This is a genomic window from uncultured Pseudoflavonifractor sp., from assembly GCA_904419835.1.
In the GTDB taxonomy this organism is placed as follows: Bacteria; Bacillota; Clostridia; order Oscillospirales; family Oscillospiraceae; genus Pseudoflavonifractor.
Map to the genome: position 1 here is coordinate 1 of CAJFTA010000005.1, position 56,496 is coordinate 56,496.

57 protein-coding genes and 1 other RNA gene are annotated in these 56,496 nt (G+C 63.4%); 15 read left to right on the forward strand and 43 right to left on the reverse strand.

Annotation, left to right across the window (positions count from 1 at the left end; genetic code table 11):
• Positions 1-356: 356 nt before the first annotated feature.
• The 9 genes from QZY67_RS01470 to QZY67_RS01510 all read right to left on the reverse strand — a co-directional run bounded on the left by QZY67_RS01470 (position 357) and on the right by QZY67_RS01510 (position 9,476).
• The gene (locus QZY67_RS01470) at positions 357-1,916 is read right to left on the reverse strand and encodes a recombinase family protein (RefSeq protein WP_295368209.1); all 1,560 of its coding nucleotides are present in this window, start codon (positions 1,914-1,916) and stop codon (positions 357-359) included.
• Positions 1,917-1,970: 54 nt separating this feature from the next.
• The gene (locus QZY67_RS01475) at positions 1,971-2,525 is read right to left on the reverse strand and encodes a dipicolinate synthase subunit A N-terminal domain-containing protein (RefSeq protein ID WP_295368210.1); all 555 of its coding nucleotides are present in this window, start codon (positions 2,523-2,525) and stop codon (positions 1,971-1,973) included.
• A gap of 128 nt (positions 2,526-2,653) precedes the next feature.
• A complete protein-coding gene (locus QZY67_RS01480) occupies positions 2,654-4,396 on the reverse strand; it encodes an ATP-binding protein (protein ID WP_295368211.1) in 1,743 nt (580 codons plus the stop codon).
• Positions 4,397-4,465: 69 nt separating this feature from the next.
• Positions 4,466-5,137, reverse strand: coding sequence for a response regulator transcription factor (locus QZY67_RS01485; protein WP_294536336.1), 672 nt, complete (start codon positions 5,135-5,137; stop codon positions 4,466-4,468).
• A gap of 36 nt (positions 5,138-5,173) precedes the next feature.
• On the reverse strand, positions 5,174-5,818 hold the full coding sequence (phoU, locus tag QZY67_RS01490; RefSeq protein WP_295368212.1) for a phosphate signaling complex protein PhoU: 645 nt from the start codon (positions 5,816-5,818) through the stop codon (positions 5,174-5,176).
• A gap of 1 nt (position 5,819) precedes the next feature.
• The gene (gene pstB / locus QZY67_RS01495) at positions 5,820-6,581 is read right to left on the reverse strand and encodes a phosphate ABC transporter ATP-binding protein PstB (protein ID WP_295368213.1); all 762 of its coding nucleotides are present in this window, start codon (positions 6,579-6,581) and stop codon (positions 5,820-5,822) included.
• A gap of 12 nt (positions 6,582-6,593) precedes the next feature.
• On the reverse strand, positions 6,594-7,448 hold the full coding sequence (pstA, locus tag QZY67_RS01500) for a phosphate ABC transporter permease PstA (protein ID WP_295368214.1): 855 nt from the start codon (positions 7,446-7,448) through the stop codon (positions 6,594-6,596).
• 47 nt (positions 7,449-7,495) lie between these two features.
• Positions 7,496-8,350, reverse strand: coding sequence for a phosphate ABC transporter permease subunit PstC (gene pstC / locus QZY67_RS01505; RefSeq protein WP_295368257.1), 855 nt, complete (start codon positions 8,348-8,350; stop codon positions 7,496-7,498).
• A 214-nt stretch (positions 8,351-8,564) separates the two neighbouring features.
• On the reverse strand, positions 8,565-9,476 hold the full coding sequence (locus tag QZY67_RS01510) for a phosphate ABC transporter substrate-binding protein (protein WP_295368215.1): 912 nt from the start codon (positions 9,474-9,476) through the stop codon (positions 8,565-8,567).
• A 330-nt stretch (positions 9,477-9,806) separates the two neighbouring features.
• Between QZY67_RS01510 and QZY67_RS01515 the strand changes: the two genes are divergently transcribed.
• Positions 9,807-11,711: a flavocytochrome c gene (locus QZY67_RS01515; RefSeq protein WP_295368216.1), complete on the forward strand. Its 1,905-nt coding sequence runs from the start codon at positions 9,807-9,809 to the stop codon at positions 11,709-11,711.
• Positions 11,712-11,987: 276 nt separating this feature from the next.
• On the opposite strand, the gene QZY67_RS01520 is transcribed toward QZY67_RS01515, so the two are convergent.
• Complete coding sequence (locus tag QZY67_RS01520; RefSeq protein WP_295368217.1) at positions 11,988-12,638, reverse strand: HAD family hydrolase; 651 nt, start codon at positions 12,636-12,638, stop codon at positions 11,988-11,990.
• Positions 12,639-13,339: 701 nt separating this feature from the next.
• On the opposite strand from QZY67_RS01520, the gene thrS reads away from it, so the two are divergent.
• The 5 genes from thrS to QZY67_RS01545 all read left to right on the forward strand — a co-directional run bounded on the left by thrS (position 13,340) and on the right by QZY67_RS01545 (position 17,665).
• Complete coding sequence (gene thrS / locus QZY67_RS01525; RefSeq protein WP_295368218.1) at positions 13,340-15,100, forward strand: threonine--tRNA ligase; 1,761 nt, start codon at positions 13,340-13,342, stop codon at positions 15,098-15,100.
• Positions 15,101-15,240: 140 nt separating this feature from the next.
• A complete protein-coding gene (locus QZY67_RS01530) occupies positions 15,241-15,585 on the forward strand; it encodes a PadR family transcriptional regulator (RefSeq protein WP_295368219.1) in 345 nt (114 codons plus the stop codon).
• Between the two features lie 30 nt (positions 15,586-15,615).
• Positions 15,616-16,413: a permease prefix domain 1-containing protein gene (locus QZY67_RS01535; RefSeq protein WP_295368220.1), complete on the forward strand. Its 798-nt coding sequence runs from the start codon at positions 15,616-15,618 to the stop codon at positions 16,411-16,413.
• Positions 16,410-17,126 (forward strand): hypothetical protein, encoded by a 717-nt coding sequence (locus QZY67_RS01540; protein WP_295368221.1) that lies wholly within the window; start codon positions 16,410-16,412, stop codon positions 17,124-17,126. Before QZY67_RS01535 ends, QZY67_RS01540 begins: the two co-directional genes overlap by 4 nt.
• Positions 17,127-17,167: 41 nt before the next feature.
• Positions 17,168-17,665, forward strand: coding sequence for an S-layer homology domain-containing protein (locus QZY67_RS01545; RefSeq protein ID WP_295368222.1), 498 nt, complete (start codon positions 17,168-17,170; stop codon positions 17,663-17,665).
• Positions 17,666-17,708: 43 nt separating this feature from the next.
• Here QZY67_RS01545 and QZY67_RS01550 read toward each other — a convergent pair whose 3' ends face one another.
• From QZY67_RS01550 to QZY67_RS01675, 26 genes are all read right to left on the reverse strand, one after another.
• On the reverse strand, positions 17,709-18,155 hold the full coding sequence (locus QZY67_RS01550) for a phage holin family protein (protein ID WP_295368223.1): 447 nt from the start codon (positions 18,153-18,155) through the stop codon (positions 17,709-17,711).
• Complete coding sequence (locus tag QZY67_RS01555) at positions 18,152-18,610, reverse strand: carbohydrate-binding protein (protein WP_295368224.1); 459 nt, start codon at positions 18,608-18,610, stop codon at positions 18,152-18,154. Before QZY67_RS01555 ends, QZY67_RS01550 begins: the two co-directional genes overlap by 4 nt.
• 18 nt (positions 18,611-18,628) lie before the next feature.
• On the reverse strand, positions 18,629-19,195 hold the full coding sequence (locus QZY67_RS01560; protein ID WP_295368225.1) for a DUF2313 domain-containing protein: 567 nt from the start codon (positions 19,193-19,195) through the stop codon (positions 18,629-18,631).
• The gene (locus tag QZY67_RS01565; protein ID WP_295368226.1) at positions 19,192-20,250 is read right to left on the reverse strand and encodes a baseplate J/gp47 family protein; all 1,059 of its coding nucleotides are present in this window, start codon (positions 20,248-20,250) and stop codon (positions 19,192-19,194) included. The genes QZY67_RS01560 and QZY67_RS01565 overlap by 4 nt, the downstream gene beginning before the upstream one ends.
• 7 nt (positions 20,251-20,257) lie before the next feature.
• Entirely contained in the window at positions 20,258-20,611 is a 354-nt protein-coding gene (locus tag QZY67_RS01570) for a hypothetical protein (RefSeq protein ID WP_295368227.1), read from the reverse strand.
• Positions 20,608-20,982, reverse strand: a complete 375-nt coding sequence (locus QZY67_RS01575; RefSeq protein WP_295368228.1) for a hypothetical protein — start codon at positions 20,980-20,982, stop codon at positions 20,608-20,610. Before QZY67_RS01575 ends, QZY67_RS01570 begins: the two co-directional genes overlap by 4 nt.
• 15 nt (positions 20,983-20,997) lie before the next feature.
• Positions 20,998-21,948, reverse strand: a complete 951-nt coding sequence (locus tag QZY67_RS01580) for a hypothetical protein (protein WP_295368229.1) — start codon at positions 21,946-21,948, stop codon at positions 20,998-21,000.
• Positions 21,945-22,523, reverse strand: a complete 579-nt coding sequence (locus tag QZY67_RS01585) for a LysM peptidoglycan-binding domain-containing protein (protein WP_295368230.1) — start codon at positions 22,521-22,523, stop codon at positions 21,945-21,947. Before QZY67_RS01585 ends, QZY67_RS01580 begins: the two co-directional genes overlap by 4 nt.
• Positions 22,524-22,534: 11 nt before the next feature.
• On the reverse strand, positions 22,535-23,044 hold the full coding sequence (locus QZY67_RS01590; RefSeq protein WP_295368231.1) for a hypothetical protein: 510 nt from the start codon (positions 23,042-23,044) through the stop codon (positions 22,535-22,537).
• Entirely contained in the window at positions 23,041-23,250 is a 210-nt protein-coding gene (locus tag QZY67_RS01595) for a molybdopterin oxidoreductase (RefSeq protein WP_294535387.1), read from the reverse strand. The genes QZY67_RS01590 and QZY67_RS01595 overlap by 4 nt, the downstream gene beginning before the upstream one ends.
• A complete protein-coding gene (locus QZY67_RS01600; protein WP_295368232.1) occupies positions 23,247-23,678 on the reverse strand; it encodes a hypothetical protein in 432 nt (143 codons plus the stop codon). The genes QZY67_RS01595 and QZY67_RS01600 overlap by 4 nt, the downstream gene beginning before the upstream one ends.
• Before the next feature lie 3 nt (positions 23,679-23,681).
• On the reverse strand, positions 23,682-24,071 hold the full coding sequence (locus tag QZY67_RS01605) for a hypothetical protein (RefSeq protein ID WP_294535381.1): 390 nt from the start codon (positions 24,069-24,071) through the stop codon (positions 23,682-23,684).
• A gap of 16 nt (positions 24,072-24,087) precedes the next feature.
• On the reverse strand, positions 24,088-25,107 hold the full coding sequence (locus QZY67_RS01610; RefSeq protein ID WP_295368233.1) for a phage tail sheath C-terminal domain-containing protein: 1,020 nt from the start codon (positions 25,105-25,107) through the stop codon (positions 24,088-24,090).
• Positions 25,104-25,604 (reverse strand): hypothetical protein, encoded by a 501-nt coding sequence (locus tag QZY67_RS01615; RefSeq protein ID WP_294535374.1) that lies wholly within the window; start codon positions 25,602-25,604, stop codon positions 25,104-25,106. Before QZY67_RS01615 ends, QZY67_RS01610 begins: the two co-directional genes overlap by 4 nt.
• The gene (locus QZY67_RS01620; protein ID WP_295368234.1) at positions 25,588-25,947 is read right to left on the reverse strand and encodes a hypothetical protein; all 360 of its coding nucleotides are present in this window, start codon (positions 25,945-25,947) and stop codon (positions 25,588-25,590) included. Before QZY67_RS01620 ends, QZY67_RS01615 begins: the two co-directional genes overlap by 17 nt.
• Positions 25,944-26,309 carry a hypothetical protein gene (locus QZY67_RS01625; RefSeq protein WP_295368235.1) on the reverse strand — a complete coding sequence of 122 codons (366 nt, stop codon included), beginning with the start codon at positions 26,307-26,309 and terminating at the stop codon, positions 25,944-25,946. The genes QZY67_RS01620 and QZY67_RS01625 overlap by 4 nt, the downstream gene beginning before the upstream one ends.
• Positions 26,310-26,374: 65 nt before the next feature.
• On the reverse strand, positions 26,375-27,406 hold the full coding sequence (locus QZY67_RS01630) for a phage major capsid protein (RefSeq protein ID WP_294535366.1): 1,032 nt from the start codon (positions 27,404-27,406) through the stop codon (positions 26,375-26,377).
• Positions 27,407-27,469: 63 nt separating this feature from the next.
• The gene (locus QZY67_RS01635) at positions 27,470-27,808 is read right to left on the reverse strand and encodes a hypothetical protein (RefSeq protein WP_295368236.1); all 339 of its coding nucleotides are present in this window, start codon (positions 27,806-27,808) and stop codon (positions 27,470-27,472) included.
• Between the two features lie 29 nt (positions 27,809-27,837).
• A complete protein-coding gene (locus QZY67_RS01640; RefSeq protein WP_295368237.1) occupies positions 27,838-28,779 on the reverse strand; it encodes a hypothetical protein in 942 nt (313 codons plus the stop codon).
• A 25-nt stretch (positions 28,780-28,804) separates the two neighbouring features.
• Positions 28,805-29,974, reverse strand: coding sequence for a serine/threonine protein phosphatase (locus QZY67_RS01645; protein ID WP_295368238.1), 1,170 nt, complete (start codon positions 29,972-29,974; stop codon positions 28,805-28,807).
• Between the two features lie 17 nt (positions 29,975-29,991).
• Entirely contained in the window at positions 29,992-31,239 is a 1,248-nt protein-coding gene (locus QZY67_RS01650; protein WP_295368239.1) for a PBSX family phage terminase large subunit, read from the reverse strand.
• Positions 31,240-31,599, reverse strand: coding sequence for an XRE family transcriptional regulator (locus QZY67_RS01655; RefSeq protein ID WP_295368240.1), 360 nt, complete (start codon positions 31,597-31,599; stop codon positions 31,240-31,242).
• 158 nt (positions 31,600-31,757) lie between these two features.
• Positions 31,758-33,485, reverse strand: coding sequence for a phospho-sugar mutase (locus QZY67_RS01660; RefSeq protein WP_295368241.1), 1,728 nt, complete (start codon positions 33,483-33,485; stop codon positions 31,758-31,760).
• Positions 33,486-33,669: 184 nt separating this feature from the next.
• On the reverse strand, positions 33,670-34,152 hold the full coding sequence (gene rlmH, locus QZY67_RS01665) for a 23S rRNA (pseudouridine(1915)-N(3))-methyltransferase RlmH (protein WP_295368242.1): 483 nt from the start codon (positions 34,150-34,152) through the stop codon (positions 33,670-33,672).
• Positions 34,153-34,155: 3 nt separating this feature from the next.
• The gene (locus QZY67_RS01670; protein ID WP_295368243.1) at positions 34,156-34,944 is read right to left on the reverse strand and encodes an MBL fold metallo-hydrolase; all 789 of its coding nucleotides are present in this window, start codon (positions 34,942-34,944) and stop codon (positions 34,156-34,158) included.
• A 119-nt stretch (positions 34,945-35,063) separates the two neighbouring features.
• The gene (locus QZY67_RS01675; protein ID WP_294536830.1) at positions 35,064-36,365 is read right to left on the reverse strand and encodes a UDP-N-acetylglucosamine 1-carboxyvinyltransferase; all 1,302 of its coding nucleotides are present in this window, start codon (positions 36,363-36,365) and stop codon (positions 35,064-35,066) included.
• A gap of 590 nt (positions 36,366-36,955) precedes the next feature.
• Between QZY67_RS01675 and QZY67_RS01680 the strand changes: the two genes are divergently transcribed.
• Positions 36,956-37,993 (forward strand): hypothetical protein, encoded by a 1,038-nt coding sequence (locus QZY67_RS01680; protein ID WP_295368244.1) that lies wholly within the window; start codon positions 36,956-36,958, stop codon positions 37,991-37,993.
• A 70-nt stretch (positions 37,994-38,063) separates the two neighbouring features.
• Here QZY67_RS01680 and QZY67_RS01685 read toward each other — a convergent pair whose 3' ends face one another.
• Positions 38,064-40,592, reverse strand: a complete 2,529-nt coding sequence (locus tag QZY67_RS01685; RefSeq protein ID WP_295368245.1) for an S-layer homology domain-containing protein — start codon at positions 40,590-40,592, stop codon at positions 38,064-38,066.
• Between the two features lie 532 nt (positions 40,593-41,124).
• On the opposite strand from QZY67_RS01685, the gene QZY67_RS01690 reads away from it, so the two are divergent.
• The 4 genes from QZY67_RS01690 to QZY67_RS01705 are packed head-to-tail and all read left to right on the forward strand — an operon-like array spanning position 41,125 to position 47,356.
• The gene (locus tag QZY67_RS01690; protein ID WP_295368246.1) at positions 41,125-42,906 is read left to right on the forward strand and encodes an HlyD family efflux transporter periplasmic adaptor subunit; all 1,782 of its coding nucleotides are present in this window, start codon (positions 41,125-41,127) and stop codon (positions 42,904-42,906) included.
• Between the two features lie 28 nt (positions 42,907-42,934).
• Entirely contained in the window at positions 42,935-43,630 is a 696-nt protein-coding gene (locus QZY67_RS01695) for an ABC transporter ATP-binding protein (protein ID WP_295368247.1), read from the forward strand.
• The gene (locus QZY67_RS01700) at positions 43,627-44,904 is read left to right on the forward strand and encodes an ABC transporter permease (RefSeq protein ID WP_295368249.1); all 1,278 of its coding nucleotides are present in this window, start codon (positions 43,627-43,629) and stop codon (positions 44,902-44,904) included. The genes QZY67_RS01695 and QZY67_RS01700 overlap by 4 nt, the downstream gene beginning before the upstream one ends.
• A gap of 46 nt (positions 44,905-44,950) precedes the next feature.
• Positions 44,951-47,356, forward strand: coding sequence for an S-layer homology domain-containing protein (locus QZY67_RS01705; RefSeq protein WP_295368250.1), 2,406 nt, complete (start codon positions 44,951-44,953; stop codon positions 47,354-47,356).
• Positions 47,357-47,710: 354 nt separating this feature from the next.
• On the opposite strand, the gene QZY67_RS01710 is transcribed toward QZY67_RS01705, so the two are convergent.
• The 5 genes from QZY67_RS01710 to QZY67_RS01730 all read right to left on the reverse strand — a co-directional run bounded on the left by QZY67_RS01710 (position 47,711) and on the right by QZY67_RS01730 (position 53,143).
• On the reverse strand, positions 47,711-48,535 hold the full coding sequence (locus QZY67_RS01710; RefSeq protein ID WP_295368251.1) for a hypothetical protein: 825 nt from the start codon (positions 48,533-48,535) through the stop codon (positions 47,711-47,713).
• Positions 48,536-48,551: 16 nt separating this feature from the next.
• On the reverse strand, positions 48,552-49,895 hold the full coding sequence (locus tag QZY67_RS01715; protein ID WP_295368252.1) for a hypothetical protein: 1,344 nt from the start codon (positions 49,893-49,895) through the stop codon (positions 48,552-48,554).
• The gene (locus tag QZY67_RS01720) at positions 49,885-51,672 is read right to left on the reverse strand and encodes an ATP-binding protein (RefSeq protein WP_366448923.1); all 1,788 of its coding nucleotides are present in this window, start codon (positions 51,670-51,672) and stop codon (positions 49,885-49,887) included. The genes QZY67_RS01715 and QZY67_RS01720 overlap by 11 nt, the downstream gene beginning before the upstream one ends.
• 204 nt (positions 51,673-51,876) lie before the next feature.
• A complete protein-coding gene (locus QZY67_RS01725) occupies positions 51,877-52,581 on the reverse strand; it encodes a response regulator (RefSeq protein WP_295368253.1) in 705 nt (234 codons plus the stop codon).
• Between the two features lie 25 nt (positions 52,582-52,606).
• Positions 52,607-53,143, reverse strand: a complete 537-nt coding sequence (locus QZY67_RS01730) for an NUDIX hydrolase (protein WP_294531711.1) — start codon at positions 53,141-53,143, stop codon at positions 52,607-52,609.
• 315 nt (positions 53,144-53,458) lie between these two features.
• Here QZY67_RS01730 and QZY67_RS01735 point away from each other — a divergent pair, with 315 nt between their 5' ends.
• The 4 genes from QZY67_RS01735 (at position 53,459) to ssrA (ending at position 56,017) form a co-directional block, all read left to right on the forward strand.
• Positions 53,459-53,953 carry a hypothetical protein gene (locus tag QZY67_RS01735; RefSeq protein WP_295368255.1) on the forward strand — a complete coding sequence of 165 codons (495 nt, stop codon included), beginning with the start codon at positions 53,459-53,461 and terminating at the stop codon, positions 53,951-53,953.
• A 226-nt stretch (positions 53,954-54,179) separates the two neighbouring features.
• Complete coding sequence (gene smpB / locus QZY67_RS01740; protein ID WP_294551194.1) at positions 54,180-54,647, forward strand: SsrA-binding protein SmpB; 468 nt, start codon at positions 54,180-54,182, stop codon at positions 54,645-54,647.
• A gap of 35 nt (positions 54,648-54,682) precedes the next feature.
• On the forward strand, positions 54,683-55,207 hold the full coding sequence (locus tag QZY67_RS01745) for a peptidylprolyl isomerase (RefSeq protein WP_294531706.1): 525 nt from the start codon (positions 54,683-54,685) through the stop codon (positions 55,205-55,207).
• A gap of 464 nt (positions 55,208-55,671) precedes the next feature.
• Positions 55,672-56,017, forward strand: a transfer-messenger RNA (tmRNA) gene (gene ssrA / locus QZY67_RS01750).
• Positions 56,018-56,202: 185 nt separating this feature from the next.
• Here the strand turns inward: ssrA and QZY67_RS01755 are convergent.
• The coding region (locus QZY67_RS01755) for a phage holin family protein (RefSeq protein ID WP_295368256.1) at positions 56,203-56,496 on the reverse strand (294 nt) is incomplete at its 5' end.

The window sequence follows — 56,496 nt, forward strand, 5'->3', positions numbered from 1 at the left end:
TGAGCCAGGATCAAACTCTCAATAAAATGGTATCTAAAGAACCTTCCGGTTCCTTAAATCAATTTTATTGAAGCCTAATTCTCAGCTTCAAAGAAATTTAAAAGAGCCTCTCAATCAAGCTTGCGCTTGTCAAGAGAACTTCTTGTCCTCTTCTGGTGCTTCGTGTTTCTTCACGTTGTTTAATTTACAAGGTGCACGCCCTACCTCAGCGGCAGGAACTCATTCAGTATATCATATCTTTTTGTTGCTGTCAAGTACTTTTTTCAAACTTTTTCGAAGCTTTTCAGCTCCCAAAGTTCAATTCCAGAACTCTCATCCAGCCGCCCGCCGCCCTCGCAGCGAACTTTTATATGATATCATGTCTCGCTTCGCTTGTCAAGCACTTTTTTCATTTTGTCGTCCGTCCCCCTTTTCTCCTTCCAACGGTGGATATTTGTCTGATAGGATTCCCCCTTTCCCTCTGTGGAATACCAAATTTGCAGGCTTTTTTCGCCTGCCTGAAAAATCAGCTCCAGACTATCCGGATATACTGTCACCCGCGCCACGGTTTCCCGGAGGATATCCTCCCACAGCCCATCGCTGACCTCCGGCATAGGGAGCGTTTTCCCCCGCTCCTGTTCTTCCGCCTCTGTCATGTCTGGTTTTGCGCTGCACTGCGCCCGCACCTCCTCCAGCTCTTTTGCCGTAATGACGCCGTCCAGATATCCCTCCAGCGCACGGCGCAGCCGGCGCTCCGCCTCTCTCTGCTTTCTCGTTCGCTCCGCCGGCTCTGTTTTCTCCCCGCTCCGCATCCGCTCAATCTGTCCTGCCAGGTCTGCCAGCTCGCCCTCGGCGTCCGCCCCCAGCCGCTCCAGGCCGAACCGTCCGCAGGTAAGGAGGCTTTTGTCGTTGACCATTCTCATCCCGCAGCTGTCCCGGCAGCCCCAGCTCTTGTACACTGAGCCGTCCTTCCGGCGGCTGGTGCGGGGAATATAGGGTGCGCCGCAGCCGCCGCACCACACCCGGCCCGACGGCCAATACCGGGCCGAGTGCCGTTCTCCCCCCTGCCGCGCGGCGCTCCGCCGTTTAAGTTCCCGCTGAACTCCCTCCCAGGTCTCCCGGCTCACAATGGCCTGGTGGTGATCCCGCAGATAGAGCTGCTCCTCCTGTCCCCGGTTCTCCACCTTCCGGTGGGTGAGGTAGTCCACTGTGATATACTTTTTCTGGCGCAGATCGCCCGCATACTTTTCGTTGCGGAGCATACGGAGAATGGTATTCTCGGACCACCGTTCTGCCCTGGGCGGCGCAATCCCCGCCTGATTCAGCTCCCGGGCGATGACGTGGGCTCCCTTTCCCTCCGCCAAATATTTATGGTAGATGAGCCTAATCACCTCGGCCTCCGCCGGGCGTACGGTGAGGGCGCCCCCTCTGGTCTCAAAACCGTAGGTGGAGTCGCTGCCGAAGACCACCCCCGCCTCCATCCGGCGGCGCTGGCCCCATTTGACCCGCTGAGAGGTTTTTCGGGACTCCTCCTGGGCCATGCTGGCCATAATGGTGAGGCGCAGCTCCCCGTCGTTGTCCCGGGTGTCGATGCCGTCGCTGAGGAACACCACCCCAACGCCCGCCTCCTTCAGCCTGCGGGTACAGGCAAGGGTGTCCACTGTGTTTCTGGCAAAGCGGGAGACCTCCTTGGTCAGAATCAGGCCGAACTTTCCCGCCGCCGCGTCCTCCATCATGCGCTGAAAGGCCGCCCGGCGACGGATGCTGGTGCCCGACAGACCCTCGTCGGCGTAGACCTGGGCCAGCCGCCACCCGGGGCGGCCGGTGATATAGGTATAAAAGTACTCCCTCTGGCTGCGCAGGGAATTGGCCTGGTCCGTCCGGTCGGTGGACACCCGGCAGTAGGCCGCCACCAGCAGCTCACCCCCATCCGTCACAGTCTCCCCTCCTCCAGCAGCTTCTCCGCCTCCAGCCTGGTAATGACGCCCTTCTTATGTAAGTGGCGCACAATTCCCCGGCGTACCAAGCGCTTCAGCTCCGGCTCCATGGCTTCCTGCTCTCTCATGCCCAGCCCTCCTTCCGTTCTCAGGAGAGCATATGCCGCCGGGCAGCCGAAAAGCACCCTGCCGCTGTAAAATACCCCATGCGGCAGGTACCGCGTTGGCTACGGCCAATTCCTCCCGCCGGAAATAGTCCCGGAGCACCAGTCCCCGTTCCTCTGCCAGCGCCGCCGCCTCACGGGACACCCGGCCGCCGCAGATCATCTGCCCGGAGCGGAGGGCGCCCAGCACCTGGGCCAGGCTGTGCCGCCCGGCGGAGAGGGGCGTGTTCAGCATCCCCGCCTCTCCCTCCACCGGCAGGGGGAGAATGACGCAGTCGGCCAGGGCCGCCTCCCGCAGCGTGGCCTCTTCGGCCGCCTGCTCCGGCCTATCCCCCTGCTCCAGAGCAAAGGTGTGGACGCTGTGCCCGTCGGCGGCCAGCAGCTCCGCCAGCCTGGCCTGGCGCATATCCCCGCCAATCACCCAGAAATTCAGTTCTTCTCTCATGGATCGTTCCTCCATTCACCGCGACTACTTTATCTTATTCCCTCTGCCGGAAAGAGTGCAGAAAAAAGGCAGCGACCCGGTTCAGTTGAACCGGGTCGCCGCTTTTTCCCGCAATTTTTCATTCCCTCTCAGTTCTGGTCCGCCGCCCGGGGCAGCTTCACAGTGAAGGTGCTGCCCTGGCCAAGGGCGCTGTCCAGGGCGACTGTTCCGCCGTAGAGCTGGACAATATGCTTGACAATGGCCAGGCCCAGGCCGGTGCCGCCGTTTTTCCGGGCCCGGCCCTTGTCTACACGGAAGAATCGCTCAAAGACCCGCTTCTGCGCGTCCTCAGGGATGCCGATGCCGGTGTCGGCCACCACGGTGGTAACCCAGGCACTGTCGGCGGACACGGTCACGCTGACGCTGCCGTTCTTGACGTTGTACTTCACGCCGTTTTCCATCAGATTGAGGAGCAGCTCCTTCAGCCGGCCGGCCGGAATGGCGGCCATGGCGCTCTCGCCGGTGACGGTCAGGGTGACGCCCGCCTCCTTGGCGGCTGGCTCCAGCAGAGTCCGGGTCTCTCTGGCGGTCTCCAGCACGTCGCTGGCCTCCTCGCACTGGTCAATGGCCACCGACTCCAGCTCGGAGATCTTTAAAATATCGTTGATGAGCTCAATGAGCCGGTCCACCTCCACGCCGATCATGGTAAGGAAGCGCTTGCGGTCCTCCTCGCTCTTGACCATGCCGGAGGAGAGCATGTCGGTAAAGCCCTTGATGCTGGTAAGGGGGGTCTTGAGCTCATGGGATACGTTGGCGGTGAACTCACTGCGGATGCCCTCAGCCCGCTTGAGCTCGGTCACGTCCGAGATCAGGATGGAGGCGCCCACGGTCTCCCCCTCGTACTGCCGGCCTGTGACCGGAGAGAGGAACATGCGCAGGCTTCTGCCGTCAAAGGCCGGGTCGTCCAGATCCAGCACCACGGGGGTTTTCTCCGTGCGGACGGTCTTGAGTGCCTCCCGCAGACGGCGGGAGCGGGTGAGCAGCAGGATGCTGCTGCCGTCGGACTCATCGCTCAGGCTGAAGAGGCGGCGGGCCGACCGGTTCAGGGTGAGGACGCGCCCCTCCTCGTCCAGCAGGATGAGCCCCTCGTCCATGCACTCCAGAATCAGGTTGACCTTGTCCCGCTCGGCCCGAATTTCGTCGATATAGGCGCTCAGCCGATCCATCAGCTTGTCAATGTAGCGCAGCAGAGGCCGGACCTCGTCGTCGGCCTCATAGGCGGCCAGGGCGGCCTTATCCTCCGCCTCTCCGTCCAGCACACCCTGAAGGGCCTCTCCCACCACATTAAGGGGTCTGAGTACCATGCGGGCCATCCGGCTGGCCATGACCAGCGCCAGCACCAGGGCCACCAGGGCCGACACGAGAAAGCCGCCGGCGCTGTCCAGCACCAGGCTGTTGATGGAGGAGACGGGCATGGAGGCCCGGCCCACCATGCCGTCGGCAAAGCGCTTTGCCTCATAGAGCATGGTGATACCCGTTGTGTCAGAGGCCCGGAGGGACTCGCCCCAGCCGGTGGCCACGGCCTGCCTGAACTCCTCCCGGTCGGCGTGGTTTTCCATGGTAGCCGGATCGGCCTCGGTGTCGGCCACCACGGTGCCGTCGGTGTCAATAATGGTCAGGCGCTTCTCCGGCGCGGCCTGGTAAAACTGCTCGGTCAGCCCCTCCGGGTCGGTGATGGCGCTCTGGGCGTCCATCAGAATCAGCAGCTCGTGAAGGCTCTGCCGGGCGGCGGTCATCTCCCGCCCCCGCAGCACCCAGATGCCCGCGACGCTGGATACCAGAAGCGCCGCCAGAACGGTGAGAAGCATGGCGCAGATCAGTCGTTTTTTCATCAGAATTCCCCCTGTATTCAGAGGGCCGGGCAGCTGCCGGGGCATACCCCGGCGCCGCCCGGCCGCCGTTCAGTTCATCTTGTATCCCACGCCGCGGACGGTGGTGATGTACTCCTCTCCCAGCTTCTGCCGGAGGGTTTTGACGTGCATATCCACCGTGCGGGTCTCGCCGGTGTAGTCGTAATCCCAGACGGACTGGAGGATCTCGTCCCGGGTGAGGGCCACGCCCCGGTGGGTGGCCAGAAGGCGGAGGAGCTCGAATTCCTTGAAGGTCAGGTCCACCTGCTCCCCGCCCCGGCGGACCACCCGGGCCGCCGGGTCAATCTCCAGGTCCCCGCAGCGGATGAGGCGGCTCTCCTCCCCCTTCCGGGTGCGGCGGAGCACCGCCTTTACCCGGGCCTGGAGCTCCATAATGCCGAAGGGCTTGACCACGTAGTCATCCGCTCCGGCCTCCAGGCCGTTGACCCGGTCCATCTCGGCGGTGCGGGCGGTGAGGAGGATGACGGGCACCCCCTCCCGGTCCCGGTCCGCCCGGAGGCGGCGGAGGATCTCCAGTCCGTCCATACCGGGGAGCATGATGTCCAGGATGCACAGCACCGGGCAGTCCCGGCCTTCCTCTCCCTCAAACATGGCCTCGCCGGACTCATAGGCCCGGACCGTGTACCCCACGGACTGAAAATAATAGCGGAGCATCTCGCGGATGCTCTCGTCGTCCTCAACCACCAGAATCACCTGGGACATGGAATCTCACCCCACACAAAATTTGCCGCCGGCGTCTCAGCCGGCCAGCTCTCCGGTCACGCAGTAGATGGCCCACTGGGCGATGTTGACCGCGTGGTCCGCGATCCGCTCCAGATACTTGGCAATGATAATCAGGTCAATGGCCTGATCGGCCTCGCTGCGGTTGTTTACAATCAGCTCCACCAGCTCGTGCTTGACGGCCTGGAAGAGGCGGTCCACCTCGTCGTCCAGGTCCACCACCTCATGGGCGGAGGCGGTGTCACGGTTGGCGTAGGCGAAGATGGAGCGCTTGACCATGATGCCGGCCTTCTGGCTCATGGTGCGGATATCCTTCATGGCCTGGCTGCTGCCGGGATTGCCCAGCAGGCCGGACAGCTCGGCGATGTTGGCACACTGGTCGCCGATGCGCTGCAGGTCGGTGACCATCTTCAGAGCGGCGGAGATGGTGCGCAGGTCCCGGGCCACGGGCTGCTGCTGAAGGAGCAGACGCAGGCAGCGGTTCTCAATGTCCCGCTCCATCTGGTCCATGTGCTTGGTCATCTCCACGGCGCCCTTGGCGGCGTCCTGGTCGGCGGAGGTGAGGGACGCCGTCACCGCGTCAATGACGTCCTCCGCCGCGGCAGCCATGTCGATCATCTCGGCGTTGAGCTCCTGGAGCTCCGCGTCAAAGGTCTTTCTCATTTTATCCGAACCTCCCGGTGATGTAGTCCTCGGTCCGCTTGTCTCTGGGCATGGAGAAGAGCTGGGTGGTGTCGCCGAACTCGATGAGCTCGCCCATCAGGAAGAAGGCGCACTTGTCCGAGACGCGGGTGGCCTGCTGCATGTTGTGGGTGACGATGACAATGGTGTAGTCCTTCTTCAGGTCCCCGATCAGGTCCTCGATCTTGGAGGTGGAGATGGGGTCCAGGGCGGAGGTGGCCTCGTCCATCAGCAGGATATCGGGCTCCACGGCCAGGGCGCGGGCGATGCAGATACGCTGCTGCTGGCCGCCGGACAGGGACAGGGCGGACTTCTTCAGCCGGTCCTTCACCTCGTCCCAGATGGCCGCGCCCCGGAGGGACTTCTCCACAATGTCGTCCAGCCTGCTCTTGCTGCGGATGCCGTGGGTGCGGGGACCGTAGGCGATGTTGTCGTAGATGCTCATGGGGAAGGGATTGGGCTTCTGGAACACCATGCCGATCTGCTTGCGCAGCCAGGTCACGTCCACGCTGGGGTCGTAGATCTCCTGGTCCCGGTACTTGACGCTGCCGGTGATCTTGATGCCGGGCACCAGGTCGTTCATCCGGTCCAGGGTCTTGAGGAAGGTGGACTTGCCGCAGCCGGAGGGGCCGATGAGGGCGGTGACCTGACGCTCGGGAATGTCCATATTCACACCCTTGAGGGCGTGGTTTTCTCCGTACCACAGGTTCAGGTCCCGGGCGGAGAGAATCGTTGTTTCATCCATAAGGCTCGCTCCTTACTTTTTTCTCAGCTTGCTGCCCACCAGCTTGGCCGCCAGGTTGATGATCAGGGTCAGGATCATCAGGATGGCCGCGATGGCAAAGGCCACGTCGATCTCGCCCCGCTCCATGGCGTACATGTAGAGGGACACGGTGAGGGTTGCGCCGCTGCTGCCCATGGCCTCGAAGAAATTGTTGATGGTCAGGCCCATGCCGGCGGTAAAGAGCAGGGCGGCCGACTCGCCCACCACGCGGCCGATGGCCAGGATGCAGCCGGTGACGATGCCGTCCACCGAAGAGGGCAGGACGATGGTGCGGATCATGTGCCACCTGCCGGCGCCCAGGCCCAGAGCGCCCTCCCGGTAGGACTGGGGCACGGTCTTCAGGCTCTCCTGGGTGGTGCGGATGATGGTGGGCAGCGTCATGACCACCAGGGTCAGGCCGCCGGCCAGCAGGGAGGTTCCCAGGCCGCAGAACTGCACGAAGAAGAGCATGCCCACCAGGCCGTAGATGATGGAGGGGATGCCGGTGAGGGTCTCGGTGGCGAACTCAATGGCGGAGACCAGCTTCCGGTTGCGTGCGTATTCGGTCAGGTATACCGCCGCGCCCACGCCCAGAGGCAGCACAACAATCAGCGTGATGAGAATGATATAGAGCGTGTTGAGAATATTGGGAAGGATGCCGATGGTGCCCTTGATGTGGCTGGGCTTGGTGGAGAGCAGCTGCCAGGTCACGTTGGGCAGGCCCCGGACAAAGATATAGCCGATGATGACCACCAGCAGCGCGCAGGTGAGGAAGGCGCACAGGTACAGCAGGAACCGCAGGCTCTTGTCGTAGACCCGCCGCCGTCCGGAAAGGCGTTTCATTTCCATTTAGTATATCATCCCTTCAGGAAAATTCATAGCGGGAAGCGCGTGCTTCAGTCCTTGTTCTTTTTCTTGAGCAGGCCGTTGAGCACCACGTTGATGAGCATGATGAACACAAAGAGCACCAGGGCGATGGAGAACAGGGCCTGACGCTGGAGGGAACCGACGGCGGCGTAGGACATCTCGCTGGCCACGGCGGTGGTGAGGAAGCGGACGGACTTGAACAGCCCCGGCATGTTGGCCACGTTGCCGGCCACCATCATGATGGCCATGGCCTCGCCGATGGCGCGGCCGATGCCCAGCACCACAGAGGCGGCGATGCCGCTGGAGGCAGCGGGCACGCTGACCCGGAACACGGTCTCGATGTGGGTGGCACCCAGGGCCAGGGAGGCCTCCTCATACTCACGGGGCACCGCGTTGAGGGCGGTCTCGGAGACGCTGATGATGGAGGGGAGAATCATGACGGCCAGCACGATGATGGCGGCGAACAGGCTGGCGCCGTCGGGCAGGTTGAAGGCCTCGCGCACGGCGGGGACCAGCACAATCATACCGATGAGGCCGTACACCACGGAGGGGATGCCGGCCAGCAGGTCCACGGCGGGACGGACGATGGCGGCCACCTTCTTGGGGGCTACCTTGGAGATGAAGATGGCGGTCATCAGGCCCACGGGCACGCCCAGCACCACAGCACCGGCGGTGCCGTAGATAGAGGTGAGGATAAAGGGCAGGATGCCGAACTGGGGGTCCTTGGCGGTGGAGGCCCAGGTCTGGCCGAAGAGGAAGTCCACCAGGCCAATCTCCATGATGGCGGGCAGGCCGGAGACGATGAGGTAAATACTGATGAAGAGGACAAAGACGATGGCGACAATACCACAGAAGAAAAAGACCCCGTTCATCACCACTTCCATGGCCCGCAGCGGGCTGCGCTGGCCGGAGTGGGGCTCCCGGCCCCTCTTCTCTCTCTCTTTTTCGGCTTTCCGGGGCTGGGACTCCTGAGCGTTGGAGATGTGCAGCGTTTCATCCATAGTTTGGAAAAGCTCCTTTCGGGCGGACATTCAGTCAGCCTGAGACACCTCCGCAGGCTGTGCGGAGGTGTCTCAGGCCAACAGGTAGGGTTTTGAATCAGGCCAGGGGCACCGCGCCGGCGCCGGTAATCAGGTCGGCGGCGTCAGCGGAGAGGGCGAAGTCCACGAACGCCTGGGCGGCGTCGGACAGCTCGCTGCTGCTGTTGAACACGAAGTTGAAGTTGCGCTGCACCTTGTAGGTACCGTCCAGAACGGTCTCCTCGCTGGGAGCCACATTCTCAACGGAGACAGCCTTCACACCGTCGCTGCCCTCAACAGCGGACAGGGAGGCGTAGCCGAAGGCGTTGGGGTTGCCGGCAACAGCCTGGATGACAGCGCCGGTGGAGGTCAGCTCCTGGGTGTAGACGCAGGTGTCCTCGGTGCCGGTGATGGACTCGAAGCCGTCGCGGGTGCCGGAGCCAGCCTCACGGCCGATGAGGACCACGGGGGCATCGCTGCCGCCAACCTCGCTCCAGTTGGTGATGGTGCCGTTGGCCAGGCCGGCAATCTGCTCCAAGCTCAGGTCGGCCACGGGGTTCTCGCTGTTGACAATGATGGCGATGCCGTCCAGGGCGAACACAGTGGCGGTCAGGCCCTGGGAGCTCTCCTCGTCCTTCAGGTCACGGCTGGCCAGACCCACATCGCAGGTGCCCTCCAGAGCGGCGTTGATGCCGGTGCTGGAACCGGTGGGGTCATAGTTGACGGTCACGTCGGGGTACATCTCCATAAAAGCCTCGGCCATGGCCAGGATGGGCTTCTCCACGGAGGTGGAGCCGTTCAGGTTCACGATGCCGGACAGCTCGGTGTTCTCGCTGGGCTCGGCGGAGGGCTGGGTGCTGACCTCAGTGCCGGCGGAGGGGGAGGTGGTGGGCTGGTCGCTGTTGCCGGTGGTGTCGCCGGTGCTGCTGCAGCCGGCCATCAGGCCCACGCACATAGCCAGAGCAAGAAAGAGTGCGGAAATCTTTTTCATTTCGTTCATTCTCCAATCGTCTTTGTTCATTTCTTTATTTCGTCGTTCTCTCGAACACGGACTAGTATACCGGACCATTGTAAAGTTGTCCCGCAGGCCTTTGTAAAGCCTGTGTAAAGAGATTGCTTTTCCCATTTTGTCCATTTTACATTGCAAATATCATGTGATTTCGTGTCCATGGTAAAAAGATTGACCCAATAATTAATAAATTAACGACAAAGTTATTGCTTTTTCTCCTGTCTTATGATATAAAGGGATGCCGCCAAAACAGCCCCACTGTTTTGGTATGAAATTCAACCCTGTGATATTTTTAGAAGGAGAGAACGTGGCATGATGAAGAAACTCAGCGCTCTGTTCCTGGCGCTCGCCCTTGTTTTCAGCCTGGCCGCCTGCACCGGCGGCACGCCTGACGGCAGCGCCCAGCCCAGCGGCTCCGCCCCTGTGGCCGAGGGTAAGTTCACCCCCGGCACCTATGAGGGCGAGGCCAAGGGCTTCGGCGGCACGATCAAGGTCGCCGTCACCCTGTCCGCCGACAGGATTGACAAGGTGGAGGTCCTGGAGTCCACCGAGACCGAGACCATCGGCGAGGTGGCTCTGGAGAGCCTGCCCCAGGCCGTGGTGGACGCTCAGTCCAGCCAGATCGACACCGTCTCCAGCGCCACTGTCACCAGCACCGCCTTCATTGAGGCTGTGAACGCCGCTCTGACTGCCGCCGGCGTGGACCCCGCCTCTCTGGTCCCCGTCTCCAGCGGCGACGGCGCTGACGCGGAGGAGCAGACCCTGGAGGCCGACGTTGTGGTCGTGGGCGCCGGCGGCGCCGGCATGACCGCCGCCATCACTGCCGCCCAGGCCGGCAAGTCCGTGGTCCTGCTGGAAAAGACCTCCATGGTGGGCGGCAACTCCGCCCGCGCCACCGGCGGCATGAACGCCGCCAAGACCGAGTGGCAGGACACCAACGAGTTCACCGAGGACGCCGGCGTGGAGAAGACTCTGTCCACCGCAGCCGAGACCTATCCTGAGCTCTCCGACCTGGTGGCCACCGTTCAGGAGCAGTACGACGCCTACAAGGCCAACCCCACCGGCTACTTTGACAGCGTGGAGCTGTTCATCCTGGACACCCTGGTGGGCGGCAAGAACCTGAACAACTACGACCTGGTCAAGACCCTGGCCGAGAACTCCGCCCCCGCCATTGAGTGGCTGTCCACCATCGGCGCCGACCTGCACAACGTGGGCTCCTTCGGCGGCGCCAGCGTCAAGCGCATCCACCGCCCCGTGGACGCCGAGGGCAAGACCGTCTCCGTCGGCTCCTACATCATCCCCATCCTCCAGAAGGCCTGCGAGGACAACGGCGTGCAGATCATCTTCAATGCCCCCGCCACCGAGATCCTGATGGCCGACAGCGCCGCCGTGGGCGTCAAGGCCGAGGGCTACACCGTCAACGCCAAGAGCGTGGTGCTGGCCACCGGCGGCTTCGGCGCCAATCTGGAGATGGTGGCCCAGCTCAAACCCGAGCTGGAGGGCTTTGTCACCACCAACGCCCCCGGCATCACCGGCGACGGCATCAAGATGGCCGAGGCCGTGGGCGCCGCCACCGTGGACATGGATCAGATCCAGATCCACCCCACCGTTGAGCAGAAGACCTCCGCCCTCATCACCGAGGGCCTCCGGGGCGACGGCGCCATCCTGGTCAACGCCGAGGGCCTGCGCTTCTGCGACGAGGTGGGCACCCGTGACGCCGTGTCCGCCGCCGAGCTGGCCCAGACCGGCGGCTACGCCTGGCTGGTTGTGGACCAGAAGATGGTGGACGCCTCCAGCGTTATCGCCGGGTACATCAACGCCGGCTACACCGTCCAGGGCGACACCTACGAGGCTCTTGCCGAGGCCATGGGCGTCCCCGCCGACGCCTTCGCCTCCACCATGGAGACCTGGAACGCCGCCGTGGCCGCCGGCACTGACGCCGAGTTCGGCCGCACCAGCTTTGCCAATCCTCTGGATACCGCTCCCTACTATGCCATCCAGATCGCCCCCGGCGTGCACCACACCATGGGCGGCGTGCAGATCGACACCAGCGCCCAGGTGCTGGACACCGAGGGCAATGTGATCCCCGGCCTCTTCGCCGCCGGCGAGGTCACCGGCGGAATCCACGGCGCCAACCGCCTGGGCGGCAACGCTGTGGCCGACTTCATCGTCTTTGGCCGCATCTCCGGCCAGTCCGCCGCCGATTACGCCAAGTAATTTATTCCGTAGATATAACAAAAGGAAGGCCCGGAACCAGCTGGTTCCGGGCCTTCCTTTTGTTGTTCCCGCTGCCGCGGGGGCAGAACGTCATCTGGTCTCCTGTCCCAGCCTGCCGCTCATGACAAGCAGGATTCCGGCGGCGGCAATCATCAGCGCGATGAGTTCCATGGCCAGTCCTCCTTTCTTTCGCACGCTCCGTTCTGCCTGTATGGTACCTCGATTGTCTAAAAAAAGGGTTAAGAAAGTCCCTTGTTCTTTTAAATTTTCCGGTGATTACAGCCCCAGCCAGGCCTTCATATCCACCATGTCCCGGGCCACATAGCCGCAGGGGTAGTCCTGAAAAGCCGCCGCGGGGGTGACACCGGTGGTCACCGCTGCGAAGTGGGTTCCGGCCCGCCGGGCGGTTTCGGCGTCAATCACCGTGTCGCCGCAGTAGAGCACCTCGTCCCCGGTCACGCCCAGGGTCTCCATGGCCCGGAGCAGGCCGGCGGGGTCGGGCTTGGGGGCGTGAACCTGGTCGCCCGAGATGGTGAGGGCAAACAGCTCCCGGATGCCCAGCGCCTCCAGCACGGCCTGGAGGGCGGAGTCCCGCTTGGAGGTGATGATCCCCATGGGCACCCCCGCCGCCTTCAGGGCCTCCAGCAGCGCCCGGACGCCGGGCAGCAGCCTGGTGGTTTTGGGCTGCATGGGGCGGCACTTCTCCTGGAACAGCCGGACAAACTCCTCCTGCCGCTCGGGGCTGCTGTCGCCGGTGAGCATGGTATACCCGTCCTTGAGCAGATAGCCCACGGTGCGCCTGACGGCATCCTCGGCAGGCTCAGGGAGCCCCATCTTCTCAAACGCGTGGCGGAAGCCCACCACAATGGACTCGGTGGCGTCCCCCAGGGTGTAGTCAAAGTCAAAGAGCACTGCCTTGAATTTCACGTATCATACCGTCCTTACCTTGTTTTTGTGCTGCCTGCGGCCGTCGGTGCCGGGGATGCCCAGCTCCGTGCTTTTTCTCTCCGCCCGCTGTGCTGCTGTGGAAACCGGCCCGGAGACCGATTCCATCTTTTTTTACATTATACCATATATTTTCCCTCCCTTCAATTTCAATTCTCCCCGGCGGGGCGCCTCTCACCTCCGACAGAGAATACTTTTTCTTCCCTTTCCTTCTTTGTTTTTCCGCTCCGGCGGCCTTGACAATCACCTTTTCCGGTGATATAGTGTCAGCATCCAAACAAAGTGGCTGTGATGGGGACTGCGCCCTGTACCGCCCCACAGAGAGGAGACGCCGTTGGCTGGAAGCGTCTCCGGCACGCGGGCAGAGCAATACCACCCCTGAGCCGCCCACCGAACCCCTCCGGGCTAGGCTGGGCCGGGTCCTCCCGTTACAGAGGTCACGAGCGGCCGGATGTCACGCTCCGCACCCTCCGCGACGGCCAACTGCTCCACCCTCCGCCGAAAATGCCGCCGGGCTCTGCCCGTCCTGTTTTTCGGTCCGTGTGTGTCGCTGTTGTCCTGCTCCCGGGTGCTCTGCGCTTCTGGCAAGCAGGGTGGAACCGTGGGACGCTTTTGTCTCACCCCTGGAACACTTCAGGGGTGAGACTTTTTTGTTCTTACCCCAATTACAAGGAGGAATTATCATGGCAGAGGAAAACAATCAGTATACCTTTGAGAACCCGGAATACCGGAAGACCTACTGGCACACCTGCTCTCACATTCTGGCTCAGGCTGTGAAGCGCCTGTACCCCGAGGTGAAGCTGGCCATCGGCCCCTCCATTGAAGAGGGCTTCTACTACGACATGGACTCTCCCTTCCCCTTCACCCCCGAGATTCTGGAGCAGATCGAGGCTGAGATGCGGAAGATCTGCAAGGAGAAGCTGAAGCTGGAGCGGTTTGAGCTGCCCCGGGAGGAGGCCATCAAGTTCATGGAGGAGAAGGGCGAGCCCTTCAAGGTGGAGCTCATCAACGACCTGCCCGAGGACGCCCACATCTCCTTTTACAAGCAGGGCGAGTTCACCGACCTGTGCGCCGGCCCCCACCTGGACTCCACCGGCCGTGTGAAGGGCAACGCCATCAAGCTCACCGCCTGCAACGCCGCCTACTGGCGGGGCGACTCCAACCGGGAGACCCTCCAGCGCATCTACGGCATCGCCTTCCCCAAGAAGGAGGAGCTGGACGCCTACCTGCAGCGCATTGAGGAGGCCAAGAAGCGGGACCACCGCAAGCTGGGCAAGGAGCTGGGCCTGTTCACCCTGATGGACGAGGGCCCCGGCTTCCCCTTCTTCCTGCCCAACGGCATGGTGCTGCGCAACACCCTGATCGACTACTGGCGGCAGATCCACAAGAAGTACGGCTATGTGGAGATCTCCACCCCCATGATGCTCAACCGGCAGCTGTGGGAGCGGTCCGGCCACTGGGACCACTACAAGAACAACATGTACACCACCGTCATTGACGGCGAGGACTTCGCCATCAAGCCCATGAACTGCCCCGGCGGCATGCTGGTGTACAAGACCGAGCCCCACTCCTACCGCGACCTGCCCCTCCGCGTGGGCGAGCTGGGCCTGGTCCACCGGCATGAGCTGTCCGGCGCCCTCCACGGCCTGTTCCGGGTCCGCTGCTTCACCCAGGACGACGCCCATGTCTTTATGACCCGGGACCAGATGAAGGACGTCATCCAGGAGACCGTCCGCCTGTTTGACGAGGTCTACTCCACCTTCGGCCTGAACTACACCATTGAGCTGTCCACCATGCCCGAGGACCACATCGGCACCGTGGAGGAGTGGGAGCGCAACCAGGATATCCTGAAGAACGCCATCACCGATATGGGCAAGGAGTTCGTCATCAACGAGGGCGACGGCGCGTTCTACGGGCCCAAGCTGGACTTCCACCTGGCCGACTCCCTGGGCCGCACCTGGCAGTGCGGCACCATCCAGCTGGACAGCCAGCTGCCCGAGCGGTTTGAGCTGGAGTACACCGGCGCCGACGGTGAGAAGCACCGCCCCGTCATGATCCACCGTGTGGTGCTGGGCTCCATCGAGCGGTTCATCGGCGTCATCACCGAGCACTTCGCCGGCGCCTTCCCTGCCTGGCTCTCCCCCGTCCAGGTGTCCATCCTGCCCATCACCGACCGCACCGCCCAGTATGCCGATGAGGTCAAGGCCCTGCTGGAGAAGGCCGGCTTCCGCGTTGAGGTGGACCACCGCAACGAGAAGATCGGCAAGAAGATCCGCGAGGCCCAGCTGAAGAAGGTGCCCTATATGCTGGTCCTGGGCGACAAGGAGGCCGAGGCCGCCACCGTTGCCGTCCGCAACCGGGCCGGCGGCGACCAGGGCGCCATGCCGCTGGACGAGTTTATCAACATCCTCCGGGAGGAAGTGGAGCAGAAGATCATCCGCTGATGTTCTCTGATAAAGAACGGGCGCCGCAGAATATTTCTGCGGCGCCCACCCTTTATACCCTTGACATACCTCGATTATCTAGGTATACTACACCTAGATAATCGAGGTATTCTTTTATAATACAGAAAGGAGGCTCCTCCATGAAGCCTGACAAAAACCTGCTCTCCGGCAGCACCACCCTGCTCATTCTCTCCCTGCTCTCCGGCGGCGATATGTACGGCTACGAGATGATTGCCCAGCTGGAGGCCCGCAGCGACCGCACCTTCACCCTCAGGGAGGGCACCCTCTACCCCATTCTCCACGGCCTGGAGAACGAGAAGGCGGTCACCTCCTATGAGAAGGAGGCCCCCTCCGGCCGGAAGCGGAAGTACTACCACATCACCAAAAAGGGCCTGCGGCTGCTGGAGGAGAAAAAGGCGGAGTGGCAGGTTTTTTCCGAGAAGGTCAACGCCATCGTCACCGGCGCCGCCGGGGCCATGGCCTGACCCCGGCCGAATCCGAAGGGAGGTCGTCTCATGGCCTGGGACCCTATCCGTCAATACTGCGACCGGGTGTGCCGCCGCATCCGCTTCCGCCCGGCCCGGGAACAAATTTATGAGGAGCTGCTGGGCCATATGGAGGACCACGCCCAGGCCCTCCAGGACAGGGGCGTGGACGCCCGGCAGGCCCGCCAGGCGGCGGCCGCCGCCATGGGCGACGCCGACCGGCTGGGCGCCGACCTGGACAGGCTCCACACCCCCTGGTATCCCCGCCTCACCCGGGTGTTCTGTATTCTTGCCCTTCTGATTCTGTGCGCCGGATTCTTTGCCGCCCGGGACGGGGTTATGGCGGGCATGACCTGGGCCCCCTTTGCCGATCCCCAGGCTCTGGTTTTGGGCGATGAGAGCGGGCTTTATCCGCCCCGCACGGTTCTGGCCTCCGGAACCGCCGTGGGCGGCGGCCAAATCGGCCCATACTTCTTCTCCGATACCGGCGCCGTCCAGCTCTACCGGTATGACACAGATGCCAACGGCCTCCCCCTGGCGGAACCGGAATACTACCTGGACCTGGTGGTCTCCGCCCTGTGCCCTGCCTTCTGGCTCCCTCCGCTGGATGCCGGGTATCTCCCCGCCTCACTCAGCTGTGACAGCGGACCGCTCTCCGACCTTCCCCGCCTCTCCGCCCGCTCGGAGCGGGGTCTGTTCCGCCAGTTTTATACCATCTCCGTGTACTTCTCCCAGCCCGTCTCTCTCCCCCAGACTTTTATCATTGAGTTTGGCGATGACCACCAGCTGGTCTACCAGTTTACCGCTCAGGAGGTGACCGAGCCGTGAAGCTGCCTGTTCCCTCCCGAAAGGTCCGTCTGATCCTCAGCATTCTGTTTCTGCTGTTTTCTCTGGTATTCCTCTGGTGGGCGGTTGGTTCTCCCATGCCCACGCCCGGTCTGGCTCATCGGGCCGCCCTGCTGTCCCACGGACTCACTCCCGGCCCGGTGGAGGCCCAGGGTGAAATCCATTTTCAGAAAATCACCTCCTCTCCGTACGATAACGGAGAGGGCAGCCGCTGGCTGGTCAGCCGCCAGGGGGACGGCTGGGCGGTGACCGTCCATCCCAGGGCCGGTCTCTTCTGGTCCCAGCCCGACTTTCGCGTCCATCTCCTCACCCCTTCAGACGATTCTCCTCTGGAGGCCGTCCCCCTCCAGTACGCCAGCGCCTACCTGTGGGAGGAAGGTATTTCCGAAAATCCCTTCGACGACGGCGACTGGTACTGGGAATGGGTCTCGCTGGCCGTGTGCACGCTGCCCGACGTGTCCCGCATCGAGCTCTATCAGGGCTGGTACAATTCCATCGACGCGGGCGGTCTCTCTCCCCGGGACTGGCTGCTGGAGCATGGCAGCGCCGCCGACTGCACCCGTCTCTCGCCGGACAGCCCCTTCTGGCTGTGCCAGCAGGTCTGGAATCCCGGCGAAGGCGCCACTGCCACCCTGGCCCGGGCCTACGACGCCCAGGGTAATCTCCTCTGTGAGTGGTGCTCTTACGACGGATAATTTATCCATTTTATGGTATCTTCTCCCCAGGAGGTGATACCGTGAAGCGTCTCTTTGCCCTTGCGCTCTCCCTTGCCCTGCTCTGCCCCGCCTGCCGGGCCGCTTCCGAACCCGTGACCCGGGGAGAATTTACCGTTGCCCTTTGGGAATCCTTTGGCGGTGTGCCCTACGGGGATACCGGCGTCTTTTACGATGTCTCCCACAACCGCCCCGATACCGCCGCCATCTGCTGGGCGGCGGACATGGGCTTTGTGCTGGGCACGGGCTGGGGCCGCTTTGATCCGGACCGGCCCATCACTCGGGAGGAGGCAGCCGTGGTGCTCCGCCGTGTGGGTAACTTTTTGGGTTTTGAAACCCGCACCATGGGCAGCTTGGCCGAGTGCAACGACTTCGACGGCATCTCCCCCTGGGCGGACGACTCACTCTACTGGGCCACGGATACCGGCCTGATTCCTTGGGCGGAGGGCGGCCTAATGTCTCCCCAGGGCACCCTGACCGCCGAAGAGGCAACCGGCATCTTCACCCGTTTCTTTTTCTGATACAGCGACGCCCCGGCCGTGTAATTCCACGGCCGGGGCCTTTTTACTGCTCTGCTTCCCCTTGGTCTCCTTTTTCCAGCAGTACCTCCAGGGCGTTTTTCAAAAAGGCGGGGTAGGGTACCCCCATCAGGCCCAGGTTCTCCAGGATAGACAGCCCCTCATTTCCGATGAAGAAAATCAGCACCGCCATCCTGGCGTACTGGGCGCCGCCGGTGAAGGCGTCCAGCCGGACGGCCAGCAGTACCAGCACCAGCTCCGCGCACTTTTTGCACAGGCCACGGAATCCGGCGCCGCTGTCCAGCCGCCCGCCCTCGCTCTTGTCCGAACGCTTGAACACTGCCGCCACCACCACGCCGGAAACGCAGTCCACCGCCATGAGCACCAGCAGGGTCTGGAGTGCAATATCCCAGCCTCCCAGCCAGCCGGTGAGAATGCTTCCCGCCGCAGCCACTGCCGCCAGAATCCCAATCTTCATCTCTGCCCAGCTCACTCCGTCACCTCAGTCCAGCCCCGTACATCCGGTGCCCAGACATTGTTGTCCTCGGTGCACTCGTAGGTTTTCCCCTGGTACTTTACCCGGTCGCCGGTATGGTATGCATCCTCCGCCCCCAGAGGCTGCCTCCACTCGGGAATTTCCTCCGGGTTTTCCTCCGTCACGCCCAGGGGCGTGTACAGTGCCGGGGTCCGGTCCATGGGCCAGTCGGCCTGAGCCGTGTGGTCCTGCACCACCCGGTACAGGTTGCCCTCCGCGTCGGAAATGCGCTCCCCCGTCTTGTATGCCGTCCCCGGCATCCACTGGGGGAACAGGGCCCCCACCTTTGCCGCCTCATCGTCCTCCAGCGCCATGGCGGCCCGCTGCGCCAGTGTGACGACCGCCTCCTGCACCAGGTCGCTCCGCTCCTTCTCATAGCGCACCACGCCCCGGCGCACTTCAATCCGTCTCATATTTTGCTCCTCTCCCACTCAGGTCACCAGTTTTTCTACCTCATCCCAGGTCAGATTCAGCTGTTCCAGGTCTCCCCAGGTTACGAACCGCTCCTCCAGCTCCTCCCAGGTGACATACCAGTACACATACTCCACCGCCAGATGGCAGGGCAGAATGTCCTCAATGATGGCCCGCAGCGCCTCAAAGCCGTCGGGGATGCCGGGCACATCGGGAAAGCGCACCTCCACCGTGCCCGCCGTCCCCGTCTCACTGGCCACCGCGTTGATGCCGCATCCGGCCAGGTTGTCGTTGATGGCCGCCAGAGTAAAGCTGTCCCCGCCGATGCGGAGGAGGGCGGCCAGGGCGGCCCGCCGCCCCTCCGCCGTCCCGGCCACCGGTCTGCGGCTGAGGAGGCGCTCGATGGCCTCCAGCCCTGCGTCCTCCGCCGTGGTGAGGAGCATCTCCCGCTGGATGATGTCCAGCGTCCCCGCCACGCCGTCCAGCGCCTGCCCCTGGGCCTCCAGCTCGCCGCCGTTGATGGTGCCCTCCAGCCGGTAGACTCCCAGGGGCCGCAGCAGCTCCTTTAAATACGCCCCGCAGCTCATGCCTTCATCTCCGTCACGTTCAGGCTGCCCAGCTTGGGCAGCTCATCCTGCTCCACGGCCACGTCCGCCGCCGGCGCGGTCAGGTCGTAGTTTGCCACGCCCTCCACGCCGAAGATCACCGCCCCCAGCCTGGCCCTCAGCACGTCCTGTCCCAGGAGTCCGCCGTTGAACCAGCTCCGCAGGGCCTGCTCCACCGCTGTCCGCACGCCGGCGGCGTCGCTGCCCTCTTTTGCCGCCACTGACACCGACACGTCCACGGTTTTCTCCCTGGGTGCGAGCACCTGCACATCCACGGCGATCTCCCGCCGCTCCTGGAAGTAGTCGGTCAGCTTCTCCAGCAGTTCCTCATCCGGGCTGCCCGCCGCCGTGGACACCACCACGTCCACTGTGCCTATCCCCCGGTTTCTGGGCAGCACCGCCGCGGCGGCCACCTCCGGGAAGGACAGGGCCCCCTGCTCATAGAAGGCGGCGTTGGCCCCGTTGGGCAGGCGCCGGAAGGTCTCCAGCACCCGTGCTCTCAGGGCCTCGTCGTCCTCCCGGTCGGTGCCGCCGGTAAAGCCCTCCGGGTTGGAGCAGCGGCTCACCCCCACCGGCGCCACCGCCATGGTCAGGATGGTCCCCGCCGCCGCGTTGCCCGCCGCGCCGGGCTCCACCGCCCTGGCCAGGGCGTCAGCGTACAGACTCCCCGCCTGGAGTACGGCCGTCTGGGTGGTCTCAAAGCGTACCAGCCCCGCCGTCATGCACACCGTGCCCGCCGGAATGCTCAGGTCGGTGCCTCCCGCCTGGTCCACGTGGAAGCGGATAGCGCCCACCGACCGGGCCGCCTCCTTCCGCTTCAGGCCCCGCAGGAAGGCGTGCTGGTCCAGGTACTCCCCTGCCGCCGTCTGGGGAAAGCACTGCCGCGCCGTCCAGTCGGCCTGGACATACAGGGCGTAGACCTGGGCGGCCACCGCGTAGAGCCGCACCGCCATATCTCCGTCCTGTCCCGCCGTCTGGCCTGTGGCCCCGGTGAAGGCGGCCGCCAGCTCGCCGTATATCTCATCCACTGTTTTCATCTTGCTGTCACTCCTCCAGGGCCACGCCCGCCGTCATGGCGGCGCCCTCATAGGTCAGCTCCACCTTCAGCACGCCGATCCCGTTCTCCTCTGTCAGTTCCACGCCGGTGACCTCCAGGCCGTCCTCCCCCTCCAGGGCCTCCTGGACGTACTGTCTGGCCATGGCCAGCCGGTTTCCCGGCTTTTCCCTCGTCAGGAGGTAAAGCCTGCTGCCCAGGTCGGGCAGAAAGGGGAAGCTGCCCCGCCGCAGAGTGAGCTTCCACAGCACCCGCTGCAAAACGGCGTCGTTCCCCTCCGCCCGGGCCAGGCCGCCCTTTCCGTCGGGCACATAGTCCCCGTCCCGTATCATCAGTTCCGTCATGCTCCCCCGCCTCTGTTCAGCATGTCCTCCAGGGGCACGCCGTTGACGAGCACCTGGCCCACCAGGCTCACCGTGCCGTCGTTTCCCAGCTTGATGGCCGCGTTCCCCTGCCCGGCGCGGATAAGCACCTCGCCGGGGTTCAGCTCTCCGCCGCAGCGCGCGCCCACCACACAGGCGTGTTCCCCCTCCTGCTTGAGCACCAGCACCTCTTCCCCCACGGCGGGCCGCCAGACGTAGCCCCCGGGGGCAAAGACGGCCAGCGCCCGCCGCTCCGCGTCCAGGTAGGCGCCCGCCGGGTCGCCGCTCAGGGTGGCCTGTCCCACCATGGCCGCTCCGTACCCTCTGCCTTTTTTCCGCTCAGAAAGCCACACGGGCCTCCTCCTCTCTCAAACCGCAATCTCCCGCTCGCCCAGCTCCAGGGTGGTGCGGAGTCCCTGTCCGCCTCCGCTGTGCCCGGTGGACAGCACCCGCCACACGCCGGACAGGCCGTACCGCTCCAGATTCAGTTCCGCCAAATCCCCGGGCCAGGCCTCTGCCCGGCCTGCCAGTGTCAGCTCCAGCCGCAGCCGCTGCGCGGCGGACTGCTCCAGCTGGAACCGTCCGCTGTACCGCATGGCCTGGTAGCTGCTCCTGCCGGGCATGGTGAGCACCCGCCGGCACATGCCGCCCCGGTCCAGGACGGACTGATTGACCACCCGCTGTACGCTCTGGGTGGTTCTGTCCCGTACCAGCACCTCGGAGAGCACGCCGTAGCGCCTCTCCGTCCACCGTATCTCCTCCACGGCGGCGCTGTTGTCCAGGACCAGCCGCGTTCCGTCCGCCCATGGGGTGAGGTGGAGGATGCCCAGCCGGTCGAACCGGGGCTCCACGCCGCCGTAGTACCGCGCGAAATTGTAGAGCACCTGCCACTCGCTGCTGCCGCTCTCCACCGAGAAGCCGGGCACCGCCGGCAGGCTGGCCCCCTCCGCCGTCTGAATGCCGTAGGGGGTCACGTGGTCCCGCAGGATGTCCCCCAGGGTGGCGGTCTGGTAGTCGGCGGGCTCTGCCTCATTGTCCAGCAGCCGCGCGGCCATGCCCCGTCCTGAGATAAGCAGGGTGCTCCCGCCGCTGCCGCAGCTCCACTCGTACTCGTCCACCACCCCGCGGAACACGGTCTCGCCGTTCTCAACGGCCACAAACTCCACCGCGTCGGACAGCGCCCCGTCCAGCCCGCTCCCCCAGGGGCAGCGCACCTCAAAGCTGTCGCAGGGGGTGCCGGTGCCGTAGTTCAGCGTCCACTCCAGCAGCGCGGGGAGGGCGTATTCCCTCCCGTCGTATCCAATCAGCCTTCCCGTCACTTCACCCGCACCCGCTCTCCGGGATAGATGAAGTTGGGGTTTTTGATTTGGGGATTGAGCTTCACCAGAGCCTCCACCGTGGTTCCGTAAAGCAGGGAGATGCTCCACAGAGTCTCCCCCACAATCACCGTGTGATAGGCCGTTCCGCTCTCCGCGCTGCTGCCGGTGCTCCCGGTGCCGCCTGTCTCACCCGCAATCTCTTTCAATCCCTCCTGATAGCCGTCGTAGCACTCCCAGAACTCAAAAGCGTAGCTGACGTAGTCGGCCCTGGGCTCCTGCTTCAGAGAGAGCGCGGCGAAGTAGGCCTTGGCCGACTGCCATACCGGGTGGATCAGCAGCCCGGGGCCCTCGCCGTAAAAGACGGACGCCAGCTTTTTAAACTCGTCGTAGGCCCCTTGGCCCACAAACTCCCCCTCGCCCTTCATAACCCGCCGGGTGGGCCCCAGGTCCTGGAGGCAATACCGGCCGAAGGGCACCTTCCGGGCCACAACTTCCCGTCTGTATTCAATGGTGTAGACCCTGGGATTGTGGGGCCACACATAGTTCTTGTACCGCATTGCCGCCAGTTTGCCCATGTCCATCCCCCTCAGTAAAGTTCAAATCCGCCGTCATACCGGCGGGCATCCCGCTGAAAGGCCCGGTCCATCTCCGCCAGCCCCCGGATAGCACCACTCTGCTCCTCCGCCGGGAGAAAGACCGCGCCTGTCCGGCTGGGCCGGTATTCCGCCGCCGTCTGTGCCTGTCTCAGCCGCCTGTAGAGCCCTTCTCCGGCCGAGCGTCTGCCCAAAAATACAGCGCCCGGCCCCTCCGGCCAGCCCCTGATCTGGCCGTCTGTCAGCTCCGCCAGTCCGCCGTTCTGATTCCGCGTGTCTCTCCCGTCTGTCTCCCCTTCGGCCCTCGCCCCGGCTGCCGGGCCGCTGCCGCCCCAGGCCGCCCCACCGCCTGCTGCCGCGGACGCGGGTGCTTCCATCCCCTGCTCCCGCGCTTTTCCCCGCCTCACGCCGGCGGCACGGTGCTGCTCCAGCAGGAGCTCCGCCGTCTCGCTATTTTCCCGCTCCTCCTGGTCCGCCAGGGCCAGGGCGATGTAGTCCGTCATATCCGCTCCCCCCGTTTCAGCCGCTCATACCGCTCCAGGTCAAAGGCCTGGTTTTCCCCGGCGTTTGCCGGGGCTGCCGGCCCTCCGCACACCGGGCAGCGGCCCTCCTGGGCCTCCGCCCGGCAGGTGGGACACAGGGCCGCCAGCTCCTCCTCCTGGTCCAGCAGCAGGTTGAGGGCGCACCAGAGGTAGTCCCGGCCGGTCATCTCCCTTGCCCGCGCCTCCGTGGGGAGGGCCCCGAATGCTTTGAGCACACGCCAGCGAAGGCGCGCCTCAGGCGTGTGCTCCAGGCTTTTTTTAGGGCGTCCACCCGCTCCTCTCCGTCCTCCGGCCCGGGATTTTCCGCCCGGTTCAGGCCGCTCCACAGCCTGGCCAGGGTTCCAATCTCCCCGGCGGAGAGCCCCTTGAGCGCCGCCTCCCCGTCTGTAAACACCGGCTTTCCGCCCCGCTCCAATGCCCTGGCGAGCAGGCAGGCGTTGGCGCACAGGGCCTTCTCCTCCTCCCTGTGGGCCAGCTGCTCCGCCTCCCGGCCGGCCTCCAGCAGCTCCAGGGCGGAGAGGAGCCGCAGCTCCATGCCCTTTCCCGCCTTTATCCGCCGCCTGCCGCCCAGCAGCACCGTCCAGTTCTCCTCCACGCCTTACACCTTCATTTCAATCCGCTTGGCCGCCACAATGGTGATTTTCTCCACCACCATGGCCCCCAGGGCACCGGTCTCGCCGATGGCGCTCCACTGGCAGCCGGAGTAGATAATCTTCCGGTCAGGCTTGCAGATGACCAGGTTGAAATCCTCCAGGTCGTGGAAGTTGATGCCGTCCCGGATGGCCTCGTCGGTGGCGTAGAGCCTTGTCAGCTCCAGCACATGGGTCCGCTGGCCGGGGATGGTGGCCACCGGCTCGTCCTCGCCGAAGGCCTCCACGGTCTGGCTGGTCTTGCTGGTCCTGGCGGAGTAGCTCTGGACCACCGCCACCTTTTTGCCGTCCACCTCCAGGTATATGTCGCTGCTTGTGGGAAATCCCGACAGATTCATGTGTGTCCCCTCCCCTTTACACGGTGATGTGCGCGGTGAGCCAGATCTGGTTCATGCCGTGGACCACTGCGAAGGAGAACTCCACAAGGCATACGGTGGGGTCCTCCTCCAGTGCGGACACGGCCACGTTCTCATATGCGTCGATGATCTCCCGGCTCACCCGGTTTTCCAGCTCCACCACCACCTGCGCCCGCACAGCGCCCCTGCTCTGCTCGGTGTTTTTGGCTCTGTGGAACTTGGACCGCAGGCTGCTGCGCAGCCCGGGGATCACCTCGTCGACGATGAGAATGGTGGACAGCTCCCGCCAGGTGCTGTCGGGGGTCTCGCCGGTTTTGGTCCGGCTGGTGACGCCCCGCACCACGCTCACCACCCCGGCCAGGTTCTCCAGGGGGGTGACGCCGCCCCGCACCAGGGTGTCAATCTCGTTGTCGTCGTACCGGGCGCTCAAGTCGGCCAACCCCTTCAGCTCCGCGCCGCCCAGGGGGACGGCGGGGTCGCGCTCCCCGGCGATGGCTCCCGCCACGGCGGCGGCGGCCCTGGCCCCGCCGGGGGCGGTGAGCACCACCCGCTCGCAGTTGAGACTGCCTGCCCGCTCTGCCAGCTGGCCGGGGCTCTCGCCGGTCCCGCCCGGCACCACAGCGATGCGCTCCCGCCGGGCCTCAGACGCGGCCTTCACGCTGTCCCGCAGGGCCTGCTGTACCGTCAGCGTCTCGCTGTCGCAGACCGTGATGGCCACGTTCTCCTCTCCGGAGAGCAGGGCGAAGGCATCCTCGTAGTCCTCCTCCGCCACGGGCACGGCGTATACCGCCCCCGCGCCGTTGAGAAAGAGGAGCTTCACCAGCTCCGTCAAGGCGTCCCCGGCTCCGAAGGCGGTCTCGGCCTCCTCCAGCCTTGTCAGCTTGTACAGGGTACCCGTCTCGCCGCCCTCGCTCACCGCCGCGATGCCCACCGTCTTGCTGCCGCCGGAGGCTGCCACCACTGCGGAGGCGTCATAGCTGGAGTAGACCCCCGGCCGTTCATGTCTTGTCACGCTCATACTCTCTCCCCTCTGATTTCAAAGTCCAGGAAGGCGCCGCCCTCATCGGCCACGGCGTACAGCCTCGCCTGGCACACCGCCTCCACCGGGCAGTGGTAAAGCTGGCTGTCCTCCTGGAACTGTGTCTCTCCCGCGGAAAATTCCAGGATACTCAGCCCGTCGGGCCCCGGGCCGCTGAGGGCGGCGGACAGGGTGTCCAGCGCCCTGTCGACAGCCGCCGCACCGCCGCTGCTCCGGGCGGCATACAGGTCCAGCCCGAAGGTAATCTTTACCCGTCTGCCGTAGAGCTCCTCCCACCGTCCGGTCTCCTGATTGTACCGCTCGCCCAGATAGTCCTGAAAGCCCGCCGGGCCGCCCTCGCAGCTGCGGAGGGAGACGGCGGCGGCCGCCCCCTCTCTCCGCGTCCGCCGCCGCTCCGGCCAGGCCGTCACGGCATCCAGGCCCTGCTCCGTCAGGAACGCGGCCATGCGCTCCCGAATCTCATCCAGTCCCGCCATCCGTCTCCCCCTCTCCCGGGTCCTTCACCGTCAGGATGGCCCACCAGTGGCTGACCGTGTCGCCGATGCAGATGGGCTGTGCCGCCGCCACCCTCAGCCGCAGGCCCCGCCATTCCAGGTGTCCCTCCTCCATGTTCTCCAAAGGCGTGTCCGCCCCGGCCAGACAGAGAAAGCGGTCCTTCCGCACTGCCCCCATGGGGGAGGGTTCCGTCTGCCGCCAGGTCTCCCGCCGCTCGGTCACAGGCTGGAGGAAGGCCCGGATGGTCTCCTTCTCCCCTTCCCGCCTGCATAGGGTCACGCTCTGTCCGTATTTGTCCAGCAGCGTCTCAAAGGTCCCGCTCACCCCGGCACCCCCAGGAAGCAGAAGCCCTCGTCCCTCAGGTAGGGCCGCATCACCTGCTCCGCCTGCCGCCGCAGGCTCAGGCTTCTGTCCCCGGCCCCTCCGCCGTCCCGGTGGTGGATGGTCAGGCTGCCTGCGGTAAAGGACTCCACCTCATCGGCGGCCCCTGCGGCGCACAGCCCGGCCAGGCCCAGCCAGGCGGCCCCCATGGTGAAGGCCGCGCCGCAATCGGCCTTGGTGATGCCGGCCTTCAACCTGCCCTCCAGCTCCTTCTCGGCCAGATCGCACAGAGCCTGCAGCTCCTCCATCCGGTTCTCGGGCACCTGCCCCAGCTGCCGGGCCAGCTCCGCCGTCTCTTCCGCCATACCGTTCCCTCCCGTCTCTTTTGAATGGGGCGGGCCGGAGTACAGCCCACCCTCTCTGTGTTGTCTTACACCTTCAGTACCCGGCTGGCATCCTGGTAGAGCTTGGCGAAGCCGCAGGTGCTGGTGATGGCGGCCCGCTCCAGCTGCCGGTCGATGAGCTTGTCGTACTCCACGGTCACGTCGCCGGCCTGTACCATCTCCAGGGCGTAGTTCCTGTCCAGGCCGATCATGGTGCCCTCACTCATGGCGGAGGTACGCAGCAGGTTGGCGCCCAGGGGGGTGGTCATCTTGCCGGTGCCCTGGAAGTTGAGGCCGGTGAGGGGGTTCTGGAACTCGCTGAGCTTGAGCATCTTGAGCATCACGTCCCCGGACACCAGCATGGTGTTCATCTCGTAGGGGTCGAACTGGGCCCAGAAATCCACCAGGTCGTCGTAGGTGAGGGTGCCGGAACTCCCGCCGATGGGGGAGGTGCCCACCTTGTACTGCTTGGCGGCGTTATCGTTGCCGTCGCCGTTGACGAGCACGTCGATGGCGTCCTCCAGCAGCATCCGGTTGATGTGGGCGCCGATCTGGCGCAGGGTGACGGAGAAGAGGTCCAGCTTCTGCCACCGGATGGCCTCGTAGCTGGCCACCAGCATCCGGCCCCGCTTGTGGAGCTTCACCAGGTTCTCCTGGGTCTTGACCTCGGTCTGGGGGATGGCGGCGCCCTCCTCCACGCTGCGCAGCTCCTTCTCCTCCTTGCCGGGCACGGAGGCCACGGATCGGTAGTCCATGCCCTCGATGCGGGTGGTGGTGGCCACGATGGAGGGCAGCAGGTTGGCCTCCTCCATGCCCTGGCGCACGGCCCGGGCGATGTACTCGGGGAAGAGCACGGCGGAGTCGGAGGTGCGGAAGAACTTCTCCACCACATCGCTGCCCGCGCCCTTCACCTTGATGTCAAAGCGCTTGAGCTGCCGCTGGTAGGCGTCCAGGCCCTCCAGAGGGGTGCCCTTGTACTGCTGGTCGGGGTCCTCCCGCTCCAGCACCTGGGTGAAGGACTGGCCCGCCTGCCGGTACATGCCCTTTTCCAGTCTCACATTGTCATAAGCGTATCCCATGTTTTCTGCTCTCCTTCCTCCGGCGCGGCGCGCCGGCACTCCAGTTTTCTCTCCGCCCTGTGATTAGAGCAGGATGGTGGCCTGCTTTTTGGTGCTGCCTGCCTCCACCACCAGGTAGGCGGTACCGGACGCATTGGTCTTGACGCCGCCGCCAGCGTTGGCGGACAGCTTGGTGTAGCCTACGGCCACGGCGTCGCCGCAGGTGACCTTGACAAAGCCCCTGAGCTGTACCAGGGCCAGCCCGTCGTTTACCTCCAGTGCCACGCCGCAGAAGGCCTCCCCATCGCCGCAGGGGCCCACCTTGCCGTCGCCGGTCATCTTGACGGGGCCGCCCGTGAGGCCATCCTCCGCCAGGAACGTGGCCACCATCTCGCCGATGCCTTCAAACGAAACCTTTGCCATACTCCATTCTCCTTTCTTTTATCCGCGCCTCAGATGAGGAAAGCGCCGTCTCTCTGGTCCATCTCGGCCTGTTCTGTGTGCCGGGGCAGCTGTACCGTGAGGGGGAACCGGTCCTCCAGCCGTTTCTGGTAGCTGTCCCGCAGAGCCTCCAGCTCCTCGCCGGTGAGCTTGTCCGCGATGCTTTTGCGGATATGCTCCTCCACGCCCTTTTCACAGATGCCGCCCAGCCGCAGCACCTCGCCCCGCAGCCGCTCCAGGTACTTCCGCCCCAGGGCGGCCTCCTCCTCCAGCTGTTTCGCTCTGCTCAGCAGCACAGGCTGGTCCTTCAGATATTCCATCAGGTCGTTCTCCTGTCCGCCGCCCATTCGCTTGATGACCCCGGCTCTGGGCTGGGCGGGCACGGCCACAAAGGACCACTCATAGGCATCGGTGGCGCCGGCCAGGTCGGCCCAGCACAGCCGTCCGCCGTACACCTGGCCCTTGGTGTGGGTGCATTTCTTCCTGTCCCGGATGTCCTCTCCGCAGATGGAGCACACCGCCCGCTCCACGGCGCACCCCACGGACACCTCCCGCTTGATGCCGCCCTCGATCTCGGCGATAAGCCCCTTGTTCTCCTCCGTGCGCACCATGTAGGCGTATCCCTTCAGGTAGCAATACCGGTCCCCGGCCCTGGTGAGCACGTTTTCCTCCCGCACCACCTCGGTGCGGTAAATCCGGGCCGCCTGTCCCTTGGCGCTCCACTGGTGGTCAAAGATGCCGCTCTTTCCCTCAAAGCGCTCTGCCAGCTCCTCCAGGGTTCCCTCGGGGAACCGCTCCCCGTCCCGGTCGATCTCGTTGTCGCACAGCCGCACGGCAAAGGCGTATACCTCCTCCGCCGTCAGGGCCTTCCGGCTCCAGCGGTTGATGAGGGCCAGGTCCCGCTCCTCCACGGTGAGGGGCTGCCCCATGTCCGTCTGCTTTACAATGTCCATCTTCTACCCCCTGTTCTCCTTCGGCTCACTGCCTCTGTTCCGCTCCATCCAGCTCCAGGCGGATTTTCCTGGCCTGTTCCCGGTAGAGCTCTGCCCTGGACTCCTCCACCAGGTCCTGGAGGTTGATGTCCTCCCAGTCCACATTTACCCCGCCGCCGTAGCCCTTCAGCTCCAGCCACAGCTCGCAGATCCGCTCCACCACCGGCTCCAGCCCCCGCCGGATGGCCGTGAGCTCGCTGGTCATCATGTCGGCCTGCTGGGCGCTCATCCGCTCGGTGGAGGACCAGGACAGGCCCAGCAGGAAGGGCGGGATACCGGTCCTGGCCACAAGCTGCTCCAGGATCTGCCGCACGGGCACCTGGCTGTCCAGAATCTGGTTGTCCGCGCCGATGACCTTGATGTCCACGTCTCCCACGGCCACAAAGTCCCGCACGCTGCCGTTTTTCCCCGCCTGCATGGCGGCGGACCACTCCCGGGCGATCTGCTGGCTGCGCTCCGCGGCGTAAGCCCGGTCCATGGCGTCCTCGCCGGGCTTGTAGACCACGGCGAAGCGGACGTTGCCCATCCGCTCCCAGTTCATGCCCTCGGCCTGGTAGATTTTCAGCAGGATTTCGGTGAGGAAGGGCATGGACCGCAGCAGGGACACGCCGTAGGGGCTGTCGGTCTCCGGCTGGAAGGGGGTGAAGAGGAGCAGCTCCTGGCAGGGCAGGTCCTCCAGAACGCCGTCTCTCCCCCTGGCACACAGGGTGATGTCCAGGGGTGTCTCCCCCTCTCTGATCTCCACGTCGGCCACATTGCCGCACAGCACGGCGGCGATGCCGTCCCGCCTGCCGTTGAGGACGATCTCCCCCACCGCTCGCCCGCAGGTGAGCATGGAGTCCAGGTAGCAGTCCAGGAAGGACTGAATCCCCCGCTGGCCCCGTCCGGTGCTGACGGTCCGCAGGAACCGCTCCAGCTCCCCCTGGCCCCGCCGATCGCCGCACTGTACCACCGGTCCTCCTGCCAGGCGGATCAGCTTCAGGATGGCGGCGTCCACAATGGGCACCGCCTCCCGGATGCTGCGGTACAGTGCAATCTCCCCGTTTTTCAGGGGCACATACCCATCCAGCACGCCGAAGGGGTGCCGTCCGCCGTCCCGCAGCTGGACGGCTGCCCCTGCGGGCGTCTCTCTCTTTTTCTTCTCCCAGAATCCCATTCGAGCCCTCCCGTCTCCTAAAATCTTGCCCGCTCCACATAGGCCGCGCCCAGATAGGGCGGCTCTCTGCCTGCGGCTACCGTGGCCGCAAAGTAGCGGATCTCATCCATGGCGTGGTCGTGTTCCTTGCGTACCCGGTCCTGTCCGCCTCCCTCGGCCCAGCAGTAGAGCTGAAACTCCCGCAGGGCGTCGTCGCACCCCCGGCAGATCACCAGCTTTTTCTCCCGCAGCAGCTCTGCTGTGGTGCGGATGCCGGAGAGCACATTGTTCTCCGCCTTCACCACCCGCAGGCCATCCCGCCGCAGGACCTCGATAAAGCTGGCCGCCGACGGGTCCACCACCACCAGCCGGATGTCCCGTCCCCCCGCCAGAGCCCGCAGGTCCTGCGCATACTCCCCGTCGGTTTTCTGCCGCTTTTTCTCTCTGGAGTCGTAGTAGAACTCCTTCACCCGGTACCAAACGCCGTCCTTCCAGCCCCACAGCCCGAAGGAGGCGGGGTTGACCGTGCCGTAGTCACAGGAGATGCACCACCGGCTCAGTCCGTCGGGCGGGTCCTCCAGGTATGTCTCGTCGAAGAAGTCGTAGACCCGCCCCTCGGCGGCCGCCCACTCCCCCAGCACAAACCTGCGGTAGAAGGCGCCGCTGAACATCCGACTGTACCGCTCTCTTATCTCCGGCCTGAGCCCCGGGTTGTCCTCCATGGTAAAGTGGAGGTAGAGGGCGTTGCGCGCCTCCGCCTTCTGAATCCACTCCTTGTAGAACCAGTGCTCCGGCCCCTCGGGGTTGCAGTTGAACCACAGCCTGCTCCCCGCCACCGAGCACCGGGCGCAGGCCTGCTCCACAAAGGACCGGGGCATAAGGGCAGCCTCGTCCAGCAGCACCCCCGCCAGGGTCACGCCCTGGATGAGGGCGGCGCTGCCCTCGTCCTTTCCGCCAAAGAAGTAGAAGGTGTTCTCCCGCCCGCCCCGCCGGACGGTGAGGAGGCTGCGGGACACCTTTTCCTCACACCGGAACCCCAGCTCCTCCAGCACAGGCACCAGTCCTCTCACCAGGTTGCGCCGCAGTGACACGGTGGTCTTGCCGCACAGCCCGAAGGCCGCGCCCTGGAATCTGGCCATGGCCCAGCACACAAAGGACAGGCCCATGCAGAAGGTCTTTCCGCTTCTGACTGCGCCGTCGCAGATAATGGCGTCATGCCGCTGCTCCGGCCCGCACCACCACCGCAGCACGGTTTTCTGCTTTTCGGAAAACGCCCAGCTCCGCACTCATTCGCCCCTCCCGGACATCGCTTCTCCGCCGGACTCTCCCCCGGCGCCCTGATCTCCAGCGCGCTCCAGCGCCCGAAGGAATGCGTCGGCCTCGCCCTCCTCTCCCCGTTCCAGCATAGCGGCAATTTTCTCCAGCACCGCCATCCGATCCATGAGCTTGATCTCCACGGTTCCGTTTCCGCTGCGCTTGAACTCGGTGAGGGCGGAGAGGTCCAGATTATCGATCTCGTCCATCCGCTCTCCGTCCAGAAAGGCCAGCTTGACCGCGTCGTTGACCTTCCCGCCGGCCAGGTGCTCCATGTATCTCACCAGCGCGTTCAGCCACCTGGCCCGTTTTTCCCCCGATTCGCTTCTCACTCCACTCACCTCTCAACCCCATCCGTTCCAACACGAAAAATTGTTGTTTTCCGTGCACCAACCGGGAAAAATTTTTTCTTCTCTGCTTCAGCCTCGAAAAAGGGCGCAAAAAAGCTCCCCTGCGGATAATCCGCAGAGGAGCTTCAGGGGCAGATGATTTACTTTTTCAGGCTCTCAGCCCAGGCGGTATACTTGGCCACCTTCTCATCGGCCTCCGCCTTGGCGGCGCCGTTGGCCAGGATATAGACCTTGACCTTGGGCTCGGTGCCGGAGGGCCGGACGATGAGGCTGGTGCCGTCGGTCATCTCATAGCGGAGCACATTGGAGCCGGAGAGCTCCATGGTGCTCCTGGCGCCGTCGGCCACATTGACCACGGAGCCATCCTTATAGTCCTTCTGCTGCTTGACGGCCACGCCGGCGATCTCCACCGGGGGCTTCTCCCGCAGGCCGGCCATCAGGTCGGCCATCTTCTTCAGGCCGTCCAGACCGGGCATGACCAGGTTCAGGGTCTTCTCGCCGTAGAAGCCGTACTTCTCATAGCACTTCTGGAGGGCGTCGTACAGGGTCATGCCCTGTCCGGCGTACCAGGCGGCCATCTCGGTGAGGGACAGGGCGGCGGTGACGGCGTCCTTGTCCCGGACGTAGTCGCCCAGCATGTAGCCGTAGCTCTCCTCGTAGGCGAAGATGACCTTGCCCTCGCCGGCGTTCTCCAGCTTATCCTTCTTCTCAGCCAGGAACTTGAAGCCGGTGAAGGTGTCGTAGCACTTCAGGCCGTTGGTCTCGGCCACCTTGCGGGCCATCTCGGTGGTGACGATGGTCTTGAGGGCCACGGGGTTCTCAGGCATCTTGCCGGTGCGCTTCTTGGCGCCGATGAGGTAGTCCAGCAGCAGCACACCGGTCTGGTTGCCGGTGATGGTGATGTACTCGCCCTTGTCGTTCTTCACCATGATGCCCACCCGGTCGGCGTCGGGGTCGGAGCCCAGGATAAAGTCGGCGCCCTCCTTCTTGGCCAGATCCACGGCCAGGTAGAAGCCCTCGGGGTTCTCCGGGTTGGGGGAGACCACGGTGGGGAAGTTGCCGTCAATAACCATCTGCTCGGGGACGCAGATGACGTGCTTCATGCCCAAACGCCTGAGGGCCTCGGGGATGAGCTTGTAGCCGGTGCCGTGGAAGGGGGTGTAGACCATCTTGAAGGTGTCGGCCACCTTCTCCACGGCGGCCTTGTCATTGACCTGACCCATCACGTTGGAGAGGAACTTCTCGTCGGTCTCAGCCCCCATCAGGGTGATGAGGCCGGCCTTGACCGCCTCGTCGTAGTCCATGCGCTTGATGGAGTCGAACAGGTCCAGCTCCTCCATCTTGGCGGCGATGGCGGAGGCGTGGTGGGGGGGCAGCTGGGCGCCGTCCTGCCAGTAGACCTTGTAGCCGTTGTACTCCTTGGGGTTGTGGCTGGCGGTAACATTGATTCCGGCGATGCAGCCGTATTCCCGCACGGCAAAGGAGAGCTCGGGGGTGGGACGCAGGGCGTCAAAGATGCGCACCTTAATGCCGTTGGCGGCCATGACGCAGGCGGCCTCGCGGGCAAACTCGTCGGAGTGATTGCGGCAGTCGAAGCAGACGGCCACGCCCCGCTCCGCGGCGTTGCCGCCCTCGGCCAGGATGACCTCGGCGAAGGCCTGGGTGGCATGGCGGATGACGTGGATGTTCATCTGGTGAAGCCCCACGCACATGGTGCCCCGCAGTCCGGCGGTACCGAACTCCAGGGGCGCAAAGAAGCGGCTTTCGATCTCCTTTTCATCATTGGCGATGCTGCGCAGCTCTTCTTTCTCCGCCTCGCTGAGGGCAGGGCTGTTCAGCCATTTCTCGTACATATCACGGTAGGACATGGGACTTACCTCCAATATCTGAATTTCCGGAATCACAGTTTCCCGCTGTTGTGATTATAGCACAACCCAGCCCGGCTATCCACCCCCCAAGTCCAGAATTCCCTACAAATTTTTAACGCGAAAAACCGCGCGGAGCCCTTGGCGCGACATACGCAGAGCCGCACGGCCAGCCCATGGACAGGGTTTACTTGTGATAGCTGGAGCCCTCGGCGATTTTAAAGCCGCGGTAGAGCTGCTCCAGCAGCATAACCCTGGCCAGGTGGTGGGGGAAGGTCATTTTGGACATGGACAGGCGCAGGTCGGCCCGCTCCTTGACGGCGGGATGGAGGCCGTAGGAGGAGCCTATCACAAAGCAGAGCTGGCTGCGGCCCTGTCCGGCCCAGTCGGTCATGCGGCGGCTGAGCTCCTCGCTGGAGAGGCCCTTGCCCTCCACGCACAGGGTGGTGACGGCGGCGCCTCTGGGCAGGCGCTGAAGGATGGCGTCGGCCTCCTTCCGCAGGGCGGCGTCGATCTGGGCCTGCGAGGGGCTGTCGGGCAGCCGCTCCTCGGGCAGCTCGGTGAGCTGGAATTTGCAGTATCCGCCCAGCCGCTTGGCGTACTCAGCGGAGGCGTCTGTGTAGAACTTTTCCTTCAGTTTTCCCACGCAGATGACGTGAATTCCCAGCATATATTACACCTCGCAGCGCATCCCCGTCTCGCTTCTGGGGGCCACCTCCAGCCGCACGCCGTCCCCCGGGCGGATACCTCTGCGCTCCATGGCGGCCAGCACCGTGTCGTAGGCCCGCGCGGGGGTGTTGTTCTCCTTGGAAAGGTGGGCCAGAATTATGGTGCTGGCCCCGGTTTCCACGGCGGAACAGGCCAGCTCAGCCCCGGCCTGATTGGAGAGGTGTCCCCAGTCCCCCTGGATGCGCTCCTTGAGATAGTAGGGGTAGGGCCCGGACTGGAGCCACTCCGGGTCGTAGTTGGTCTCGGCCACCAGCAGGTTGGCGCCCTGGATTCCCCTGGACACCTCCTCGGTGACCCTGCCCAAATCCGTGACAACGGCCGCCTTCCGTCCCCCGGCGGACACCGCGTAGCCCACGCTCTCCGCCGTGTCGTGGGGCGTGGGGAAGGACTCCACAGCCAGGCCGCCGATTTCAAAGGCCGCTCCCGCCTCAAAGTCCCGGAGCCGGTCCTCCAGAAAGGCGATCCGGTAGCACAGCTGCCGGCCGGTCCCTTTGCTGGCATAAACCGGCACGGCAAACTGCTTTGTCAGGGTATTCAGCCCGCAGATATGGTCTGAGTGCTCATGGGTGATGAGGATACCGGAGAGCTGGCCCGGGTCAATCCCCAGCTCCCGCAGGCTTTTGGTAATCCGGCGGGCGGAGATGCCCGCGTCAATCAGGATATGGGTTCTGCCGTCGGACACCAGCAGGCTGTTGCCGCTGGAGCCGCTGGCGAGGGTGGTCAATGACAGCAACGAAATCTCTCCTATGTAAGGTCTGCGGACAGCGCTGCTTCCCGGCCGTCCGTGCCGGAGCGCAAACGCAGGGCGGCAGCACATGGCCGCCGCCCCGCCTGACTGTTTTGTTATAGAAGTTACCCGACCTGGGCCTGCTTGTCCTCGTCCGGGGTAACCACCACGCGGATGTCGGCGCCCACGCCGGAGAGCTTGCGCACAATGTCCTCATAGCCCCGCTCAATATAGTGGATGCAGTCCACCTCGGTGATACCGTGGGCGGCCAGTCCGGCGATAACCATAGCCGCGCCGGCCCGCAGGTCGCAGGCCCGCACGGGCGCGCCGGTCAGGTGGTCCACGCCCTCGATGACGGCCACCTTGCCGTCCACCTGGAACTGGGCGCCCATGCGCCGGATCTCGTCCACATAGCGGTACCGGTTGTCCCAGACGCCCTCGGTGATCACGCTGGTACCCTCAGCCAGGGAGAGGACCACGGCCATCTGGGGCTGCATGTCGGTGGGGAATCCGGGGTAGGGCAGCGTTTTAATGTTGGTCCGTGTGAGGCGGACGGAGGGATCTCTGCGCACAAGGACCGCGTCATCCCGCTCCTCCACCTCCACGCCGGTCTCCACCAGCTTGGCGGTGATGCACTCCAGGTGCTTGGGGATGACGTTCTGAATCAGCACCTCGCCTCCGGCGGCCGCCACGGCGGCCATATAGGTGCCCGCCTCGATCTGGTCGGGGATAATGGAGTAGGTGCCGCCGCTGAGCCGCTCCACGCCCTTGATCTTGATGACGTCGGTGCCCGCGCCCATAATACGGGCGCCCATGGAGTTGAGGAAGTTGGCCAGGTCCACGATATGGGGCTCTTTGGCCGCGTTTTCGATGACAGTGGTGCCGTCGGCCAGGGCGGCGGCCAGCATGATATTCATGGTCGCGCCCACGGAGACGATATCCAGATAGACCTGGGCGCCGCTGAGCCGCGTTCCGTTCTTGACCCAGGCGTTGACGAAGCCGCCCCGGACGTCCACCTCGGCGCCCATGGCCACAAAGCCCTTGATGTGCTGGTCGATGGGGCGGTCGCCCAGATGGCAGCCGCCGGGGGGGGGCACTTGGGCGCTGCCGAACCGGCCCAGGAGGGAGCCGATGAGGTAGTAGGAGGCGCGGATTTTCCGTGCCAGCTCATTGGGGACCTTTGCGTTGCGGATGTGGGAGCAGTCGATGTCCACCGTGGTACGGTTGACCGTGCGCACATCCGCGCCCAGCTCCTGCAGGATGTTGAGGATCATGGTCACGTCGCTGATCTGGGGAATATTCTCAATGCGGCATACGCCGTCCACCAAAAGTGCAGCGGGGATAATCGCCACCGCGGCATTTTTGGCGCCGCTGATATCAATCTCGCCATAAAGCGGCTTACCGCCGCGAATCACGTATTTTGTCAAAACGGCACCCTCTATTCTCTCCGTTTGGGCCGCAAAACGGCCTGTTCCGTAAGCAGGCCGGTGCAGCACCGGCCAGATAATTCTTTTATATTTTTTGCCGTACTCCTTCTGCGCGGGAATGCCCGTCGTTTTTCCGGCGCGGCATGCGGTCTCATGCCAGTCGCAAATATTATAACATAGTCTCATGTAAAATCAAAGTAATTTTACAGCATCACCGGCCGCCTGATTATGTTTTTATGCTTTTCCGCCCCTTCTTTTTCTGTTTCCTGCCGTTTCTCTGGTGTCACTATGTCCTTTTTTCTGTGGTTTTATTCTTTTTAAACAAATCTCTGAAAGGGATTGTCCTGGAAATTGGATCCTCCGATTTTGCGCCGCCTTCCCGGCAAATTGGCAGCCTTGTCTGTCAATGTTCTGTTTTCTCTCTGGGTGGGGCGCGGCATATGCGCTGTTTGGCGGTCAGATGTCCTGCGCCATGCAACAAAAGGGCGCGGAACGCGGTCATATGAGGAGGCGGGGCGCGCTCAGGGACGCGGAACCATATTCTCCCGCCTTCTCAGCGCACAATAAATCATTCAGAAAGGGGCAATACTATGAGCACACAGACACAGCACATCGGTCTCCACCAGTGGGAGAGCACGGACCCGTTTCTCCGGGAGGACTTCAACCAGGACCATCGTCTGATCGACGCTGCGGTGGGTCGGATTGAGGGCAAGGCCGACCGGGCCCTGTCCGGGCTGGAGGGCATGAGCTACAATGTTTACAACCTGCTGCTGCAAAACTACTGTGAGGGCAAATACACCGGCTTCAAGCGGGGCCTGATGTTCGACGGCTTTCTGGACGAGAGCTGCGTCTCCTCCTGGGAGGGGAGCGCCTACCGGGACGCCGCCTCCAGCACGGTCAGCATCGACACCGTCGGCCAGCCCAGCATTCCCCGGCCGGAGACCGGCGCCGCCCTGATGTCCGCCGGGCCCAAACAGTCCGTCGTTCAGGAGTGGACCGCCCAGGGGAACGGCGTCATCACCGCCGTTTCGGTCTATGGTGAGTGTCCGTCCTACGGCCTGGCCCACAAGGTGACCTTTTCCATCTGGCGCAACGGGGAAAAGCTGGCCGACTCCGGGAAGGAGAATCTTTTCACGCAGGACGGTAAGAAGTGGTATGAATTCCCTGTCAACTGCCCTGTTCACAAGGGCTACACCTATGAGTTCCGCTTTTACAACACCGGCTCCGGCGGCTCCTTCGGCGACATTTTCTGCTACCGCATGGAGGGGGAGGAATTTGAGCCGCCCCTTGCCCTGGGCATTGTGGTAACAGGCGGCGGCAGCACTACCGGTGCGATGAATTCCACTGCCGAGCAGATGGGGGCGTGGAAACATGCGGTCTGCTATGTGCGCCATAACGGCCAGGGGCAGGTCGGTGTCAAGTTGGGAGACGGGAGCGGAAAATGGGAGAGCGCGGAGAACACCGGCTCTTCTGCCGTTGAAACCATGGAGGGCGAACCCTGTATGGAGAGCATTTTCCGTTTGGACACCGCCCAGCCCGGAGAGACAGCGGCTCTTCAGCTGACCATGACTGCGCAGTCGGGAAATGCCCCGGTGGTCTACGATTACGGCGTCATTTTTACGGAATAAGATGAAAAGAGAACCCCGGGCAAATGCCCGGGGTTCTCTTTTTGCTTGTTACAGCGGAAGTGTGAGCTGATTAGTCAGCGTCAGCAACCTTCACGATGTAGATGACCTTGGCGGTGGAGGAGCCGACAGTGCTGTCGTCCACGGCAACCACGGCGACCTTATCGTTGCTGTCCTTCTCGATGTCGGAAGCAGCGATCTGGGTAGCAGCGTTGTCCTCGATGACGTACACGACGGTGTTGTCGTTGACAGTCCAGTAGGTCTCGCCAGCCTTCACCACGTCGCCGTTGTAGGACACGCCCTCAACAGTGGTGGCGTCCTTAGCGGCGGTGACCAGACCGTCGGTGTAGGTCAGGTCATACAGGCCGGAGGTGGTGCCGATCTTGGTGTCGGCAGCAGAGCCGGCCTTCACCTTCACGGTGGTGGTCTCGCCGTCGACGATGGCCTTGAACTCCTTGTAGGCGTCGGTCACGTCGGTCACAGCGGGATAGTAGTCATACTTGGAAGCGTCCACGTAGACATAGTTGGCATCGCTGGTGGTGCTGGAAGCAACACCGCCGGTGATGTACACGATGCTGACAATGCCGTTCTCAGCCAGAGCCACGCCAGTCACACCGGACTTGTAAGCGGGGGCGTTGGCGATACCGGTGGTGACGGTGAACTTGTCGTCCTCACCCTTCACGATGAAGATGGTCTTGGAGTTACCAACGTTGACGCCGTCGAACTGAGCGACACCGGAGGTGATGGTGGTACCCAGGGAGGGCAGAGTGACCTTCTCGTCGGCCTTGACAACCTTCAGCTCGTACTTGCTGTTCTTGTCGGTGCTGTAGGTCACGAAGGCATTCTTGGTCAGGGTGGCGAAGTTGTCGCCATCGACCTTCTTGCCGTCGACGGTAGAAACCTTCACGATCTGAGAGGTGCCGTCGGTGAAGAGCAGCTTGGCCTCGTAGGAGGCGTTCTCATTCCAGCCCTCGCCGTCGATCTTCTTGGTGTCGAGCACGATGGCGTACTGAGTGGTGGTCTCCTCGGTCACGGCCTCAGCCTTCACGATGTAACCGGTGGGATCCAGCCAGTAGGTGACGTCCTTGTTGTAGCCAACCTTCTTGACGTCATCGAGCTTCATGGCGCCGGTCAGGCCGGAGACATAGTACTTGGTGCCGCTGATGGTCAGGCCGCCGTTGCTGGCAGCGGAGGTCAGCTGGCCAACCACAGTCTCCAGGTTCTCGTAGTACAGCTTCTCGCCGTCGGTGTAGTAGGCAACCACGTCGCCCTTGGACAGGCTCTCGTAGCCCACGACGGTCTCGGTGGTGGCGGCGATGCCGTTGAACTTGGCGGAGGTGCCGGTGCCGGTGATGCCGGGCAGGCCGTAGACATAGGTGGTCTCGTCGTCCACCTTGGTCTTGGCAGCGGAGCTCACGTTGGCAACCTTCTTGCTGATGATGGTGATGTTGGTGATGACGCCATCGCCGTTGGCAACAGCGGTAGCCACCTGGCCAGCCTTCAGGCCGGTGATGACAGCCTTCAGGGCGGTGTTCTCAGTGGTCTTGGGGGCGGCGTCGCTGTAGGTCACGACGGAGGGGGTGCTCTCCAGGGTCTCGGTGGTGTAGCTCAGACCCTCGCCCTTCAGCCAGTTCTGGACAGTGCCGCTCTTGGTGGCGGCGCCGTCAGTCAGGCCCACGGGGATCTCGTACACGGTGGCGGCCTTGGACACGGCGGCGGAGGACACCAGCTTGCCGTTCTTGTCAACATAGAAGACAACCTTCATGTTGGTCTGAGCGGGAGTGGTGGACAGGCCGGTCTTGGTGCCGTTCATGCTGACGCCGTTCACGGAAGCGGGAGTGGCGTTGGCAATCACGGTGTTGGCGCCGGAGGTCTCAACAGTGCCGGTGACCTTGGTCAGGCCATTGTACATGGTCTCGGCCAGGGAGGCGGCGGGATCGTACCGGACGATGTACTGGGTGCCCATATCGTACTGATACTGGGGCTCCACGGTGTCGGCGAACAGAGCGTTGAAGATCATCTGGGCAGCGCCGTCACGGGTCAGGGAATCGGTGGCGGTGGCGGAGATGCCGTCCATCAGGCCGGTGGTCTGGGCGTCCTTCATGATGTTGACGGACCAGTTGCTGTTGCTCTGATAGCCGCGGTTGTCGGCGTCGTAGCCGAGGGCGACCAGCAGCATCTTAGCAGCCTGGACAACGGTCACACCCTGAGTGGGGAAGAAGTGGCCCTGGCCGTCGCCGGAGATGATGCCGTTGGAGTAGCAGTACTTGATGTACCCCTCGGCCCAGTTGGTGTCGATGTCGGTCAGGTCGGTGACGGTACCCTCGAAGATGGTAGCGTCCACGTCGCCCATCATGATGTAGGTGATGAGCTTGGCCATGGTGGCGCGGTCCACGCCCTCAGTGGGGGCGAAGGAGCCGTCGGGCTTGCCCTCGATAATGCCGAGGTCGACCATCAGGTTGACGGCCTCAGTGTTGGTGACCTTGTCCATATCGGTCAGGTCAGCCGCAGTCTTGTCCGCAGCGCCGGCGCCGATGACCATCATGCCGAGGAGCATGACGGAGGCCAGAGCCAGGCTGAGGACCCGCTTGAGGTTTCTCATTTGGAATTCCTCCTTCTAAAATTTGAGTTTGGGGGCAAACTAAGCGTTTGGCTCAGTCCGGCGCCCCTTGCCTCTGTGGGCATGATAATACATCCCGGCGAAATCGTCAAGCGGTTTCCCCCATTTGTAACATAACCGTAAAACTACGACCTCGCTGTTCCTGTCTTATCATTTTTTGTTAGACGATACGGCAATTTAAAAGGTTCCCATGCTGTTTTAAAAATTTTTCCGGAGTTTTCCGCTGCTGTAACATTTCCGTTCCTTAAATACATATAAGGATTAAAGCCTCTGCGGTTCGGCGCGCCGGGCGTCTGTGCCCCCTCCCCTGGCGCTCCTCTCCCGCCCTGGCGGCGCGCGCCGGCGCGCAACTTTTTTCTTTCGGACGGTAACTTTTTTTCGTATTCTGCGTCTAAGAAACAGAGCGGCGAATCTTAAGGTTATCTTAACAAGTTGTCATTCATTTGTAGTGCTTTTCCAGCCCGGTGCGTGCTACAATAATGATGAGAACCTACGGCAATAGGAGGAAATGAAAATGGCTGAACAGAACACCCCCGTCATGGACCCGGCGTCCGTTCACACACCGGCGCCCCAGCCCAACCGCAAAGCCCCGGAGCGCAAGAAGAGGAACAGGAAAATTGTCAAGAATATCATCACGGCGGTGATCGTCCTGGCGGTGATCGCCGCCGCCGGCTGGGCACTTTGGTATTTCGTGTTTACCGACCATAAGGATTCCAACCTGGGCGAGCCCATCTATGACACCGCGTACACCGGCACCATCTCCACCACAGTCCGGGGCGGCGGCGCGGCCAACGCCAAGGACTCCGCCACCATCACCCTGGCGGCCGACGGCGTGGTTCAGGAGGTGTACGTAACCCAGGGCCAGATGGTCAACGCCGGCGATCCCCTCTATGTGGTCACCTCTCCCGCCGCCGAGGAGGCGCTGAAGACCGCCCAGGAGGCGCTGACCGCCCAGCAGGAGGCCATGTCCACGCTCAACCAGGAGATGGCCGACCTGCAGAAGAGCCGGGGCGACCTGACCATCACCGCCCCCCATGGCGGCAAGCTCACCGAGGTGGCTGACGTCAAGGTGGGCGACCCCATGACCTCCGGCACCCAGATCGCCGTTCTGGTGGACGACACCAGGCTGAAGCTGTCCCTCTATTACAGCTATGCCTATGAGAACGACATCTCTGTGGGTCAGACGGCTGAGATCTCCATCCCCGCCACCATGACCACCATCACCGGCACCGTGGAAAAGATTAATAAGGTAGAGCGCATTGTCCCCGAGGGCTCTGTCACCTTTGAGGTTGTCTTTGTGCTGGACAATCCGGGCACCCTCACCGCCGACATGGTGGCCTCCGCCTCTCTGACCGACGCCGCCGGCACGCCCATCTACCCCTACGAGAGCGGCAAGCTGGAGTACTACCAGACCACCACCATTGCCACCAAGGCCGCCGGTCCTGTGGAGCAGGTGGCCGACCTGATGAACTACGCCAACGTCACTGCCGGCCAGGTGCTGCTGGTCCAGGGCACCAACGACATTGACGAGCAGATCCGCGCCAAGCAGGAGCAGATCAACACCGCCCAGGAGTCCCTGACCAAGGCCCAGCAGGCGGTCGCCGACGCCGAGAAGAACGTGCAGAACTTCTCCGCTGTGGCGCCCATTTCGGGCACCGTGGTCACCTGCTCCCTGGTGCCGGATATGGAGGTCACCGCAGGCACCGCGGCCATCGTCATCGCGGACAACGCGGTCATGACGGTCAACATCCAGGTGGACGACCGCAACCGGCAGTACATCTCCGAGGGCATGACCATCAACCTGTCCGACTGGAACGGCAACAGCTACATGGGTGTGGTGGAGACCGTGGCCGTCCAGGGCACCAACGAGAACGGCGTCACCGTGTTCCCCGCCACCATCCGGGTGGACAATCCCACCGGCACGCTGATGGGCGGCTACTATCTGGACTATGAGTTCACTGCCGCCGAGAGCACCGGCGTCCTCATCCCCACTCAGGACGTGCGGTATTACACCCCCGAGGGTGCTGAGAAGCCCCAGGCTGTTGTCTATCTCCAGCTCCAGCCCGGCCAGGAGACTCCCGAGAACGCCATTGACAAGTCCACCCTGCCCGCCGATATGCAGGAGGAGATTCCCGAGGACTGCGTGGTGGTTCCCGTGGAGACCGGCCTGAACGACGATATGAACGTGGAGATCACCTCCGGTCTGAACGACGGCGACGTGGTCTACAACAACACCCCCAGCGAGGACGGCAGCTATTACGGCCGCAAGGCCAGCGCCTCCTCCAAGGCGGGCTGAAGCGCTCCTGTTAAAAGGAGATGATGGAATGCTCATTGATATAAAGGATGTATTCAAGATTTATAATGAAGGGGAGGAGCGTGAGGTGCGCGCCCTCAACGGCGTGTCCCTCACCATCGACCGGGGCGAGTTCGTTGCCATTGTAGGCCAGTCCGGTTCCGGCAAGTCCACGCTGATGAACCTCATCGGCTGTCTGGACATCCCCACCTACGGGGAGTACCACCTGGACGGCACCGACGTCACCGACCTGTCCGACCGGCAGCTCTCCCATGTGCGCAACAAGCAGATCGGCTTTATCTTCCAGGGGTTTAACCTGATCCCCGCCCTCTCCGCCTATGAGAACGTGGAGCTGCCCCTGATTTACCAGGGCATCCGGGCCTCTGTCCGGCGGGAGCGGGTGCGGGACGCGCTGGAGCGTGTCTCCCTGTGGGACCGGCGGGACCACAAGCCCACCGAGATGTCGGGCGGCCAGCAGCAGCGGGTGGCCATCGCCCGGGCCATCGCCACCCATCCCCCCATCATTCTGGCCGACGAGCCCACCGGCGCGCTGGACTCCAAGACCGGCATCCATGTGCTGGACATTCTCCGGCGGCTTTACAAGGAGGGGACCACCGTGATCCTCATCACCCACGACAACGGCATCGCGGCCACGGTCCCCCGGGTGGTCCGCATTTCGGACGGACAGATTGTGTCCGACGGACAGCAGGAGGTGGACTGGCTGTGAACTTAAAACAGACTATCAAGCTGGCGGCCAAGTCCATCGCCGCCCGGAAGGGCCGCACCTTCCTCACCATGCTGGGCGTCATCATCGGCCTGGCGGCGGTCATTATCCTGGTGACCTACGCTCAGGGCACCACCAAGCAGATGATGGACCTGATGAAGTCCATGGGTTCCAACCAGATTCAGGTCTCCGCCTACAAGTGGACCGGCGGCTCCAGCGACGACGTGGTGTTCAACAGCCTCTACAACTACTGCAAGCAGCTGGACGACCTGGTGGTGGGCGTCACCCCCAACCAGTACTGCTGGTTCACCGTCCAGTACGGGGCCAAGAACTCCAACAATATGTACTCGGATGACGGCAGCGTCCAGCCCCCCCAGATCTATATGGGCAGCGACCAGTGGGCGGCCTGCAACAACGCCACCATCGCCAAGGGCCGTGATCTCACCTATCTGGACGTGCAGAGCGGCAGCCAAGTCTGTGTCCTTGGCTCCAAGGCAGCCAAGACCTTCTTCAACTACGCCAACCCCATCGGCGAGACCATGCTTTTTGATGGTGTGCCCTTCAAGGTTATCGGCGTATACGCTCCCCGTATCAACGAGGAATCTCTGACCGAGGAGACCCAGTATTACTCCCAGCAGGACAATTTCATTCTCCTGCCCTACACCACCACCCGTGCTTTCCAGATCGCCGGTTCCGGTAATGTTTCCACCAGCAACTCCGAATTTATCGTCAAGGCCAAGGATTCCGCCTCCACGCAGGAGGCCGCCGCCCGACTGGAGGGTTTCCTGAAGGGCCTGATTGGCGACTCCAAAACCGGCAACAGCTACGGTTCGTATTATGTCAATCTTCCGGACCAGTACATCGACTCCACCGAGGAAGCCAACAAGAGCCAGCAGATGCTGCTGGGCGGCATCGCGGCCATCTCCCTCATCGTGGGTGGTATCGGCATCATGAACATCATGCTGGTCACCGTCACCGAGCGTACCCGCGAGATCGGTATCCGCAAAGCCATCGGCGCTGAACGGCGGAGCATCATCATCCAGTTCCTCATCGAGGCCTGTATGATCTGCGGCCTGGGAGGTATCCTGGGTATCGCCGTGGGCTATGTCGGCACACTGATAGTCTGTAAACAAACCCTTGGCATCATATTGCTGCCCAACGCCGGCATCACCGTGGGCGCCTTTGTCATCTCGGTGGGCCTGGGCATCATCTTCGGTCTCTACCCCGCCATCAAGGCCAGCGGCCTCCAGCCTGTGGAAGCCCTGCGGGCTGACTGATTCCGTTTTCCGTCATTCCAACTCCATATATAAGGGAGAGAGAAATATGAAAATCAAACGATTCCTTGCCGGTCTGCTGGCAGCCGCCCTCTTGTGCGGCCTGATGGCAGCGGTTCCGGCGTCTGCCGCCACCGGCGGCGCCAGCGCCTCCGGCTTTACCGACATTACCGACCCCGCCGTGGCTGAGGCCGCCGAGGTCCTCCGCCTTCTGGGCGTGGTCAACGGCACCGGCGGCACCCTCTTCAATCCCGGCGGCACTCTGACCCGGGCCGAGTTCTGCAAAATGGCCATTGAGATCATGGGCAAGGGCGAGGAGGCCTCCGCCCAGATGAACCGGACCATCTTCCTGGATGTAAAGGGGGACCACTGGGCCCGGGGCTACATCAACCTGGCCGCCTCCACCCGTCTGGGCGCCACGGAAGAGGGCGGCGGCGAGATGCTGATGGTGGGCGTGGGCGACGGCACCTTCCAGCCCGGCCGGACCATGACCTTTGCCGAGGCGGTCACCACGCTGATGCGGATCCTGGGCTATACCGCCTCCGATGTGGCGTCCGGCTCCTCCTGGTACAGCGGCTACCTGGCTTCCGCCGATGTGATCGGCCTGACGGACGGAGTGTCCCTGGCCTGGGACTCCCCCGTCACCCGGGGGCAGACCGCCATTCTCTTCCAGAACCTGCTGTACACCAACCCCAAGGGCGCCGACGCGCCCTACCTGACCCAGCTGGGCGGCAGCATTACCGACGAGGCGGTTGTCATCTCTCTGGACGCCACCGCGGCCGACGGCACCACCGGCTGCATCCTGACCACCGGCTCCGCCGATCCCTACAAGACCAGCCACGTGCCCTTTGACGCCGCTCTGGCCGGTTCCCGGGCCAGGCTGGTGCTGGACAAAAACAGCAGAGTCATCGCCATCATGCCCAGCGACGGCGGCACTCAGCGCACCACCTCTGTCGTCTCCGCCCAGGCCACCTATGTGACGGTCTCCGGCGGCGACAGGCTGGACGTGGCTCCCGCCACGCCCGTCTACCGTGAGAGCGGCGAGACCACCTATGCCGAGATCTACCTCAATCTGAAGACCGGCTCCCCCCTGGTGCTCCACTACGGCGTCACCGGAAAGCTGGAGTATCTCTATCTCCCCTCCACCCAGGCCGCCGAGGAGGCCGCCGTGGCCAAGGCCACCGGCTCCGGCAATCCCTTCGCCTCTCTGGTGGGCAATGACACCGGCTATCAGATTCTGAAGAACGGCCTGCCCGCCTCCCTCTCCGACATCCGCCAGTACGACGTGGCCACCTATGACAAGGCCGCCAAGACCCTCTATGTCTCCGATCTGCGTCTGACCGGCGTCTATGAGAACGCCGCGCCCAGCCCCTCCACCCCCCTGAGCGTCACCATGATGGGCGCCACCTTCCCCGTGCTCTCCAGCGCCTATCATGATCTGACCTCTTTTAAGATTGGCGATGTGGTCACTCTGCTTCTCACCTCTGACGGTCAGGTCGCCGGTGCTGTCTCCCCCGCCGACGCCAAGTCCACCACTGTGGGCGTGGTAGAGATCGATAATCCAGGAGATGAAAATACTCCTGCTACCGCTATCGTCACTCCTCTTGCTGATATTCGGAAGGCTGATGGTGAGAAGGTTACATTTAAAGGAACTATCTCTTATTATGGTGCCAACGCCTCACGGCTTCAGGGCCAGCTGGTGACGGTTTCCTCCAGCAGGATTGGCACTCTGACCATTTCCCGCCTGTCCGGCAGCGGCGCTTCCGGCACACTGGACGTGAATGCCCGCACCCTGGGCGGCGATCCGCTGGCCGACAACGTGGCGCTCTATGAGCGGGTGGGCAACGGCGCCCCTGTTGAGATCTCCTTCCAGCAGCTTACCCGGGCCACAGTTCCCGCCAGCAAGATCAGCTATGTGGGCAAGGATTACGCCGGCCGGGTCAATATCATCGTGTTTGACGATGTGACCGGCGATCAGTACACCTACGGCTTTGCCAGGAAGGGCGAAGACCAGGTGGGCAGCAGCGGCGATATGAGCTATTCCAACCCCACCATCACGGTGGAGAACGGCGGTAAAAGTAGCGTGGAGCTCATCAGTGCTGCCGCTATCAAGGAAGGCACTCCTGTTGGTATTACCGCCTCTCTGGACAAAATTGGCGATGTTTATAAGCTGGCTGGCTGGGTTGAGCTGAATGCCGTGGAAAATGTCCCTCGTTCCGCTTTTGATATGAAGGAGGACCTGGACTCCGACTCTGAGAGCAAGGCTCCCATTGGTACCGTCACTACCAACAACATGGTTCTCCCGGTAGCCGGCAATGTAATCTGCTACAACAAGGTTACCAAGCAGTGGTTTGGCTCTCTGGATGAGGCCCGGGCCTATGCGGATACGCTTACCATCTACTATGACCGTGCTCCTCAGGAGGGCGGTAAGGTCCGGCTTGTTGTGGTCGGCTGAGCAGGTATCCGTATCATGTAAATACACCTCATACCTGACGGGGAGCTGGATATATTCCAGCTCCCCGTTCAGCTTGTCAAAAACCTTGGTTGAACAGAGTTGGGCTGTGTCGGGGCGGGGGAGCGCGAGGGGGCAGTCGCCCGCCTCGCGTGGAATCGAATGCCCCGGAAGCCTTGCACAGCAAGGCTTCCGGCCAGCGGAGCGGGAACTTTTGCGCCGCTGGCCAGCGCGAAAGTAACGGCATTTTTTCCCCCTGTTCCCCGCGATTCTTTCTGCCGTCCCGCTCGAAGCCCGCCCGAAAAAAAAGGATTGGCCCTTTCCTGCTTTTTCAGGAAAGGGCCAATCCTTTTCTGTTTATTCCGCCTGCCGGACGGTCCCGTCGGTCCCATCCACATAGAAGGGGACGGTGTTGGTGGTAATCAGCCATACCGGCTCCAGGGCCGCGCTGCCGCTGCTGGACAGCGTGACCTCATAGCCGGCTGTCATCCCCCGGATCTCGCTGCATACATATCCGCCGTCCTGCACGCCGCTGAGAAAGCGCAGCAGAATGGTGGCCACGTCCAGGGGCTCCGCCCCGGCCTCCGGCTCCGGCGTCCCCATCAGCCGCTGTCCCCGGATGCTCCGCAGGCTGCCGTTCTCATAGGTCAGGTCGGCCGTGCTGTTAAACACCGGGCTTCCGCCCCACAGCTCCTGCACCGTCACCAGCACAGTCCCGTCCTCCTGCTCCCGGATACCCAGCACCTGGCAGGTATAACCCGCCTTCTCCAGCAGCTGCTGCCCGTGCTCTTCCAGGTTGCCCTCTTCAGCGGTCAGCGCCTCCTCCTCGAAGGCAAATGAGAACTTGCCGTCACTGAGGAACTGTCCCTCGCCCCGGCTGCCGGAATAGGTGACCGGTCCCAAGTCGCCCGACTTCACGCTCTCCCCCAGCAGGGCCTGAGCCATGGCGTCCTCCGCGGTCCGGTCCCTCTCCACAGCCATGGTGTGCAGAGTGCTCTCGGGCGGGAGCTCTTCCATCGCAATGTGGATGTTTGCCGCCTCCAGGATTTCCACCGCGCCGGTGCGGGCTTCCTCCTGATAGGCGGCGGACCTGCGCTCCTGATCCGCCACCAGCACCAGCAGAAACAGATTGACCGCCAGGAGCATGAGCAGCACAATATTCTTGATTTTGGACCACTCCACGGCAGCTCATCTCCTCTCAGGGGGTCTGTATGGCAATCCACTCCGCCTTCAGCAGTTCAGCCGTCCCGGCGTCCTCGTAGGCCAGCAGCAGCTCGCTGCCCTCCGCCTTCTGGGCGGACATAGCGGCGGCGGCCTGGGCCTCGGGCAGCACGATGGACTGCTCGCCGGTGTCGGTATAGCTTCGGAAAAAGAGCTCAAACTCGGTAATCTGGCCGTCCTGGATAATGAATCGGGCGGCATAGCCGTCGCTGCCCAGCTCCACGCCGGCGCCGTTGAGGCAGTAGCCGTAGTCCGCCTGCCACTCGCCCTCGCTCATCTGCTCCACGCTGATAAGGTAGATCCGGGCGGCGCCGCAGCGCGCGCCCAGCGTCCGCTCCGCCAGGGCCCAGGTGGCCTCTGTCACCGCCTTGGCGTCCGCCGGCTCTCCGGCCGTGCCCACCGGATACTTGGGCTCATCGGAGGCTGAGGTCTCATAGCGCACGTGTCCGTCGTCCAGAATGCTCAGCCGGTCGGGCCACTCGTTGACGATCAGCCGGTCGCCGCTGCGGTAGCTGTTGTTGGACTGGGGGTGAAAGCCCAGGGACTCCATCAGATCCTCCCGGTCGCTCTCGCTCATCTGCGCCACCGGGTTTACCGCATGATAGACCTTTGGGCTGACCTGGGTGGCGGCCACCATGACATAGGGCGCCAGCCCGGTATAGCTGGTCTCATAGGCAAACACGGTTCCGTTGGGGCTGTACGCGGCGGCAGCGGTCTGGACATGTCCGCTCAGCGCCTCCGCCGTGTCGCAGGCATAGTACAGGCCGGTGCTCTCATTACTATAATACAGGCGCACGGCTCCCTCCGCCTCGGCCAGCAGGAGCCGCCGGACGCCCACCTCAGGCAGGGCCTGATTGACCGCGCCGGACAGGGACGCGGAGAGTACGGTCAGGGGCACCGCGCCCCGGAAGTCGAAGTAAATGCCCCACGCGTTGGAGAGCGCCTCCCGCCAGGCGGTCTCGGTGATCTGGGCCGGCGCCTGGGCGCTGCCCAGGGCGTCGCCCAGGAGGCTTGCGGTGGCGTCAAACAGGGCGTCCACAGCGGTCTGGTCGTACTGCACGCCGTACCGGCCGCCGCCGCCCAGCTGGACCGACATGCGCACCGGTCTGGGCTGTATGGTCTCCCTTGTCTCCCCGCCGCCGGCGGGGAGCAGGTTCACCGTGCCGCCGCTGAACAGCCCGCTGAGCCATCCTCCGTCCCGGCCCGCCAGGCCGCCGATCTGGGTGCGCATGGTGAGATAGACGGCGGACAGGGCCAGCAGGACAATCAGGATGTCCTTGCATATCTCAATCAGCCGCCTGCGTTTTTTTCTACGCTCCATGGCCAGGTCCCTCAATCTTCAGATCCACCCGGACCGTCAGGCCGGGGCCGTCCTTGTCCACCAGGCGGATGACGCCCTCGTGGCGGTCAATGATCTCCTTTGCGATGGAGAGGCCCAATCCGGTGCCGCCGGACTCCCGGGACCGGGCCTTGTCCACCCGGTAGAACCGCTCAAAGATGCGGGGGCGGTCGGCGGCCGGGATGCCGATGCCGTTGTCGGCCACCTCCATCCACACCCGGTCTCTCAGCCTGCCGGCGGAGATATGGATGCTGCCGCCGTCAGGGGTGTACTTGATGGCGTTGGACACCACGTTCATCATCACCTGCAGAATCCGCTCCCGGTCTCCCACAATGTTGGGCAGATGCTCCTCAATGTCCAGGCGGAGGGTGTGGCCGTGGCGCTGGGCGTCCAGCAGCACGGCGTTGTACACGTCCCGGATGGCCCCTTCAAAGGAGAAGGGGGTCAGCTTCAGCTCACTGTGGCCCGAGTCGAACCGGGACAGGGTGAGCAGGTCCTGGACGATATGGGTCATCCGGTCGGACTCGTTGAGAATGACGCCCAGAAAATTTTTCTCCGTGTCGGGGGGCAGCTCGCCTGCGTTGTCCACCAGGGTCTCGGCGTAGCTGCGGATGTTGGTCAAAGGGGTGCGCAGCTCGTGGGATACATTTGCCACGAACTCCCGGCGCATCTCCTCGGTCTTTCGCTGCTCGGTGACGTCGTGGATCACCACCATGACGCCGCCGGCGCTCTCGCCGGAGAAGGGCGCCAGCAGCAGCTCCAGGATGGTGCCGTCAATCTCCCGCTCGCCGTCCAGATAGCCGGGCTGCTCCACGGCCAGCACGGAGGGCAGGGCGGCGATATCGCCGAAGAGGGTGTCGTAGGTGACCTCGCTGCCCCCCACGGGGATGGTCCGGCGGAGCATCCGTTCGGCGGCTGGGTTGCACTGGATAACCGCCCCGTCCCGGGAGAAGGCCACCACGCCGTCGGTCATGTGGAGGAAGAGGGTGCCCAGCTTGTTCCGCTCGTTCTCCGCCTCCCGGATGGTGTCCCGCAGCTGCCGGGCCATGTTGTTGAAGGTGCCGGTGAGCACGCCGATCTCGTCCTTGGAGGCCACCTCAATCTTGTGGGAGAAGTCCCCCTTTGCCACCCGCTCGGCGCCGGTGGTCAGCCGCTCGATGGGGGTGATCATGGTCTTGGAGAGGAGGAAGGACAGCAGCACGGAGATCACCAGTCCAAAGGCCAGCGCCTCCAGGATCAGCTGGAAGAGCTGGGCGTTCAGGTTCTGGACCGTGGTGCGGTCATCCAGGATGTAGATGATGTACCGGTTCTCCCCCCGCTGGATGGGCACCGCCACATCCATATAGTCGGCGGACACATCCTTCATGTTCCCCTCCCGGTTCTGGATGGCGGCGGTGATGTTGGGGGTAATGCGCAGGTTGGCGCCCTTCTCCTCGTCGGAGGCCGCCAGGCACTTGCCGGTGGAGCCGTCCAAAATGAAGTAGTTGCGGTGGCGGTTGTCGATGCCCAGAGCGCCGATATAGCTCTTGAGCACGTCCTGAATCACGTCCACATCGCTCTGCCCCTCGCCGGCCTCGGCCTGCAAATCCCGGGCCAGAGTCTCGTTGTCGGCGCGGAACACAGTGTGCATCTGGTCATAGAACTCGGTCAGATAGAAGGCGGACACCGAATTGACCAGAAATGCCCCCACCACGGTCATCAGCGACACGATGAGCAGCACCATAATGAGCACCAGCTTCATATGCAGGCTTCTGAACACGGCGTCCTCACCTCCCGGCGTATTTTCTGCGGCTGGGCCTCGTCGCCCCAAAGTCCGCGCCGCTCTCCCCGGCCTCCCGGCCAGGGCTCGCTTCGCTCCCTTGCGGCTCCTCTCCCCACAGGAACCGCTTCGCTGGGTTCCTGTGGGGCCCCCTTTTGTTTTTTCACTGTGGAGGACGACCCGGCCCCGGGCTTCCGTCCCCTGTTACAGGCTCAGCAGGTACCCCTGTCCTCGCCGTGTCACGATGATCTGCGGCTGGGCCGGGTCGTCCTCCACTTTTTCCCGCAGGCGGCGGACGGCCACGTCCACGGCCCGGACATCGCCCACATAGCCCTCGTAGTTCCACACGTTTTCCATCAGCGCCTCCCGGGAGAACACCTTTCCCGGCCTGGCGGCCAGAAACCGCAGCAGCTCATACTCCCGCTGGGTCAGGTCCAGGGGCTTTCCGTCCTTGTAGGCCACCATCAGATCCTGATCCACGGAGATGCGCCCGGCCTCCAGCCGGTTGTCGCCCGTAGCCGGGGCGGGCGGGCCGCCCGCCATCTCCCGGCGGCGGATGTTGGCCTTCACCCGGGCCAGCAGCTCCCGCATGGAGAAGGGCTTGGTAATATAGTCGTCGGCGCCCAGCTCCAGCCCCATGACCTTGTCGTTCTCCTCCTCGCGGGCGGTGAGCATGATAACCGGGGTATTTCTCCCCTCCGCCCGGATGCTGCGGCACACGTCAAAGCCGTTCATCTTGGGCAGCATCAGGTCCAGCAGCACCAGATCCGGGTCCTGCTCCAGGGCCAGCTGGAGCCCGGCCTGCCCGTCGTAGGCCTCCAGGGTCTCGTAGCCCTCCCGGCCCAGGTTAAAGCTGAGGATATCCACAATATTTTTCTCGTCTTCCACAATGAGAATGCGCTTGCTCATGACTGCCTCCTCTGCGGGCGGCCTCTCACCGCCCCAACAGCACCTTTGCCTTCAGCACCGCCGCCACTGTCTTGGCGTCGGAGATCTCGTTGTTCATGACCTGCTCCACCAGCTCTTCGAAGGGCACCTTGATCCGCTCCAGGAACTCCCCCTCGTCGGGGTGGCAGGCGCCCTGCTTCAGCCCCCGTGCCAGGTACATATGCAGCACCTCGGTGCAGAACCCCGGCGAGGCGTAGAGGCAGCCCATGTAGGTCAGCTCCTCGGGCTCCAGCCCCACCTCCTCGCTCAGCTCCCGCAGCGCGGCCTTCCGGTGGTCCTCAGGGCCGTCCAGCTTGCCGGCGGGCAGCTCGGTGATCACCTTTCCGAAGGGATAGCGGTACTGCCGCACCAGGGTCACCATATCCTGGTCGTCCAGGGGGAGCACGGCCACGCCGCCGGGGTGCTCCACCACCTCTCTGCCCGACTGATGCCCGTCCGGCAGTTCAATTTTGTCCACCTTGAGAGTCACAATGCGCCCCCGGAAAATCTCCCGGCTCTCCAGCGTCTTTTCTGTCAGTTCCATTCTTACCGCCCCGTTATATCAGAATATAGCCTTGCGCGGCCCGATAAGCCGCGCTGCTTTGCCCGGCACAGAACGCTCTCTCAAACCTCCCTGTGCCCTCCATCGGGGACGCCCTCCGCCCCCGTAAAGCGCGCATTACAGCAACAGGTATTATTATAGCATATTCCCCCTTCCCGCGCTACCCCGAAGCGGCTTCTTCCAGTTCCCCCAATCATTACAGCTGTTCACGCCCCAGAGCGCCCGCTATAATGATATCCATGGCATTCGGCCTGTTTTAGGGTCCATTTTCTGATTCAGAACAAGGAGGTCCGCTCTATGACCATCCAACCAATCGGCGCGGGCAGCGCCGTGCTGTACATCACCGCGGCTGATTTGAAGGAGCGGGGGCTCACGCCCGCCCAACTCACCCTGGAGGGGGCGCTGGAGCTGGCCCGCGCCGCCTTTGCCCAGTCCGGCACGCCTCTGGAGGGCCCCATTGAGATCGAGGCCTATCCGGAGGCCTGCGGCGTGCTGGTCTTTGCCCGGGTGGCGCCGCCGCACAGGCAGTGGTTCTCCTTCTCCGGTTTTGAGGAGCTGCTCTCCGCTGTCCGGGCCCTGCCCGCCCCGTGCCGGGACAGCGCCCTTGCCTGGCTGGACGGCCGCTTCTGGCTCTCTCTCCCCGGCAATGAGCGGAGCATGGCGGCCTGTCTGTCGGAGTTCGGCCGCAAGGAGGACGCGCTGGGCCACCCGGATGCCCGGCTGGCCGAGCACGGACGCTCCATCCTGGAGCAGGACGCCCCCGCCGTGCTGCTGCGCCACTTCCCCGCCTGAGCCCCTTTTCTCTCTGTCTGAGCTCTTGACAGGTATGGTATAATAGTCGCAGAGCGTTTATTATACTTTGAACCCGGCCCTTTTCCTCGCCCTTTATAGGGCAACCGGAAAAGATGGCCCGATATACCATTCCGGCTTCGCTGTCATGGTATAATGCTTTTACAGTGGTATTTGTGCCGTCTTTCCGGCGCACGCCGCCATACCCGCCCGGAGGGAGGTGCGTCCCATGGACCAGAAGGGCATCAAGATTATCTCCAAGAACCCCAAGGCCTACCACGACTACTTCATCGAGGATAAGTACGAGGCGGGCATTGAGCTCTGCGGCACGGAGGTCAAATCGGTCCGCCAGGGCAATGTGAACCTGAAGGACGCCTTCTGCATTGTCAAGGACGGGGAGCTCTCCGTGGTGGGGATGCATATCTCCCCCTATGAGCAGGGCAATATTTTCAACAAGGACCCCCGCCGTACCCGTCGCCTTCTGATGCACAAGCGGGAGATTCTCCGCCTGTTCCAGAAGACCAGGACGGACGGTTATTCTCTCATCCCCCTCTCCCTCTACTTCCGCAACGCGCGGGTAAAGGTGGAGGTGGGCCTTGCCAAGGGCAAGAAGCTCTATGACAAGCGGGACGCCGCCGCCGCCAAGGACGCCAAGCGCGAGATGGACCGGGCCATGAAGTCCCGGGGCGGCTACTGAGATAGCGGTTCCCATACTGAAAGGAGATGTTCCCAATGGCTCAGAATCCTCTGGTCACCATTGAGATGGAGGACGGCGGCAAAATGGTCGCCGAGCTCTATCCCGACGTGGCCCCCAATACGGTCAACAACTTCATCAGCCTGGTGCAGTCCGGCTTTTATAACGGCCTGATCTTCCACCGGGTCATCCCCGGCTTTATGATCCAGGGCGGCTGCCCCGACGGCACCGGCATGGGCGGCCCGGGGTACACCATCAAGGGCGAGTTTGCCCGCAACGGTGTGAAGAACGACCTGAAGCACGACCGGGGCGTACTGTCCATGGCCCGTGCCATGCACCCCAACTCCGCCGGCAGCCAGTTCTTCATCATGGTGGAGAAGGCCCCCCATCTGGACGGGGACTACGCCGCCTTCGGCAAGGTCATCGAGGGCATGGACGTGGCCGACGCCATTGTCTACGCCGACCGGGACGTGCGCACTGACCGGCCCCGCAAGGATCAGCGGATGAAGTCCGTGACTGTGGAGACCTTTGGCGTGGACTATCCCGCCCCTGAGAAGGTCTGATTTTCAACTGTTTTCACTCCGGCGGGGCCATCCGCCCCGCCGGATGAAATATCTTCTCTTCCGCCCGCCGGCGGGTGGGAAGACGCGAAGAACCATCGTTGTTGTTTTATCTCTCTCCCTTTCCTCCCACGTAAGAGCGGAATGAGCGAGCTTTGCCCTTCGCGGTCAAGCGGGAGCTATGGTTTGCCGCTCTGACCTTTCTTCTGTTCCCCAGTCCAGACGAAGCCCAGCGCAGCGGGTTCGTCCGGAGCGGAGGAGCAGCGGAATGAACGGGCTTTACCCTTTGCGGTCAAGCGGGAGCTATGGTTCGCCGCTCTGACCTTTCTTCTGTTCCCCAGTCCAGACGTTCCCCAGTCCAGACGAAGCCCAGCGCAGCGGGTTCGTCTGGAAGAGGAGGAGCAGCGGAATGAGCGAGCTTGCCGTTTACGGCGAAGCGAGTGATATGGAGCTTGCTCCGACGACGCGGGGGCGTACTGGTTTCGACGGGGACGTAGAGGCGGGAATAGCGGGCGGTGGCGCCTGGCCACCTTAAAACGGGCAACTTATAAATTAAAGAACGACGACAACGTAGTTCTCGCCGCGGCTTAACGCGGCCGTCCAACCTGGAAGGACCACGGTCCGGGATTGGGCGTCGACGAGTGGTGCACGTGTGTGTGCAAAGCTTTGAGCGCACCATGAACAATGAAGCTACCAAGCCCCTGAGTGTGACGGCTCACGCCTGGGTGAGGGAATGTAAATAACCGTCTGCGCCCGGAGAGGTTCCCGTTGAAGCGTTTTCGGACAGGGGTTCGACTCCCCTCGCCTCCACCAAACCGCTATCCATTGTGTTGCAATGGATAGCGGTTTTTCTGTTGCGGCTCAATGGATTGCGGGATTTATTTTGTGTTTATATCGTTCAAATAATAGATGCAATGTATATGTTTTAGACGCAAGTTTTGCACACGATTTACACACGATTAAGACCCCGCCGGAGCATTCCGGCGGGGCCTCGCGCTTTATTCTGTTTTATCGTCCGTCCCCGCTCCCGCCTGCTCCCCGGCGCCGTCCACGGCGTCCAGGCCAATCTGGAGCAGCTTAGCGAGCCAGGCAGGGACCGGCGCGCCCATGAGGACGGCGTTCTCCACGATGCTGCCCAGCTCGGTGATGCAGTACCACACCAGCACCAGCGGGCAGACGATGCCCCGGAAGGCCACGGGCAGCTGTACCACCGGCAGGTTGTCCAGCACCAGTCCCAGCAGCAGGTCGGCGCAGGCGGCCACCAGGACCACCACCACCTCGCCGGCCTTGTG

Bases quoted from the DNA above. Each gene is read 5' to 3' on its own strand.
- QZY67_RS01475 (WP_295368210.1), bottom strand. From the start codon at position 2,525: ATGAGAGAAGAACTGAATTTCTGGGTGATTGGCGGGGATATGCGCCAG.
- QZY67_RS01480 (WP_295368211.1), bottom strand. From the start codon at position 4,396: ATGAAAAAACGACTGATCTGCGCCATGCTTCTCACCGTTCTGGCGGCG.
- QZY67_RS01485 (WP_294536336.1), bottom strand. From the start codon at position 5,137: ATGTCCCAGGTGATTCTGGTGGTTGAGGACGACGAGAGCATCCGCGAG.
- phoU (WP_295368212.1), bottom strand. From the start codon at position 5,818: ATGAGAAAGACCTTTGACGCGGAGCTCCAGGAGCTCAACGCCGAGATG.
- pstB (WP_295368213.1), bottom strand. From the start codon at position 6,581: ATGGATGAAACAACGATTCTCTCCGCCCGGGACCTGAACCTGTGGTAC.
- pstA (WP_295368214.1), bottom strand. From the start codon at position 7,448: ATGGAAATGAAACGCCTTTCCGGACGGCGGCGGGTCTACGACAAGAGC.
- pstC (WP_295368257.1), bottom strand. From the start codon at position 8,350: ATGGAAGTGGTGATGAACGGGGTCTTTTTCTTCTGTGGTATTGTCGCC.
- QZY67_RS01510 (WP_295368215.1), bottom strand. From the start codon at position 9,476: ATGAAAAAGATTTCCGCACTCTTTCTTGCTCTGGCTATGTGCGTGGGC.
- QZY67_RS01515 (WP_295368216.1), top strand. From the start codon at position 9,807: ATGATGAAGAAACTCAGCGCTCTGTTCCTGGCGCTCGCCCTTGTTTTC.
- thrS (WP_295368218.1), top strand. From the start codon at position 13,340: ATGGCAGAGGAAAACAATCAGTATACCTTTGAGAACCCGGAATACCGG.
- QZY67_RS01530 (WP_295368219.1), top strand. From the start codon at position 15,241: ATGAAGCCTGACAAAAACCTGCTCTCCGGCAGCACCACCCTGCTCATT.
- QZY67_RS01535 (WP_295368220.1), top strand. From the start codon at position 15,616: ATGGCCTGGGACCCTATCCGTCAATACTGCGACCGGGTGTGCCGCCGC.
- QZY67_RS01555 (WP_295368224.1), bottom strand. From the start codon at position 18,610: ATGAGACGGATTGAAGTGCGCCGGGGCGTGGTGCGCTATGAGAAGGAG.
- QZY67_RS01560 (WP_295368225.1), bottom strand. From the start codon at position 19,195: ATGAGCTGCGGGGCGTATTTAAAGGAGCTGCTGCGGCCCCTGGGAGTC.
- QZY67_RS01565 (WP_295368226.1), bottom strand. From the start codon at position 20,250: ATGAAAACAGTGGATGAGATATACGGCGAGCTGGCGGCCGCCTTCACC.
- QZY67_RS01570 (WP_295368227.1), bottom strand. From the start codon at position 20,611: ATGACGGAACTGATGATACGGGACGGGGACTATGTGCCCGACGGAAAG.
- QZY67_RS01585 (WP_295368230.1), bottom strand. From the start codon at position 22,523: ATGGGCAAACTGGCGGCAATGCGGTACAAGAACTATGTGTGGCCCCAC.
- QZY67_RS01590 (WP_295368231.1), bottom strand. From the start codon at position 23,044: ATGACGGACTACATCGCCCTGGCCCTGGCGGACCAGGAGGAGCGGGAA.
- QZY67_RS01595 (WP_294535387.1), bottom strand. From the start codon at position 23,250: ATGACCGGCCGGGACTACCTCTGGTGCGCCCTCAACCTGCTGCTGGAC.
- QZY67_RS01605 (WP_294535381.1), bottom strand. From the start codon at position 24,071: ATGAATCTGTCGGGATTTCCCACAAGCAGCGACATATACCTGGAGGTG.
- QZY67_RS01610 (WP_295368233.1), bottom strand. From the start codon at position 25,107: ATGAGCGTGACAAGACATGAACGGCCGGGGGTCTACTCCAGCTATGAC.
- QZY67_RS01615 (WP_294535374.1), bottom strand. From the start codon at position 25,604: ATGGCGGGACTGGATGAGATTCGGGAGCGCATGGCCGCGTTCCTGACG.
- QZY67_RS01625 (WP_295368235.1), bottom strand. From the start codon at position 26,309: ATGGCGGAAGAGACGGCGGAGCTGGCCCGGCAGCTGGGGCAGGTGCCC.
- QZY67_RS01630 (WP_294535366.1), bottom strand. From the start codon at position 27,406: ATGGGATACGCTTATGACAATGTGAGACTGGAAAAGGGCATGTACCGG.
- QZY67_RS01635 (WP_295368236.1), bottom strand. From the start codon at position 27,808: ATGGCAAAGGTTTCGTTTGAAGGCATCGGCGAGATGGTGGCCACGTTC.
- QZY67_RS01640 (WP_295368237.1), bottom strand. From the start codon at position 28,779: ATGGACATTGTAAAGCAGACGGACATGGGGCAGCCCCTCACCGTGGAG.
- QZY67_RS01645 (WP_295368238.1), bottom strand. From the start codon at position 29,974: ATGGGATTCTGGGAGAAGAAAAAGAGAGAGACGCCCGCAGGGGCAGCC.
- QZY67_RS01660 (WP_295368241.1), bottom strand. From the start codon at position 33,485: ATGTCCTACCGTGATATGTACGAGAAATGGCTGAACAGCCCTGCCCTC.
- rlmH (WP_295368242.1), bottom strand. From the start codon at position 34,152: ATGCTGGGAATTCACGTCATCTGCGTGGGAAAACTGAAGGAAAAGTTC.
- QZY67_RS01680 (WP_295368244.1), top strand. From the start codon at position 36,956: ATGAGCACACAGACACAGCACATCGGTCTCCACCAGTGGGAGAGCACG.
- QZY67_RS01685 (WP_295368245.1), bottom strand. From the start codon at position 40,592: ATGAGAAACCTCAAGCGGGTCCTCAGCCTGGCTCTGGCCTCCGTCATG.
- QZY67_RS01690 (WP_295368246.1), top strand. From the start codon at position 41,125: ATGGCTGAACAGAACACCCCCGTCATGGACCCGGCGTCCGTTCACACA.
- QZY67_RS01695 (WP_295368247.1), top strand. From the start codon at position 42,935: ATGCTCATTGATATAAAGGATGTATTCAAGATTTATAATGAAGGGGAG.
- QZY67_RS01705 (WP_295368250.1), top strand. From the start codon at position 44,951: ATGAAAATCAAACGATTCCTTGCCGGTCTGCTGGCAGCCGCCCTCTTG.
- QZY67_RS01715 (WP_295368252.1), bottom strand. From the start codon at position 49,895: ATGGAGCGTAGAAAAAAACGCAGGCGGCTGATTGAGATATGCAAGGAC.
- QZY67_RS01725 (WP_295368253.1), bottom strand. From the start codon at position 52,581: ATGAGCAAGCGCATTCTCATTGTGGAAGACGAGAAAAATATTGTGGAT.
- QZY67_RS01730 (WP_294531711.1), bottom strand. From the start codon at position 53,143: ATGGAACTGACAGAAAAGACGCTGGAGAGCCGGGAGATTTTCCGGGGG.
- QZY67_RS01735 (WP_295368255.1), top strand. From the start codon at position 53,459: ATGACCATCCAACCAATCGGCGCGGGCAGCGCCGTGCTGTACATCACC.
- smpB (WP_294551194.1), top strand. From the start codon at position 54,180: ATGGACCAGAAGGGCATCAAGATTATCTCCAAGAACCCCAAGGCCTAC.
- QZY67_RS01745 (WP_294531706.1), top strand. From the start codon at position 54,683: ATGGCTCAGAATCCTCTGGTCACCATTGAGATGGAGGACGGCGGCAAA.